The 57,671-nt window shown below is 54.9% G+C and carries 54 protein-coding genes, 1 tRNA gene and 1 pseudogene (1 of these 56 running past the window's edge); 40 read left to right on the top strand and 16 right to left on the bottom strand.

Going from position 1 to position 57,671, the window contains the following annotated elements:
• On the top strand, positions 1-680 hold the 3' portion of the coding sequence (locus JSS75_02805; GenBank protein ID MBS1902612.1) for a class I SAM-dependent methyltransferase. 154 nt of this gene lie to the left of the window's left edge; 680 of the gene's 834 nt are visible here — the last part of the coding sequence; its start codon lies beyond the left edge, outside the window; its stop codon occupies positions 678-680.
• Positions 681-774: 94 nt separating this feature from the next.
• Positions 775-2,271, top strand: a complete 1,497-nt coding sequence (locus JSS75_02800) for a hypothetical protein (protein ID MBS1902611.1) — start codon at positions 775-777, stop codon at positions 2,269-2,271.
• A gap of 84 nt (positions 2,272-2,355) precedes the next feature.
• Here JSS75_02800 and rodA read toward each other — a convergent pair whose 3' ends face one another.
• The 3 genes from rodA to JSS75_02785 all read right to left on the bottom strand — a co-directional run bounded on the left by rodA (position 2,356) and on the right by JSS75_02785 (position 5,497).
• Positions 2,356-3,606: a rod shape-determining protein RodA gene (gene rodA / locus JSS75_02795; GenBank protein ID MBS1902610.1), complete on the bottom strand. Its 1,251-nt coding sequence runs from the start codon at positions 3,604-3,606 to the stop codon at positions 2,356-2,358.
• Between the two features lie 7 nt (positions 3,607-3,613).
• Positions 3,614-3,970 (bottom strand): AtpZ/AtpI family protein, encoded by a 357-nt coding sequence (locus tag JSS75_02790; protein ID MBS1902609.1) that lies wholly within the window; start codon positions 3,968-3,970, stop codon positions 3,614-3,616.
• 144 nt (positions 3,971-4,114) lie between these two features.
• A complete protein-coding gene (locus tag JSS75_02785) occupies positions 4,115-5,497 on the bottom strand; it encodes a choice-of-anchor D domain-containing protein (GenBank protein ID MBS1902608.1) in 1,383 nt (460 codons plus the stop codon).
• Between the two features lie 474 nt (positions 5,498-5,971).
• Here JSS75_02785 and JSS75_02780 point away from each other — a divergent pair, with 474 nt between their 5' ends.
• A complete protein-coding gene (locus JSS75_02780) occupies positions 5,972-6,784 on the top strand; it encodes a UDP-2,3-diacylglucosamine diphosphatase (GenBank protein ID MBS1902607.1) in 813 nt (270 codons plus the stop codon).
• A gap of 445 nt (positions 6,785-7,229) precedes the next feature.
• Here the strand turns inward: JSS75_02780 and mtgA are convergent, their stop codons facing one another.
• Positions 7,230-7,988 (bottom strand): monofunctional biosynthetic peptidoglycan transglycosylase, encoded by a 759-nt coding sequence (mtgA, locus tag JSS75_02775; protein MBS1902606.1) that lies wholly within the window; start codon positions 7,986-7,988, stop codon positions 7,230-7,232.
• Between mtgA and JSS75_02770 the strand changes: the two genes are divergently transcribed.
• Together JSS75_02770 and JSS75_02765 are read left to right on the top strand one after the other, a co-directional pair.
• On the top strand, positions 7,987-9,186 hold the full coding sequence (locus JSS75_02770) for a hypothetical protein (GenBank protein ID MBS1902605.1): 1,200 nt from the start codon (positions 7,987-7,989) through the stop codon (positions 9,184-9,186). The genes mtgA and JSS75_02770 overlap by 2 nt on opposite strands.
• Before the next feature lie 172 nt (positions 9,187-9,358).
• Positions 9,359-9,553 carry a hypothetical protein gene (locus JSS75_02765; protein ID MBS1902604.1) on the top strand — a complete coding sequence of 65 codons (195 nt, stop codon included), beginning with the start codon at positions 9,359-9,361 and terminating at the stop codon, positions 9,551-9,553.
• 146 nt (positions 9,554-9,699) lie between these two features.
• Here JSS75_02765 and JSS75_02760 read toward each other — a convergent pair whose 3' ends face one another.
• Together JSS75_02760 and JSS75_02755 are read right to left on the bottom strand one after the other, a co-directional pair.
• Entirely contained in the window at positions 9,700-10,656 is a 957-nt protein-coding gene (locus tag JSS75_02760) for an RNA polymerase sigma factor (GenBank protein ID MBS1902603.1), read from the bottom strand.
• A 101-nt stretch (positions 10,657-10,757) separates the two neighbouring features.
• On the bottom strand, positions 10,758-11,285 hold the full coding sequence (locus JSS75_02755; protein MBS1902602.1) for a hypothetical protein: 528 nt from the start codon (positions 11,283-11,285) through the stop codon (positions 10,758-10,760).
• Positions 11,286-11,407: 122 nt separating this feature from the next.
• On the opposite strand from JSS75_02755, the gene JSS75_02750 reads away from it, so the two are divergent.
• Genes JSS75_02750 through JSS75_02735 form a run of 4 tightly spaced genes read left to right on the top strand, consistent with a single transcriptional unit; the run spans position 11,408 to position 15,375 of the window.
• Positions 11,408-12,649, top strand: a complete 1,242-nt coding sequence (locus JSS75_02750) for an imidazolonepropionase (protein ID MBS1902601.1) — start codon at positions 11,408-11,410, stop codon at positions 12,647-12,649.
• Positions 12,646-13,155, top strand: a complete 510-nt coding sequence (locus tag JSS75_02745) for a hypothetical protein (GenBank protein MBS1902600.1) — start codon at positions 12,646-12,648, stop codon at positions 13,153-13,155. The genes JSS75_02750 and JSS75_02745 overlap by 4 nt, the downstream gene beginning before the upstream one ends.
• Positions 13,130-14,707: a BamA/TamA family outer membrane protein gene (locus JSS75_02740; protein MBS1902599.1), complete on the top strand. Its 1,578-nt coding sequence runs from the start codon at positions 13,130-13,132 to the stop codon at positions 14,705-14,707. The genes JSS75_02745 and JSS75_02740 overlap by 26 nt, the downstream gene beginning before the upstream one ends.
• Before the next feature lie 17 nt (positions 14,708-14,724).
• Positions 14,725-15,375 carry a ribonuclease HII gene (locus tag JSS75_02735; protein ID MBS1902598.1) on the top strand — a complete coding sequence of 217 codons (651 nt, stop codon included), beginning with the start codon at positions 14,725-14,727 and terminating at the stop codon, positions 15,373-15,375.
• A gap of 57 nt (positions 15,376-15,432) precedes the next feature.
• Here JSS75_02735 and JSS75_02730 read toward each other — a convergent pair whose 3' ends face one another.
• Complete coding sequence (locus tag JSS75_02730; GenBank protein ID MBS1902597.1) at positions 15,433-15,855, bottom strand: hypothetical protein; 423 nt, start codon at positions 15,853-15,855, stop codon at positions 15,433-15,435.
• A gap of 153 nt (positions 15,856-16,008) precedes the next feature.
• On the opposite strand from JSS75_02730, the gene JSS75_02725 reads away from it, so the two are divergent.
• The 3 genes from JSS75_02725 (at position 16,009) to JSS75_02715 (ending at position 18,359) form a co-directional block, all read left to right on the top strand.
• Positions 16,009-16,725 carry a hypothetical protein gene (locus JSS75_02725; protein ID MBS1902596.1) on the top strand — a complete coding sequence of 239 codons (717 nt, stop codon included), beginning with the start codon at positions 16,009-16,011 and terminating at the stop codon, positions 16,723-16,725.
• Entirely contained in the window at positions 16,722-17,756 is a 1,035-nt protein-coding gene (gene holA, locus JSS75_02720) for a DNA polymerase III subunit delta (GenBank protein ID MBS1902595.1), read from the top strand. Before JSS75_02725 ends, holA begins: the two co-directional genes overlap by 4 nt.
• Positions 17,757-17,825: 69 nt before the next feature.
• Positions 17,826-18,359: a lipocalin family protein gene (locus tag JSS75_02715; protein MBS1902594.1), complete on the top strand. Its 534-nt coding sequence runs from the start codon at positions 17,826-17,828 to the stop codon at positions 18,357-18,359.
• Positions 18,360-18,361: 2 nt separating this feature from the next.
• Here JSS75_02715 and queA read toward each other — a convergent pair whose 3' ends face one another.
• The 4 genes from queA to JSS75_02695 all read right to left on the bottom strand — a co-directional run bounded on the left by queA (position 18,362) and on the right by JSS75_02695 (position 22,384).
• Positions 18,362-19,441, bottom strand: a complete 1,080-nt coding sequence (queA, locus tag JSS75_02710) for a tRNA preQ1(34) S-adenosylmethionine ribosyltransferase-isomerase QueA (GenBank protein ID MBS1902593.1) — start codon at positions 19,439-19,441, stop codon at positions 18,362-18,364.
• Positions 19,442-19,446: 5 nt separating this feature from the next.
• Positions 19,447-20,451 (bottom strand): tRNA dihydrouridine synthase DusB, encoded by a 1,005-nt coding sequence (gene dusB / locus JSS75_02705; GenBank protein MBS1902592.1) that lies wholly within the window; start codon positions 20,449-20,451, stop codon positions 19,447-19,449.
• The gene (locus JSS75_02700; GenBank protein ID MBS1902591.1) at positions 20,451-20,774 is read right to left on the bottom strand and encodes a hypothetical protein; all 324 of its coding nucleotides are present in this window, start codon (positions 20,772-20,774) and stop codon (positions 20,451-20,453) included. The genes dusB and JSS75_02700 overlap by 1 nt, the downstream gene beginning before the upstream one ends.
• Before the next feature lie 581 nt (positions 20,775-21,355).
• Positions 21,356-22,384 carry a hypothetical protein gene (locus JSS75_02695; protein MBS1902590.1) on the bottom strand — a complete coding sequence of 343 codons (1,029 nt, stop codon included), beginning with the start codon at positions 22,382-22,384 and terminating at the stop codon, positions 21,356-21,358.
• Between the two features lie 538 nt (positions 22,385-22,922).
• Here JSS75_02695 and JSS75_02690 point away from each other — a divergent pair.
• From JSS75_02690 to JSS75_02625, 14 genes and pseudogenes are all read left to right on the top strand, one after another.
• On the top strand, positions 22,923-24,230 hold the full coding sequence (locus tag JSS75_02690) for a T9SS type A sorting domain-containing protein (protein MBS1902589.1): 1,308 nt from the start codon (positions 22,923-22,925) through the stop codon (positions 24,228-24,230).
• Positions 24,231-24,448: 218 nt separating this feature from the next.
• Positions 24,449-24,799, top strand: coding sequence for a winged helix-turn-helix transcriptional regulator (locus JSS75_02685; protein MBS1902588.1), 351 nt, complete (start codon positions 24,449-24,451; stop codon positions 24,797-24,799).
• Positions 24,723-24,905 (top strand): annotated as a pseudogene (locus JSS75_02680) (SRPBCC domain-containing protein). The gene JSS75_02685 and the pseudogene JSS75_02680 overlap by 77 nt, the downstream one beginning before the upstream one ends.
• A gap of 348 nt (positions 24,906-25,253) precedes the next feature.
• Positions 25,254-25,775 carry an SRPBCC family protein gene (locus tag JSS75_02675; GenBank protein ID MBS1902587.1) on the top strand — a complete coding sequence of 174 codons (522 nt, stop codon included), beginning with the start codon at positions 25,254-25,256 and terminating at the stop codon, positions 25,773-25,775.
• 4 nt (positions 25,776-25,779) lie between these two features.
• Positions 25,780-26,262: an SRPBCC domain-containing protein gene (locus JSS75_02670; protein MBS1902586.1), complete on the top strand. Its 483-nt coding sequence runs from the start codon at positions 25,780-25,782 to the stop codon at positions 26,260-26,262.
• A 24-nt stretch (positions 26,263-26,286) separates the two neighbouring features.
• On the top strand, positions 26,287-26,553 hold the full coding sequence (locus JSS75_02665) for a DUF2277 domain-containing protein (GenBank protein ID MBS1902585.1): 267 nt from the start codon (positions 26,287-26,289) through the stop codon (positions 26,551-26,553).
• 40 nt (positions 26,554-26,593) lie between these two features.
• A complete protein-coding gene (locus JSS75_02660; protein ID MBS1902584.1) occupies positions 26,594-27,061 on the top strand; it encodes an SRPBCC family protein in 468 nt (155 codons plus the stop codon).
• Positions 27,062-27,097: 36 nt separating this feature from the next.
• Positions 27,098-27,601: an SRPBCC domain-containing protein gene (locus tag JSS75_02655; protein ID MBS1902583.1), complete on the top strand. Its 504-nt coding sequence runs from the start codon at positions 27,098-27,100 to the stop codon at positions 27,599-27,601.
• A 5-nt stretch (positions 27,602-27,606) separates the two neighbouring features.
• Entirely contained in the window at positions 27,607-28,464 is an 858-nt protein-coding gene (locus JSS75_02650; GenBank protein MBS1902582.1) for a VOC family protein, read from the top strand.
• 30 nt (positions 28,465-28,494) lie between these two features.
• The gene (locus JSS75_02645) at positions 28,495-28,920 is read left to right on the top strand and encodes a VOC family protein (protein ID MBS1902581.1); all 426 of its coding nucleotides are present in this window, start codon (positions 28,495-28,497) and stop codon (positions 28,918-28,920) included.
• 117 nt (positions 28,921-29,037) lie between these two features.
• Complete coding sequence (locus JSS75_02640; GenBank protein MBS1902580.1) at positions 29,038-29,436, top strand: DoxX family protein; 399 nt, start codon at positions 29,038-29,040, stop codon at positions 29,434-29,436.
• 397 nt (positions 29,437-29,833) lie between these two features.
• Positions 29,834-30,580 (top strand): iron-sulfur cluster repair di-iron protein, encoded by a 747-nt coding sequence (ric, locus tag JSS75_02635; GenBank protein MBS1902579.1) that lies wholly within the window; start codon positions 29,834-29,836, stop codon positions 30,578-30,580.
• Between the two features lie 63 nt (positions 30,581-30,643).
• The gene (locus tag JSS75_02630; protein ID MBS1902578.1) at positions 30,644-32,323 is read left to right on the top strand and encodes a c-type cytochrome; all 1,680 of its coding nucleotides are present in this window, start codon (positions 30,644-30,646) and stop codon (positions 32,321-32,323) included.
• A 2-nt stretch (positions 32,324-32,325) separates the two neighbouring features.
• Positions 32,326-32,499, top strand: a complete 174-nt coding sequence (locus JSS75_02625; GenBank protein MBS1902577.1) for a hypothetical protein — start codon at positions 32,326-32,328, stop codon at positions 32,497-32,499.
• A gap of 75 nt (positions 32,500-32,574) precedes the next feature.
• Here the strand turns inward: JSS75_02625 and JSS75_02620 are convergent, their stop codons facing one another.
• Complete coding sequence (locus JSS75_02620) at positions 32,575-34,215, bottom strand: redoxin domain-containing protein (protein ID MBS1902576.1); 1,641 nt, start codon at positions 34,213-34,215, stop codon at positions 32,575-32,577.
• 301 nt (positions 34,216-34,516) lie between these two features.
• Between JSS75_02620 and JSS75_02615 the strand changes: the two genes are divergently transcribed.
• The 3 genes from JSS75_02615 to JSS75_02605 all read left to right on the top strand — a co-directional run bounded on the left by JSS75_02615 (position 34,517) and on the right by JSS75_02605 (position 37,709).
• A complete protein-coding gene (locus tag JSS75_02615) occupies positions 34,517-34,975 on the top strand; it encodes an RNA polymerase sigma factor (GenBank protein MBS1902575.1) in 459 nt (152 codons plus the stop codon).
• 150 nt (positions 34,976-35,125) lie between these two features.
• Positions 35,126-36,034 (top strand): hypothetical protein, encoded by a 909-nt coding sequence (locus tag JSS75_02610; protein MBS1902574.1) that lies wholly within the window; start codon positions 35,126-35,128, stop codon positions 36,032-36,034.
• A gap of 1,030 nt (positions 36,035-37,064) precedes the next feature.
• Positions 37,065-37,709 carry a T9SS type A sorting domain-containing protein gene (locus tag JSS75_02605; GenBank protein ID MBS1902573.1) on the top strand — a complete coding sequence of 215 codons (645 nt, stop codon included), beginning with the start codon at positions 37,065-37,067 and terminating at the stop codon, positions 37,707-37,709.
• A gap of 291 nt (positions 37,710-38,000) precedes the next feature.
• On the opposite strand, the gene hpnD is transcribed toward JSS75_02605, so the two are convergent.
• Entirely contained in the window at positions 38,001-38,933 is a 933-nt protein-coding gene (gene hpnD, locus JSS75_02600) for a presqualene diphosphate synthase HpnD (GenBank protein MBS1902572.1), read from the bottom strand.
• Positions 38,933-39,787, bottom strand: coding sequence for a squalene/phytoene synthase family protein (locus JSS75_02595; GenBank protein ID MBS1902571.1), 855 nt, complete (start codon positions 39,785-39,787; stop codon positions 38,933-38,935). Before JSS75_02595 ends, hpnD begins: the two co-directional genes overlap by 1 nt.
• 176 nt (positions 39,788-39,963) lie before the next feature.
• On the opposite strand from JSS75_02595, the gene JSS75_02590 reads away from it, so the two are divergent.
• The 5 genes from JSS75_02590 (at position 39,964) to JSS75_02570 (ending at position 45,301) form a co-directional block, all read left to right on the top strand.
• On the top strand, positions 39,964-40,782 hold the full coding sequence (locus tag JSS75_02590; protein MBS1902570.1) for a TonB-dependent receptor: 819 nt from the start codon (positions 39,964-39,966) through the stop codon (positions 40,780-40,782).
• Between the two features lie 91 nt (positions 40,783-40,873).
• The gene (coxB, locus tag JSS75_02585; protein MBS1902569.1) at positions 40,874-41,719 is read left to right on the top strand and encodes a cytochrome c oxidase subunit II; all 846 of its coding nucleotides are present in this window, start codon (positions 40,874-40,876) and stop codon (positions 41,717-41,719) included.
• Positions 41,720-41,742: 23 nt separating this feature from the next.
• Complete coding sequence (locus JSS75_02580) at positions 41,743-43,584, top strand: cbb3-type cytochrome c oxidase subunit I (protein ID MBS1902568.1); 1,842 nt, start codon at positions 41,743-41,745, stop codon at positions 43,582-43,584.
• Between the two features lie 75 nt (positions 43,585-43,659).
• Positions 43,660-44,631: a N(4)-(beta-N-acetylglucosaminyl)-L-asparaginase gene (locus tag JSS75_02575; protein ID MBS1902567.1), complete on the top strand. Its 972-nt coding sequence runs from the start codon at positions 43,660-43,662 to the stop codon at positions 44,629-44,631.
• Between the two features lie 133 nt (positions 44,632-44,764).
• Positions 44,765-45,301 (top strand): hypothetical protein, encoded by a 537-nt coding sequence (locus JSS75_02570; GenBank protein MBS1902566.1) that lies wholly within the window; start codon positions 44,765-44,767, stop codon positions 45,299-45,301.
• A 2-nt stretch (positions 45,302-45,303) separates the two neighbouring features.
• Here JSS75_02570 and JSS75_02565 read toward each other — a convergent pair whose 3' ends face one another.
• Complete coding sequence (locus JSS75_02565; GenBank protein MBS1902565.1) at positions 45,304-46,674, bottom strand: DUF455 family protein; 1,371 nt, start codon at positions 46,672-46,674, stop codon at positions 45,304-45,306.
• A gap of 80 nt (positions 46,675-46,754) precedes the next feature.
• On the opposite strand from JSS75_02565, the gene JSS75_02560 reads away from it, so the two are divergent.
• From JSS75_02560 to JSS75_02545, 4 genes are read left to right on the top strand one after another with little or no spacing between them, the layout of a single operon-like run.
• Positions 46,755-48,860 carry a sodium:solute symporter family protein gene (locus JSS75_02560; GenBank protein ID MBS1902564.1) on the top strand — a complete coding sequence of 702 codons (2,106 nt, stop codon included), beginning with the start codon at positions 46,755-46,757 and terminating at the stop codon, positions 48,858-48,860.
• Between the two features lie 16 nt (positions 48,861-48,876).
• Positions 48,877-50,844 carry a hypothetical protein gene (locus tag JSS75_02555; GenBank protein MBS1902563.1) on the top strand — a complete coding sequence of 656 codons (1,968 nt, stop codon included), beginning with the start codon at positions 48,877-48,879 and terminating at the stop codon, positions 50,842-50,844.
• Positions 50,832-51,707, top strand: a complete 876-nt coding sequence (locus JSS75_02550; protein MBS1902562.1) for a hypothetical protein — start codon at positions 50,832-50,834, stop codon at positions 51,705-51,707. Before JSS75_02555 ends, JSS75_02550 begins: the two co-directional genes overlap by 13 nt.
• Entirely contained in the window at positions 51,704-53,344 is a 1,641-nt protein-coding gene (locus tag JSS75_02545) for a hypothetical protein (GenBank protein ID MBS1902561.1), read from the top strand. The genes JSS75_02550 and JSS75_02545 overlap by 4 nt, the downstream gene beginning before the upstream one ends.
• On the opposite strand, the gene JSS75_02540 is transcribed toward JSS75_02545, so the two are convergent.
• Positions 53,332-53,994, bottom strand: a complete 663-nt coding sequence (locus JSS75_02540) for a hypothetical protein (GenBank protein ID MBS1902560.1) — start codon at positions 53,992-53,994, stop codon at positions 53,332-53,334. The two genes, JSS75_02545 and JSS75_02540, sit on opposite strands and share 13 nt — an antisense overlap.
• A 78-nt stretch (positions 53,995-54,072) precedes the next feature.
• On the opposite strand from JSS75_02540, the gene JSS75_02535 reads away from it, so the two are divergent.
• Both JSS75_02535 and JSS75_02530 read left to right on the top strand, forming a co-directional pair.
• A tRNA-Met gene (locus JSS75_02535) sits at positions 54,073-54,146 on the top strand.
• A gap of 340 nt (positions 54,147-54,486) precedes the next feature.
• Positions 54,487-57,312, top strand: coding sequence for a tail fiber domain-containing protein (locus JSS75_02530; GenBank protein ID MBS1902559.1), 2,826 nt, complete (start codon positions 54,487-54,489; stop codon positions 57,310-57,312).
• Positions 57,313-57,671 lie beyond the last annotated feature (359 nt).

The raw sequence follows: 57,671 nt of genomic DNA, 5'->3' as shown, positions 1-57,671 counted from the left end.
CGGTCCAACAGCATTTCTTCGACGAGGATCTGTATACGATCGCGAACCTCGAGAAAGTGCATCGGTACTGGCGTTCCGAGGCAGAGCACGTTCGTCGGTTGGGCTTTACTGGCGGGAAAATTCTCGATATCGGATGTAACACCGGTGAATTTCTTTTTTGTATGGGGCCGGGGTATGAACGGTTTGGAATTGAGATCGCGGACGTACCGGCAACAATGGCCGAGCAAAAGGGGATTACGGTATATCGGCGGCCGCTCGAGGAGTTAGGCTTGGCCGAGAACTCGTTCGATATTGTAACGCTCTACGCGCTCATCGAACATCTTAATGACCCTCGCTCACTACTCGCCGAGATTGCCAGAATCCTTAAGCCCGGCGGACTGGCAGTGATTATGACCGGCGATTGGAAAACGACAAAAGCGTCGATGCTCGGACCGAAGTGGCATATGTATATTCCGCCGCTGCATCACTATTTCTTCTCGCGTCGGGCGTTGCGAATGGTTGCGTCAGAATTTGGTCTGACCGAGAGGTCACATCGCTTCAGCCCCGGCGGCATGACATTCTCAGGTTCGAAATTCGTTAAGTTGTTAGAAAAAATATCGTTATGGCAAATATTTTCGATGCCGGGTCTGAGGTCAGCCTCGTTCTACGACCACTACTACGGATATTTCATAAAGAAATAGGGTAAAAGGATGTAACCTCTGCGGGGGGAGAGGGTTTATTGTGTATATTTGAATCGTACTCTTTGACGTCCATCATAATATCATCGGAGGATAAATGAAAAAGATCTACCTTTTATTGGTCGTGTTGGTAGCAATGCCTCTTGTCTCCCGGGCACAGACGTGGCAATACACCGGCAATATGAATTCTGTCCACTGGCTGGCAGAAATGGTCGCATTAGACGACCAGACCGCATTGATCGTCGGAGGATTCGACGACCAGTTTCAAGCGCTCTCGACCACTGAACTCTATGATCCTTCTACAGGGACATGGGCACGGAGCGGCAACTTGAATGTTGCGAGAGCGTATCCGAAGCTCGTAAAATTATCGAACGGGCATGTGCTTTCTACCGGCGGTGCTGTCGATGGGAATGGCTCAGTCACAGATGTTGTGGAAGACTACGATCCCACGACAATGACATGGACGGTTGTTGGCCATTTACTAAACGGCCGAATGGTCGCAACGGCTACCCTTCTGCAAGACGGTCGTATCCTGATCGCCGGCGGATTGACTTCGTCCGGGACGACAGCTTCGTGTGAACTGTACGATCCGGTATCGAACACCAGCGTGATGGCTGGTTCGATGCACCAGAATCGGTATGAACATCAGGCCGTACTCATGAACGACGGTCGAGTGCTCGTGACCGGCGGACGCGATGGCGGCTCGGGATCCAACTACTTCAACGAATGCGAAGTCTACGACCCGTCAACAAACTCGTGGACGGTTATCACTTCGATGTTCCAGGCACGTATGGAAGCGATCATGGCATGCTTCTCCGATAACACGGTGCTTGCCGCTGCAGGCCGTAACAGTCCGTCGTCGTCGGCTCCGGGCTCGGAAATACTCGATCCCTCCACGATGCTGTGGCAACCGACGGCTCCTGTACACGAGCCGGTGTGCTGGGCGGGAAGCATTCAATTCCCAGACGATCGTTTTATGATCACGGGCGGAATCGCATCGTCCGCATGGCAGGACCTGTATGGGCTTGACGATATTACCTCCGCACAGTGCGAATGGTACGATCGTTCGCTCCAGCAGTGGAATTTTGCGCCGCAGTTGAACCTCTCTCGCTGCCGCCATTGCGCAGTGTATTTGCATCCTACCCATGTCGACGGAGTGCCGAGTGAGGTATTGCTTGTTGCGGGCGGTCAGATGGGTTCGGCAACGCAGGATAGCTCAGGTGTGCATACCTACACTCCCGGATTCACCAACACATCGGAGATCCTCGATGTGACCCCTGCTGCATTGAAGGCGTACATGAAGATGCCGATCAATGCTGCCGTCGGTCCGGATCGCAATGTTGCTCTGTCGTTCAACGCGACGTATGCGGCGGACGGCTCGATCGTTGCTCAGTATGTGAGCGATGGTACACCGGTGACGCTCGAAGTAATGTCGGTCGATGGCAAGACGGCAAAGCAGATCGAAGGCGCTCCGTCCGCAGCCGGTTTGAACAGCTTCGTCATCCCGACCAGCGACCTGTCGAACGGAACATACTTCATTCGGTATGTGAACGGGTCGCAGCGTTCGATCTTCAAGTTCTTCGTTTCGAAGTAATCGGGGTATCGAGCAGATTGTACGAAAACGCCCGGCAGTCACAGACTGCCGGGCGTTTTGCTTGTAGTATAACTGTCGTGGTGCTTAGAACTGTATCCTTCGGTTTCGATACAGGTTCATCATGATGCCGGCCATGAGCATATTGGTGATGAGTGCCGACCCGCCGTAGCTCATGAACGGAAGTGGGATGCCGACAACCGGCATCAGTCCGAGTGTCATCCCGATGTTGATCGTGACATGCATGAGCCAGATTCCCGTAATCCCGATGGCGACGACACTGGAAAAATTGCTGCGCACCGACGACGAGATCGCAAGACCGCGATAGATCAGGATCAGATACAGCAGGAGCAGCACCGCTGCGCCGATAAAACCGAATTCTTCAGCCGGAACGCTGATAATAAAATCCGTCCACTGTTTCGGTACATAGCGCAATTGCGTTTGTGTGCCCTTCAGATACCCTTTGCCGACCACACCGCCGGAGCCGATGGCCATCTTCGCCTGAATGATGTTGTAACCGCCGCCTTGTGGGTCGGCTTCCGGGTTGACGAGGAGGTCGATACGCTCTCGTTGGTACGGGTGAAGTCTTGAATAGAGCGTGTCAGCGGAAAACGATGCTCCGATGACAAGCAGAAAGACCAGTATCGTCGAGACAAGATTTCGTTTGAAGGTCAGGAATAACAATGCACCGACGCCAAATACCGAGGCAAGCATCGCTGTCTTTCCGAAGAGCGAGAGTACCGCAACGACCCCGGGGCCCACAATCGCAATAAGCAAAAACAGGTCCGTTCCTGCCCATAATAGGATGATCAGCAAGAGACCAATGTAGATGAGCGCACTGCCCGGATCGGGCTCTGCCATGATCAGACCGATCGGGACGAGCACAATCATGCACGCAATGAAGAGGTCGAGCGGACGCGTCAGTTTTCTATCGCCCGAACAGAATTTGCCAAGGGCCATGATCGTCGCCAGCTTCGAGAGCTCCGACGGTTGGAAGTTGATGCCGCCGAGCGCCAGCCAGTTCTTTTGGCTGTAAACGACTTTTCCGGCAACGAGCACAAGGCCCAGCAGCATGAGCGAAACACCATAGAACGGATAGGACGCGACCGACAGCCAGCGAACAGGGATCAATGCCATCGCTAACAGGACGACGATGCCGATCGCACCGAAGAGCAATTGCAGCCCGAACCGATCGTTCATCTGTGCCGCATAGGTGGCGCTGTAGATCGATACGAATCCTGCGGCGGTAAGGATCAGCACAAGTACAAACGTCGCGACATCGAAATCTCTGACGTCGAGTGCTTCTGCAGTGGCGCTCTGTCCGATCTTATAAGCCATGGAACAACTACGTGTTTGAGCGGCGGTGTTTCTTCTTGGCCGCACCTTCCATACGAAGGACGATCAAAATGAAATATCCCATCCCCGCGACCGCGCCAATGCCGGCACCGAGCCCCAGCCAGAGTGTCGATCCCGTCGACTGATCCACCCACCAGCCGATGCCGGCACCCAGTGCGATCGTCAGTGCCATCTGCATGCCGAGGGTGAGATACGGTGCATTCTCGCGAAGCGCCGACTGATACTGCCGGCGTGCATCTTCGTCGCTATGGCCGTGCGAACGCCGCGGGGTGCGACCGATGGACTCGTCACGAGCGATCTGTTCGATCTCTTCCTGGGTCAGTCGTGGGCGCTCGCGATCGTTCATCGAAAGGCTAACAGTGAGAGGACACTCTTTTGCGCCCGTGCTCTTTAAATAAAAAAAAAACGCAGGCCTCCGGGGTTTGGAGGCCTGCGCAGTTGGATACTGCAACGAATCACTAACCCATACAACAGTGCGCTGCAGCCCAGATCATTGACCGGCGAGAACGATCTTTTCCGTTCTCGTCAGTGTAACACCGTCCGTATCGTGACAAACGACACGGAGCATATACTCTCCCTGAGCGATATGTGTCGAATCTTCCGTCGAGGCGTTCCAGACCCAGGACGTTGCATTCTTGTGCTCGGCAACGAGCGCACCGCTCGACGAATAGATTGCCATATCGCCCTTAAACCCGTACTGCAGCTCGATATTGACAGTGCGTGCTGCCGGATTCGGTCGGATGCTCAACGCGATCTGGCGACGCGCCAACCCGTTCTTTACTGCCGAAGCCTCGACACGCATTGCCTGCAACGAAAAGGTATAGCCTGCTCCGTTTTCCGTCGAGAGGACGAGCTTGTCATAATGTACACTCATATCCGGCGCCGTATAGCTGATGCGGGCGCTCATCGTCTGGCCCGGTGCGAGCGTTACCGGCAGCGAGGCACCGCAGAGCGACGTGAGCGACATCGCTGCATTCTCGCTTGCGAGTTCGGCGTCGGTGATCGTGATCTCTTGCTGCGTGCGGTTTTGGAACGTAAAGTCATGAGCGAACTGCCACTCGGTGCTCGTCATGCCCAGATACTGCGTCGTATCGGTGATCGAGGTAATCTGCTTCGGGCCCATCGGAGCGAACGCGATGCCGCGAAGCGCGCAATGCGGCTGGATCTTGTCGGTCGACTCCATCGGCTCGACGAGTACGTCCGTTGTAAAGAGATTGCTGCCGTCGTTCTTCGGGATGGTCGGTTTAAACGCGATAAGAATGGTCGCGCTTGAGTGTGCTGCGACGGTGAGCGGGAATTGTCCGGGAAGGGCGGAGAATTGTTCTCGATCCTGAATCGTAAAGTCAACGCAACGGAATGTGTGTGCTTCGGCGAGGTCGTTACGAACGGTCAGCTTGCGTACGACGGTACCGCCATAGAGTACGGGACCGAAGACGGATGAGTCGAGCGTCGCCGTTACACCAGCCGATGTGGTCGGAGCATCGGTTTCGCTTGTGGCATGGATGCGAACTTCGCCTTCTTCCGAATTTGCTTTTGGCGTGTGGTCGACGACGAGATACCCCACATAATCAAGGTTCGCAGCGATGGGGGTGAATGCAACACTACCAAGCACAACGGAATCGCCCGGATGGAGGGTAACGGGAAACGACGTATTGCGAGTAAACGGAATCGGTGCACTGCCGCAGACCATGTTCGCAGCAGAGATGGTAATGTTTACGGATCGATCGTTCCGTGCAATGACTCTATGGGATACGGTTTCACCAATGCGGACGCCAAGAAGGTCGATCTGCGCCTGAGGCGCGATGACATTCGCCGATTGCTGCGCATTGGCTTGTCGCGGTCCTCCCAGAAGCGACAATACAAGCGCGCACACACTCCAAAGTTGTGTGCAGATCAAAGTAGTCGGTTGTCTCATACGGCACGAGGGGGCTGATCCCGTAGCTGTACTGTCAATCAGATCGTCATCCCGTGGAGAATGACTGGTCTGCGGATGAAAAAATGACCCGCTCCTCCTGATGAACAGAGGGTCGGTTCGTGCGTACGCTGATTCAAGAATAAAGATCGAACAATTCCCGCATGTTCGATGGTGATGAAATATAGCTGTACGTGGCAACCGAATAAATGCCAGACATTGCAGAATAGTTTCTATATATCTTCGTTCGGACCGGATGCCCTTCCACCTGGTAACAGAGAAATCATACAGACATTACATGGTCATATTCGATCGGGACACCGATTCGGTGTTATAGGCTGTAGTTCGCTTTGTGGCTAACCTTGTGGGCGGCTTGTCGCACCCTGCGTCCACGAGCCTTGATGCGACATTCCTGAGTAACCAACAGTCCATTCTATGAGCCAACATGTAATAGATGAATCCTCGTACAACGAACCGACGACGGCGGATTTCCTGCCGGACCGTATTGTACATGACGAACTCGAACTCGATGACGAACGTACCGTCGAGCTGCTCGCCTCGGTCCGGTTTGTCGATACGCTTGTCATCAGCGATATCCACCTTGGCTCCGACGTCTCTCGTTCGCGCGATGCACTGCGGCTGCTTCGGAGCTACTCGTTCCGTCGGTTAATCCTTAATGGCGATGTATTCGAGGACCTAAACTTCAAGCGGCTTCGCAAAGACGACTGGAAATTTCTGTCATACATCCGGAAGTGTTCAAACCCGAAGCGAGGGGTAGAGGTCGTATGGGTAGCGGGTAACCATGACGGCATCGCCGAGATACTGACGCATCTGCTTGGCATCAAGGTGTACGACGAGTACCAATGGGAAAGCGATGGCGAGCGCTACCTTGCGATTCACGGGCATCAGTTCGATCGGTTTCTCTCGAACAATGTCGTTGTCAGCGAGCTTGCGACGATCTTCTATAAGTTCTTCCAAAAGATCGATACCGATAATCAGCGGGTCAGCCGGTGGCTCAAACGTCGAAGCAAAACATGGCTCAGGGTTTCGGATGCGGTTGCATCCGCTGCCATTGAGTATGCTCGTGAGCGCAAGGCGACATACGTGTTCTGCGGCCACACCCACCAAGCGATGGAACGACAAACAGAAGGAATTCGCTACTTCAATTCAGGTTGCTGGACCGACCGTCCGGCGCATTTTATCACCATCGACAGAACAACCGGTACTCGGATAGGAGAATACATGTAAATACAGCCTATTTTTTGAGGAAATTTCATCGCACGTCTCCCTTCCCAAAGCCTTGCAGTGCGGGCGTTTGGGGCTGCTTCGCCCTGACGAATGCACATAGATCAAGCATTTCCTAATTCGGTCAAATTTGAACTCGTTGTCGGATATGCCTTCGGAGGCTTTTCCACAGATAACAATCAGATAAAACGGGCTTCAGAACGGTTGTTGATATTTACCAACAACAAAGTGGATAACTTTGTGGATTAACTCAGGGATCATCTTGCCGCTGTGAGCAAGATGTGGAGCACTGGCAAGTTATTCACCAATACGGTCGCTATTTGCAGTTTTCACGAGTTTCCACGTTGTGTTAGAGAATCGGGAGTTGACCACTTGGGCGCACACCTGCCGGCATAAATCGCCTCATAAGTCGTGGATAAGTAGTGGCAAACGTCGCGGATCGCATTTCTTAGTCCGGATCGCCGTCGTCCTCGTCGCTTGCCGGTAACCCTCTCATTTGATTAAGGATACGCCCAGACCTACGTAGAATATAGGGGGAAGGGTGCGAAGCGCTCCAGCGTTCCGGGTTTGGCAGCGTGGCGGCAAGCCTTGCGCACTCGACAGCCGAAAGCTCCCAGGCATGTTTATGGAAGTGGTACTCAGCTGCTGCTTCGAGACCGAACTGATTGGGTCCGAGCTGCGCGATATTCGAGTACATTTGCAGGATTCGCTGCTTGCTCCAGAAGAATTCGATGAGAACGGTGTAGTATGCCTCGACGCCTTTGCGGATGAACGAATGCCACGGGGGCAGGAAGAGGTTCTTTGCGGTTTGCTGCGAGAGTGTGCTTGCTCCTCGCATGGGGCGGTTCGGATGTCGTTGGTGTTCGAGCTGCGCGTTCTCGATCTCCGTCCAGTCGAACCCATTATGCGAGAAAAACCGCTGATCTTCTCCGGCGATCGATGCTTGGACGAATGCATCCGGGATTTCGTCCCACGAAAGATTGCTATGCGAGAATGTGACCGCTTCGCCGCTGAAGAGATGCTCTATACTTTGATAGATCATCATGGTCGAGAATGGAGGGTTCACCCACTTTAAGATGATGACCTGAAGAACGGGCAGCAACAGCGCGATAAGCGCGAGTTTCCAGATCCATCCCCAGACGCGAGCGCCGGTGGAGCGAACTGCCGAAGATCGTGGTTGTGCTGCGTCTAACGAATCGATACTCATGAAGCGGGTACTGTTGTCGCCGGGGAGAATCTACACGGAAAGTCTCGAAGAGGTTCTCGGGCTATCGCTCGATGCCGACTCGCTGCACGCTAAGATCGCCCGTAAAGAGATTGTGTCTGTCGCCGCCGATGTACGTGCCCTCAGCGATGCGCTCACGGGGCAAGCCGGCGCGGTGCGTCAACGACACTACCTTGCGAAGCCGCGATTTCAGCGCGCATACAGGCTCTATTACACTACCACCAATTTCCTGAAGATCGTCCCGCCGCTGCGCGAATTGCATGCTTCGGGATTCTTCGACCGCGATTCGCTCCGGGTGCTCGACCTCGGCACTGGGACCGGCGCCGCGATCTGGGGGCTGATTCAATTCGTCGAGGAAGATCTTCGAAAGCCGATCACGCTGCACGTAACGGCGATCGACGCGGTCAGTGAGAACTTTGCATTCGTTCGTACAATGGCACAGGCAGTTGCGAAACGATGCCGCTATGTGACGCTCGTGGTCACAACCCAGCTACTCGACCTTGAGTCGGTATCGGACGAGACATTCGTGCCCGGGGCGTTCGATCTGGTGACGATGATGAACACGCTCAATGAGCTCAGCCCACGCCTGCACAAACAACTGCACCGGACATTTGCTCGGATCATCGGCGACCATGGCCACGCGATCGTAATCGAGCCGGCATCGAAGAGCGCCTCCCGCGGATTGCTCGAGTTCAGGGATGCAGCGGTGACCGTCGGCTACACGATCTATGCGCCGTGTACCAGGCAGGCCGACTGCCCAGCGCTCAGCCAAGAAGACGACTGGTGTCACGGAGAATATCAATGGGAGCGTCCGCGATTTATTGCGCTCATCGACGAGATCGCCGGACTTGTGCGGCTATCGATCAAGTCGTCATATATTACACTGAATTGTCATGGGGCTACTCTTTCGGGCGCGTTCGACATACAGAGCCCTGCCTGGAGGGTCGTAGGAGACCGGTCCGACGAAAAGGGGCGAGTGCGTGCGATGTGTTGTTCGGCGGCGGGGAAGTGCGATGTGGTTCTAAATAAACGGGATAAGACAGTATCGAATAAGCAGTTCTATGACGTTGTGCGGTACGATCTGCTTGAAATCTCGGCAATTGGGCACCGGGAGCACGATAGTATGCTTTCGGAAGCATCAGAAGTAAGAATAGTGCTCCGTGCTGTGGGAGCACGTTAGGTCTATTTTCAACAAATTGCACTTATTTTCATTTTTTTCAAAAATTAATTTGGATTTGGCGTAATTATGTTGCATATTTGTAGCACGGAGAACCGTGCTCCCGATATTCGGAGCACGTTATTGGAAGTGGCACGGACTCCTTCGGTGTATCAACCCCTCATATACACGACACATGATCGCAACACTCGACAGATTACTCGCTTTGAGCCGTAAACTCCATGACGCACGCGTCCAAAGCGAGAGCGAACCCATATACGTAGGTCTCACGCTTAACGAGCTTCAGCTGTTGAAGCGTCTTGCAGATGATTATCTGGAAGAAGCGGAAACAGTGATGTTCGATAGCCGCCCGCACGCCGACGCAGCCTAAACGCTACTGCTTGGGGCAGTACGTCAGAAGCCACGAACGGTACACCCACCCTACGGGGGTGCGGTGTGCATCCTATCCGCTTCGGTATCAATTTATCGAACTGTGAACGCAGAGTAGTCTCACGAAGACGATCTATGCTTACTCTGCTAACTGCAGGCCATTTCGAGAGAACGCGACGCGTGGTGGAGCTGTAGCAGGACGGTCTGCTCACGGTCGCGGTGAAAGATGAATGTCGTGGCGGCAGGGCAGCGGTCAGGGTACTCCGCTGAATTCTCATTCGTACATTCGACGATCCCGATATTCCCGACGTTGAACACGCTCGCTGGTGTCGAGCGGCTGCCATAGCGCATATCGTCCTCGATCTCACGTTCGATGACCGAACGCCCGCGCGTGCGTGCTCCGCTCGTGAAATGGATGTGCAGATCGTTTGCCAGATGAGACGTTAACCGCTTGCGCGCATCGGGAGCGTCGTACACCTTGCTCCAGACCTCACGGTAGAATTCATTCCATCGCTCGGCTTCCTGTTGCAATGCGGCGGGAAGGTCCACTCCGCCTGTCCAGGCCAGCCGTAACTGCTTCTTCGCTTCATTGAGCCGGCTTCGTACCGTGCCGACCGGGATGGACAGGATTTCCGCGATCTGCTCGTATTCCTGATGCCCCGAGAAGTAGCGGAGCAACACCGGCAGTTTCAGCGTGTCGGTAAGTTTGCCGATGGATTCGTAGATGGTGTTGTGCGCCAGTTGTTGTTCGATCGCCGATTCGAGCGACTCCTCGGTTGGATGGGTGATCAACTGCAGGTTGTCGGCGGATCGGATCGGCCCTTGGGTTATACGAAGTTCGCGCCAGGCCGAACGGCGGACAATTGATCGGATCCACGGGTAGAAGGCGGACGGTTGCCGAAGTTGGCGGATGTGAGTATAGGCATGGAGAAAGGCATCCTGAATAGCATCGTCCGCTTGTGTGCGATGCTTGCAGATCCGCAACGCATAGGCATAGAGTCGCGGACGCACGCATGCGAGCAAGGTGTTCATAGCCGTGCTGTTGCCGCCGAGGGCAGCAACAGCCAGATCGGTCAGATCACGGTGCTCGATTTGCGAATTCATACTGGAAAGTTACGAAAAACTCTGCCGTCATGCAAGGCACACCGGAGGCTGCCGGCGTGCATACAATAGGCGGGCAGCCTCCTTGTGCGGGTGTTGTGGTGTTACTGCACTTTCTCGAATGTGCCTTCTATCCGAAGATTCGTCGTGCCGTTGGTCATGCCGGTAACTTTCACATGCATGCGCGTCGGCGAGACGAATTCCATGTCGAGCTGTTCGACATACATTTTCTTGTCCACTACCCCGTTATACTGAACGAACAGATGGTTTGGGTTCGACCAGAATCCGTAGTGATCGTGGCAGGTGCCAGTATTGTCGGTGCTATACCAATGAATGGTCGCCGTGTTCGGGTCGTAGCCGACGATGTTCTCGCCGATGTAGTTGCCGAGCCCCTCGGCCGAAAACCACTCGTGCATGGTCAACCCCGTGCCCCCGGCGGCAGCCTTGAAGTCGGCGTGGTACTCGACGCTCGACTTGTTGCCGTCCATTTCGACGCTGGCGTTCTTGGCCACCCAGTTGCCGACAAATTTCTGCAGATATTGCTGTGCGTCCGCCACCGTTTGCTGTGCGTGTATCGCAGAGGTCGTGGCAACCAGCACCAGTGCGATCGTAAGAAGATTGCGTGTTTTCATGGTTTGAGCGAATATAGTTAAGTGATGTCTCAAGGAGGGGTGAGGGGGTTCGGAAGTTCGATGGAAATCCTAAATTTTTTATATCCGGTCCACTACGCCGCTCGGCTCCGTAATTTTGAGCCGTGAAGTGCTATCACAATATCCGACTCCTTGTCACCCCGACCGGGCGAACAGCTCTTCGTGGTGCGGCAATGAATGACGTTCGTACGATCGAGCAGGCCGCCGTTCTCGTGGACGATGCGGGCAGGGTCGTTGCCGTCGATACCGAAACGGCGGTACGAAGTGAGACCCCTGGGGGTACCGATATGCTCGATTGCCGGGGGCTGCTTGCACTGCCCGGATTTGTTGATTCGCATACACATGCCGTATTCATGGGCGAGCGGAGCAACGAGTTTTGCATGCGGGCCTCGGGTAGGTCGTACCAGGAAATTGCGGCAATGGGCGGAGGCATCCGTTCGAGTGTCGAGAAGGTTCGGGCGGCCACGGCTGAGGAGATCACCGAACATTCGATTCGGTTCGTTCGCTCGGCCTTTACGCTCGGCACGACGACCATGGAGGTCAAGTCGGGCTACGGACTCTCGACCGAGTCGGAGCTTGCGTTGCTCAACGCGGCAAAGTATGTCGGTGAGCGCTGCGGCATGGAGATCGTTCGCACCTGGCTCGGAGCCCATGCGGTGCCGAAGGAGAAATCGCAGTCGGTATATGTGCGCGAATTGATCGAAGAACAACTCCCTGCCGTTATCGGCAATCGGGCTGCCGAGTTTGCGGATGTGTTCTGTGACGAAGGGTACTTTACAAACGATGAAACGCGCGAGATCTGTGCTGCCGCAAGCGCTGCGGGTCTGAAGATCAAACTGCACGCCGACGAACTTGCAGACACGTCGGGAGCCGCACTTGCCGCCGAACTCGGCAGTTTCAGTGCCGATCATCTTCTGAAGATCAACGACGAGGGAATTGCAGCGCTGGCGGCTTCGGATCGTACCGTTGCGACGCTGCTTCCGGTCACGGCCATGTGTATTCGTTCGCCCTACGCCCCGGCCCGCAGGATGATCGGTGCAGGTTGCGCCGTTGCGATCGCCACCGATTGTAATCCCGGATCTTCGATGAGTGAGAGCATGCAGCTTGCTGTCTCGCTCGCAGTCATTGGGATGGGGATGACACCCGAAGAAGCACTGACGGCTGCGACACTCAACGGTGCAGCAGCGATCGATCGTGCAGCGACGCATGGCTCGATCGAGATCGGGAAGTCCGCCGACCTGGTGCTCTATGACATCCCCTCGCTCGCATATTTGCCGTACCATATTGGCGTCAGCGATGTTGTGGCCGTGATCAAACGCGGGAGCATTCTCGCCGGAGGCTTATGAAAAGTAATTGGATATTCTTCGTCGCGATCATTTTCTTCATCATCCGGCTCTTTACGTCTGCCGCGAAGAAGCAGGCCGAAGCTGCAAAGACGACCGAAGCGGATCGTCTTCGTAAAGCGGTCGCCGACGAAGCCCGCCGGAAACGACGGACGGAAACTGGCGATAATATCCGCATCGCGGCGGAGGTCCTGCAAGAACAAGCACGCGAGCTGCAGGACGAAAGTGCGTGGGCAGCGACGACGGAAGATTTCGAAGCGGCGTACCGGAGCGACTCTACGAGACCCGACAATTCTGCCGCGGCACAACGGAAGGCAGATTATACCGATGATTTCGGGATGGCGACCGGTGTCACCGGTAGTTCGTATAAAGAGTCGGCGGAAGAGCGCGCTGCATACGATACAAAACCTGTCGCAAAACGCCGGCTGCTCAGCGGCGTCAGCACGAATTCCTACCGCGATTTTATCATTGCGAAGGAGATTTTTGATCGGCCGAAGTCGCGCCGCTAAGCGCAGCGTGGTCACGGCGTTCTGCGGAATCGCATCCGCGAAGTACTCGTTGCTCGTTCGCATGCGCCTTGCGCGAGAAGCCATCGTGTTGGTCCTGATCTTCAGTGCCTGTTGCACCGCGACATTCGCACAGTCTCCCGTTTCGGTGTCATCATTCGATATCGTTGGAGCCGAACATCTCAGTAGCGAGGAACTCACGTCGCTCGTGCGCACTCGCACGGACAGCGTGTATGACGAGCAAGTCCTCGAAGACGATATCGAACGTCTGCTCACCCATTACAGCGATAAAGGGTATGCGTTTGCCGAGATCAGACCGAGCGGTCTGCGCCGAACCGATTCGTCGCACATTGCAGTAACCTTGCGCGTGAGGGAAGGACGGATTGCTCATCTCGTTTGTGTGGTTGCAACAGGTATTCTCGAAACCGATTCGGATGTGGTTGCACGCGAGTTTTTGATTCGTTCTTTGCCGCCATTGAGTCGTGAGTTGCTCGATGCCGGCGTGTTACGTCTGCGACAGAGCGGATTATTCACGAGTGTCAGCGAACCGCAGCTCTTCCGAGTGAATGATTCGAGCGTCGGGATCACGCTCTCGGTGCAGGAAGCGCGGACGACGAATATCGATGGGGTATTGGGTTATGTTCCGAACCCGGCATCAGGCACGAGTGCATACATCAACGGATTTCTCGATCTTGCATTCAGAAATATCGGCGGTACGGCGCGCAGCGCACGATTGCGCTACGAACGGCTAACGCCAAACACCTCCGATCTTGCTGCAGCATACACCGAACCGTGGCTTGCCGCATGGCCCGTCGATGCACAACTAACGCTCGGACGGCATGACGAGGACAGTCTGTTTGTTGCAACGCATGCAGAGCTCTCCGCGACGCTTCATTCGATCGCATCGGTCAGCATTGCAGGTACGGCTTCGTATGACGGGATCACGCCGGGACGGAGCGAAATCGTGCGCGAGTCGCATACCCTGAGCGGAGGAATCACTTTTAGTATCGACAACCGAGACGACCGCTATGCGCCGCATTCGGGGTACGCTATCTCGCTTGGCGCGACATTCGGGTCGAAGAGTGCGACGGATACACTCGGGTACACGACCATCGCCGCCATTCGCTCGCTTGCTGGCAGCGCCGAGGCAGTTGTGCCGATTGGCGGAGCACGGGTGGTCAGTGTTATGCGGGTCACTGCCCGTGAGGTGACGTCCGATGCGCTCGATCTCTCAGATCTGTATCGGTTGGGTGGTATCAACTCGCTGCGCGGGTATCGCGAAGCAAGCTTCGTTGCGTCGAGGTATTTGATCGCAACCATCGAACCCAGATTCATGATGTCGTCGAGGTCGTACTTCGGAGCATTTGTCGATATCGGAGGGCTTGAGCAAGTTGCTTACGCGGGCATTGTGGGGCGCAAGTGGTCGGCAGTAGGATACGGGATCAGTATGTTGTTCGACACACAGATCGGTTACGTGCAAGGTGCGATCGCGCTTGCCCGAGGGGTCCCGCTCGATGCAGCCGTATTACATCTCGGACTTCGCACCGCATTCTGACGTCGTAGTTTTGCCGCATGAAAGAGCGAACGATCACCTGGCGACACGAGCGAGCACTCCGCACAGAAGGCAAGCGCGTGATCGTTGGGATCGACGAAGCGGGGCGCGGCCCGCTCGCCGGACCGGTCGTCGCGGCAGCCGTCGCGCTCAGACTCGATGGTCCTCTCCCGCGCTCTGCGTTTGGGCTGGACGATTCCAAGCAACTGAGTGAAGATGCACGCGAGGCGCTGTTCGACGTATTGCCGTCAATCTGTCTCGGCATCGGGGTCGGGATCCGTTCTCCCCAAGAGATCGACCACCACAATATTCTCCGTGGAACGATGCTTGCAATGACCGATGCGGTGCAGGAGTTACGACGAACGGTCGAACCGGACATACTGCTCGTCGATGGCAATTATTTTCGAACGTCGCTCGATCTCCCGTTCCGCACGATCGTAGGCGGAGATGCCGAGAGTCCGAGCATTGCTGCAGCATCGATCGTTGCAAAAGTGACCAGAGACCGGATCATGCGAGAGCTCCACTTGCGTTACCCGGCTTATCGGTTCGACAAAAACAAAGGCTACGGTACGCACGAGCATCGTCTGGCGATCGCGGAGCATGGTTATTGTGATGTACATCGTCGCAGTTTTGTCCTCAAGTCATCGGTGCCGACGCTCTTCGTGGAATGAACAAGCCTCGCCGTCCGTCATAGGACAGCGAGGCGATATAGAGAATACCATGAATCGTTAGCGGTGCATCAAGCGCATATCGTGGTAAGACATTCGTTGAATATGTTCGCGTGCCGCATGCCGTTTGCGAAGCTCTTCTGCTTTTGCTAATTGGTTTGCATTGAGGTTCGCCAGAACTTGTGAGCGCATTTCGATCCGGTCTTTTTGCAGTTGTGTCCGCGCCAAGAGCTTTCCTTCCGGTGCTGCCGCACGAAGCGCTGCACGGTCGTCAGCAATTACTTTGTGTTCGGTTTGAAGCACGCTCGCGATCTTCGATGCTTGTTCATCGCTAATCGCAAGGTGCTTCTTCATGTGCTCGATGCGGCGGTCGATACGTTGCTGCCGTGCGTTCTCGTCGTTCGGTTGTGCGACGGCTTGTGTCGTGGCACCAGCCAGCGCGAAGAGGAGGAATGTGCGGCGAATAATCGTTGTGGTCTTCATGATCTGTCCCTTTCTCATTGTCGTTGTTAGTGTAGACGCAGTTTGGAAGGACTTGTTTAATAACATCTTGCTGAAAAGGAATTCATCGAATCGGTATGCCCGCACGGTGCGTCGGAACCGCATCGCGCGCGTGCAAGGTTGTGCATGGTACGAATGAAGGCCAGTTCCGCATATTGTCTGCTCGTGAGTTGCTTCCTGCTGGTGGGCGGAGTCGATAGCGTTGCACAACCGATATTCCACGCGGCTGCCAGCGGTAACTGGTCCGACAGCCGCAACTGGGAGCAAGATAACGGCGGCATCTGGCTCAGACCACCCGACGGCGTGTACCCGGGCTCGCCGCAGAGCCGCAATGTCGATGTCGTCATCGACCGCGACGTCCGTATGACCGTCGATTCCGGTCCCGAGATTCACATTCGTTCGTTGATGGTTTCGAGCGGCTTGATCGATATCAAAGGAAAGATGATTATCGGACCAACGAGCAACGATCCGAATAATCATATTCTCATATCACCGTCCGGCGGGACGATCGGATTGAGTGACGATGTGACAGCGGCGCCCGAGCCTGTCGAAACGACACCCGTAATCGAGAATCCTCTTGCACTCGAGCAGAATGTACCCAACCCGGTTTCCTACGTCACCGGGGATTGGACCACCATTCGATATTACGTGGACCGCGATTATCCGCTTGTCCGCCTTGCCTTGTTCGATCAGATGGGGTTCGAGATCAAGCGCATCGTTGACGAGTCTTCGCCGGCAGTCGGCTGGCACAGCGTTCGTATCAATGTGCGCGATCTGCAGTCCGGTTCGTACCCGATCGTTTTGCAAGCCGGGAATCGTGTGCTCCGTCGTTCGCTCACCCGTATCCGATGACACCTGAACAGATCGAGAAAGCCTGGAAGTCGGGCCGCGCAGACGCGGTGTACTTCTTCTATGGTGAGGAAGAATTCTTGCGCGACGAACTCCTGCGTAAGGCCATCGAACTGCTGCAGCCCGATGCGGCGCTTCGCTCGTTCAATTTCGATCAGTTCGATGGCGCAGAAGCGAAGCTCAGGGATATCCTCGCCGCAGCTCGTGCATATCCGGTGATGGCGGATATCCGGCTCGTCATCTGCCGAAATTGCGAGAAGCTTTTCACCGCCCGTAGCGAACAACGCAAGCAGGAAGAGAATGAGATGATCGCAGGATATCTCGAAGATCCCAATCGATCATGCGTACTGATCCTCGACACATCAAAGCCCGGAGCCAAGAACACACATCCGTGGAAAGGACTGCTTGCCAATTCGACGGCCGCCGAGTTCGCACCGATGCGCGAAAGCGGAGCGACGCAGTGGATCGCCGAACGAGCCGAGCGCTACGCGAAGCGACTCGACACACGAGCGGCGCAGATGCTGGTGAGCCTCATCGGCACCGATCTGCGTGCACTTGCCAATGAGCTGGAAAAGCTGGTGACGTATGTCGGCGACAACGATGCCATCACGCAGACTGACGTTGAGGCATGCATCAGTATTTCGCCAACGTACAACGTCTTTAATCTCTCCAAAGCCGTCGGTGTGCGCAATAAGGCACTTGCGACCGAGATCGTCCTTGGCATCATGCAGGCCGACAAGCGCGGGATGTACGGCATCCTCTCGACGCTCGCCCGCTACTTCGAACAGCTAACGGTTGCGAGAGAAATGGCAGGGAAGTCGGGCGATCAGGAGATCGCCAAAGCACTCGACCTCTATGGCGGCGCGGCGTACTACGTGAAAGATTACATCAACGCTGCTCGTGCATTCTCCGGCAAGCAGCTTGACGATGCGATGAAGGCGATCGTTCGAGCCGAGCTTCAGACCCGTCGCGCGCGGGTGGACGAGACGTTGTTGGTCGAGCGTTTAGTGTCGGAGATCATCCCCACCCATTGATCCCAACCGTCGGACCCACCTTTTCCCGACGACAAAACCATCCCAGAGTCCGAAAACGTATATACAATCATGAGAAACCTATTCTTGCCCGTTATAATGGTCGCAGGTCTTGCGGCATTCGTTGGGTGTACCGCGACCACACCTGCATTGCCCGTGGTTGCGTCGCTCGATCTCAAACGCTACCTCGGCACTTGGTATGAGATTGCGAAACTACCGAACCGCTTTGAATCCGGTTTGACGTGCGTCACGGCCAACTACGAACTCAAAGAAAACGGCGACATCAAAGTGACGAACGCCGGATACAAAGTTGACGAACCGAACGTCCGAAAAAGTGCGACCGGCACAGCCTGGGTTGTCGATCCTGCCGAGCCGGCAAAATTGAAGGTGCGTTTCTTCTGGCCGTTCGCGGGGGCATATTGGGTGATAGCCTTGGACCCCGACTACAAGTACGCCATGGTTGGTGAACCGGCCCGCGATTACCTTTGGATCCTCGCCCGCGAGAAGACGCTTCCGAAAGAGACGATCTCCACGCTGCTCTCAAAGGCCCAGTCACTCGGCTTCGATTCGTCGAAGGTGGAGATGATGCCGCAGGACTGCAAGTAGGTTCAGCGGATCAGCATCGCATCGCCGTAGCTGAGGAACCGATACCTCTGTTCGACCGCATGTGCGTATGCGTTGCGGATATTGTCGTAGCCTGCCAGCGCGCTGATCATCATCAGAAGCGTTGACTTCGGCTGGTGGAAGTTGGTCAGTAGAACGTCAACCACTTTGAATTTGTAGGGCGGGTAAATGAAGATGGCCGTGTCGCCTTCGCCTGCCTCGATGAAGTGACGCGGGCGTTCAGCCGACGAGAACGGACTAAGAGTCCGTTCCACTGATGCAACGGTCTCCAGTGTTCTCGCTGCCGTCGTCCCGACGGCTACGATGCGGCCTCCGTTCTTGCGGGGCTCGTTGATGATCGTCGCGGCTTCCTTCGTCACGACGTATCGCTCGCTATGCATGCGGTGGGCCGTGATGTCTTCGGTCTCGACGGGACGGAACGTCCCGAGTCCGACGTGCAGCGTCACTTTGGCTATCTTCACGCCCTTCGCCTCGAGAGCGGATAATATCTCCGGGGTGAAATGCAACCCCGCTGTCGGTGCAGCGACGGCGCCTATCGTGTTCGCATAGACAGTCTGGTAGCGTTCGCGGTCTGACGCATCTGCCTCGCGATGCAAGTAGGGTGGGATCGGCATTTGCCCTGCCGCATCGAGTGCATCTTCGACATTCCCGCTTGCCGATTCGAATCGTACGATGCGCTCACCCTCGGGCAATTCCTCAAGGACTGTGCATGATAGGTCACCCGTGATGACGAATCGCTCGCCGGTTTTCAATTTCTTCGCCGGCGCTGCGAGTACCCGCCATGTGTCGGTCGTATCGGCCTGACGATGCTCAAGGAATATCTCAACCCGTGCGCCCGTCGCCTCACGAACCGCATGCAGGCGTGCCGGGATCACCTTCGTCTCGTTGACGACCAGACAATCGCCTGCATTGATGTAGTCAACGATCGACTTGAAACTTGTATCAATGAGCGAACCACTCTCGCGATCGAGAACCAGCATCCGCGAATCGCTCCGATTCGGCAGCGGATATTTTGCGATCAGATCTTCGGGAAGAACGTAGTCGTAGTCTGACAGATGGAGCATGGCTACTAACTACTGGCTACTTCAACAAGCATGGTTGATCGCTCCTTCGCTTCCGCCGCGAATTTCCAGAGGCGCTCTTCTACTTCGGTGTAGCTCCAGATCTGCATCAGATCGGCGCGGAGCTTCGATGCGCCATAGACGCCTTTGAAGTAGCCGAGATAATATTTGCGGAAGTTCGGGATGCCGCCCTTCTCAGTGCGAAGGTCGATCGAGTGGCGCAAGTGACTCAAGCACAGCTCGATGCGTTCTTCGAGCGACGCAGGCGAGTACGAACCCGTCTTGAAGAATTCCTTCGTCTCGCGGAAGATGAACGGGTTGCTGATCGCGGCGCGGGCGATCATGACGGCGTCGCAGCCCGTCTCGCGGAATGCGCGGTCGGCAGCTTCGGGTGAGTTGACGTCGCCGTTGAGAAACACCGGGATCTTCACACGCTCTTTTATGCGGGGGATCCAACTCCAATCGGCCGCCCCACTATGTCCTTGCGAACGGGTTCGGCAATGGATCGTAAGCGCCGCCGCGCCTGCCTGTTCGAGCATCGGTGCGAGGTCGAGGATATTGATCGTCTCCTGATCCCAACCGAGTCGCGTCTTGACCGTCACCGGAAGCTTCACGGCATCGACGACCGACTTGACCATCTTGATCATGCGCGGCGGATCTTTCAAGAGTCCGGCACCTGCGCCTTTGCCGGCAACATTCTTCACCCAACAACCGCAATTGATGTCGAGGAAGTCGGGGCCAGCGGCTTCGGAGACTTGCGCAGCGTCGCCCATCACATCGGGGTCGCCGCCATAGATCTGTATTGCAAGTGGCCGCTCTTCTTCGAGCATCGTCATCTTCTTCATCTGCTTGGCGATCGCGCGGATGATCGCTTCGCTCGAGATGAATTCGGTATAGACCGCATCGGCGCCCATGCGGCGCGCGATGATGCGGAACGAGACATCCGTCACGTCCTCCATCGGCGCGAGTAGCAGCGGCCGTTCGCCCAGGTCTATGGTTCCGATCCTTGCCATTAGTTATAGTGCGCGACCGATCCGTTATCGCCGTTGAGCACGTGATGTTCGAAGATGGGTCGTGCGGTGCCTTCGATCACCAATTCGTTGTACGCTGCCGCAAGCTTTGCGATGCAATTGCCGCAGAAGTAATTTTCGAAGCCCGCTCGCTTTTCGACGGTCACAACCTCTTCGGCCGCATAGCCCTCGCCACAGAGATGGCAGGCCACGCCTTCCGGGACGCCAGCGTCGCGGTCGCGCTCGCGACGGAGTAAGTTCTTATATCCCCACCAGATAAAGTAGAACGCCCCGACGAGAAGAATGACGGAAAACAGGATCTTCATTGTCTGCCAAACAATCGGTGAGTAGGAGGCATTCCGAACGCCTGTGTTGCCCCAGCAGTGGCACGGACTCTTAGTCCGTGCTCCTTCGGCGGAGCCACCCCGACCCCCGCCCGGGTTGAAACCCCGGTCTATGTTTCATTCGGTCCTTCGGACGAAGCCCGCATTCAGCGTCCGAAGGACCGAATGACACATAGACCACGACTTTAGTCGTGGGCGGGCAGTACCAGGTACTCAAATCCGGAAATTGGGTCTGTAACCCATTACAATCAAACAATATGATTGTGCACACACCACCAACCACCCCAAACGAAAACGTCCGCCGAAGCGGACGTTTTGACACTCTGGGCCGATGGCCGTGTGGTACATATTTCACGATGCAAATATACGGAAATATGTACTAATTGTCAATAGGCAAAGTGCTTATTTTTGAGATTTAATATTGCGGGCACCTTGCCTGCCCCCGAATAGCCGATGGGTCATTAGTTAGACGCTTGGTAACTTACGAAGGCGTCTTGATCAACGGGCAGGTACATTTGCAGCTGCTAGGTATACTGTTCCGATTAATGCGGTCAGTCTATACATTATAATATTATCTTCCTGCAGATCAACCCCTTCTCAGTCTGTAGTACCACAAAACCCTCTTGCGCGGATATACTTTTCACATCAATGGTGTATTCTCCGCCTACTGCCAGATTGACTATATCGTGTGAAAGCAGGGTACCATTGACCGAGTAAAGCAAGATAGTCGTCTTGCCAAGGTCACAGCTCGAGTGAATTTTTATCGAATGTCGATCGCGCGTCAATCGTATCTGATCGTCCTTGGGAGGGCTAACCACAACCGTGTTTATCATTGACGGAGGGAATAGGATTTTGCCGGAGACATAATTCTGATCAGCTTGCATTCCGCCCCCTATGGTGATAAAGTCCCAGTACCCAAATATATTCCCTAGCGTATCGTACGTAAACGGCTTCGTGGCATAACCCGAGGAAGAGTAATGCGCAGCTCCGAAGGGGTTATCAAACTGCATTCCAGCAATTAGTTTGATCGTTCGACTATACTTGTTGAGCACGCCTGAAACAGCAATTCCTGAAGTCTGATGGGCTGCTGTATCCTCCCAGTTGACTTTTCTTGACTCAGAAGTAATAGGGTCTAGGGCACTTCCATAGGACACTTTTGAAGCCTCGAATACTTGTAGGGAATCCGACCCGAGGTACGACCCTATGTCTGCCCGGAATGCGATGGACCACGAGAAATAGCCTTTGGGATTGTTGCCCCCATTGGCGAAATACCAATCTGAGTGAAACACATCGAGCTTGAAAACGCTCAGAAACCTCTCATTGCTTATGGCATCTTGAGTTTTGACTGTTACATTTCCTCCTGCTCCTCGCCCACTATCAGGCAGGTTGCACACTATAAGCGAATCGCTCCAAGAGACGACATCGAGAGTTGTATCCGCTATCAGAACCGAACCTGTCACCGTTCCGAATTGACCCCTGATCTGTAGTAAACTTTTCGCTTCGTCGGCCACTAGTTTAGTAATGGTCGGCTGCTGTGCCACTAGTGGACCTGGGGTGGTCAGGAAAAGCAGAATTATCAGGGCAGGTTTCATAGCAACAAAAATAAGATGCTCTCAGGGAAAATATACACTGGTGATTGATTTCTGACCAACGCACCGGATGACCGGAGGCAATCTACTGGTGAACGAGAGATTGCATCCTGGATGCATTCTAATATAAAGTATTGAAAATAAAATGTTTAATCGCTGGGAGAAAAATCGGAATGTATATACAAGTAACCGAAAAGTCACGTATATTTCTAACCATCCGGATACTCATGATATGAGACGCGACATATTGCAAACGTACCTGCGATATCTGCCACAATAGTTCGGACCACGTTGTAGAAACAAATTGTTCTACTACGATGATCTACACCGCCGACTGCCCTGAGTTTTCCGGGTGGGGGGCTACGACGGTAGGCCAGACCTGGACCGGCCCGTGGGGATATTCGTACGATACATGCTTCCTACAAGGATGTCAGTAACCGTTTCGATCAGATCTGTGGTTTTTCGGTTAGTGCCCGTCTGCCTCTTGCTGCTGTTGCTAACTACGACAGTTCGGCAAGCAGACGGGCAAGTGACGTGGCACATGACGCATTCGGATAGCTGGGTATCGTCGACCGGGCATCTGGATTCGCTGATTTGCTTCACGTCGTTATCGTGCAAAGGAAACAACTGTACTGCCGGAGCGATTATTACGACAGATCCGAATCATGCGGTAAGCAAACGCTTGACTATCTTTCGTAGTAATGACGGAGGAGTCTCGTGGCACGAGCAACCGTTTCAGATACAATATCCGCTCTTCCTCACGAATTCGGGCATCACGAAAATCCAGCAGATCGACTCCTTGCATGCGGTTGGCATTGCCGACGCAGGGTATGTCATCCGGACGACGGACGCTGGCATTACCTGGAGGAAGCTGCCTTTTCCCGTAAACCGGCAGCTTTCGGACATCGACTACTCCGATTCACTGACTGGCATTGTTGTTGGCGTTGGGTTAGACAGTGAAGTGTTCACCACGACCGACGGAGGCAGTACCTGGACGGATCGGACGCAGCCGGGTTACTCCTATCTTTGCTCATGCCGGTCCTTCGGCAACGGTGTCTTTCGATTTTTCCGGATCGGCCACGGTCCGATCTATACAACGAGAAATAACTTTAAGACGGTCGATTCATCGAAGTTGATATTCGATTCGTTGTCGGACCCGAAGAATCACTATGATATCGAGAACTGTACGTATACTTCAGGCGACACAATTCTTGCATACGGGCGCCTTTGGCCGAAGGATACCGTCGACATTGGTGGTGGATACGGGCTGATCATGCGTTCGACCGACGGCGGAGTCACTTGGGAGAAGCCATCGATTTACCCGACCTCGAAGATTAGCTACGTTACGAAGACCACCCCACTCGATCGCGATACGATCTACGCGGACGGATTCAGTAACTTCAACATCCTCTTCAGTACCGATCGCGGTGCGTCGTGGCGTAGTGACACGATCATCGTGGATACCAGCTTCTCACCATCCGCTTGTTGGGGGCTGGCGATGACGGGTGATGGTCATCCGATAGCCAGCTTCAGTTTCGACATCTTCCCACGCGCATCGATACTCTCACGTGGCAGATCCGGCTTGTCGCACGTCGAAGTGGTTGAGAAGATCCGATACTACACTTACTGTTATCCGAATCCGGCTCACAACGTCGTGCATATTTCGTCGATCGACCACTCGAATCGTTACGGTCTGTATGATATCTTCGGGAGGGTGGTCGCACGAGGGGTGCTTTCCGCAGAGGGCACCGCCGACATCGATGTTTCTCACTTACCACCCGGCATGTACGCAGTGGTCCTGGAATACTTCGATCTCCAATTCTGCGCCGGAAAGATTGTCGTGCAGTAGGAACGGACTCCGACCTTCGGCTTTGCCTTCACAATTGTAAGAGCAGATCGCCTTCGTTTGCGCCTACGGTTGTCCCTACCCATATCTATGTCCACATAGATCGTCCTTGCAAGTTGTTGCTAAGTAATCGTTTAGAGTGCCGGTAAAATTATTTTTAAATTTATTGAACAAGTAACCGAATAGTTACGTATGTTTGTAACCGTTCAGTTACTCATGATATGAGACGCGACGTATTTCAAGCCATAGCAGACCCCAAGCGCCGAGCCATTCTGGCGCTGCTGGCGATGCACGCGATGACGATCAACGGGATCGCACAACACTTCCAGGTCAGCCGTCCGGCGATCTCGAAGCATGTGAAGATCCTTTCCGAGTGCGGGTTGGTGGATGTCAAGCAGCAAGGGCGCGAGCGCTTCTGCGAGGCAAAGCTTGCCAAGCTCGGGGAAGTGTCCGATTGGGTCGAGCAGTACCGGAAGTTCTGGGAAGAAAAGCTCGATGCGTTGGAAGAGTATTTACAAGAACTACAATCAAAGGAGAAACACGATGCCGCAAACAATGACATCAACGGTTGAAACGCGTGACTGCGAGGTCGTGATCTCGCGCATGATCAACGCACCGAGAGAACTCGTATTCGAGGCATTCACCAAGCCGGAGCATCTGGCGCGCTGGTTCGGTCCGCGCATCTTCGCGACCGACTGCTCGAGCAATGCGCACGTCGCCGGGAAGTACCGCTTCTCGATGTACGGACAAGGTAACATCCCCGAGGAGTTCAGAGGCCCGTTCACGATGAAAGGCGAGTACCTCGAGATCGATCCGCCTTCGAAGATCGTCTATACGACCGATCTCTCGGAGCATCCGCAGTCGTGGAAGGATATGCTCGCGGGCATGATCGAAGACGGCAAGAACACGAACTACCTCGACTCGGTCGTGACGGTGACGTTCGACGACGTCGCCGGCAAGACGAAGCTGACGATCACGACGAACTTCGAATCGAACGCGGTGCGCGACGGCTACGTGAAGCTGCAAATGTCGGAAGGCTGGAGCGAGAGCCTCGAACGCCTCGAAGAGTTGGTCACCGACGAAGGGATCGATCGCGAGATCGTTATCATCCGCGTGCTCAACGCCCCGCGCGAGCTGGTGTACGAAGCCTGGACCGATCCGAAGCACCTCGAAAAGTGGTGGGGACCGAACGCGTTTACCACCACCACGGAAACATTCGATTTCCGTGAAGGCGGGAGTTGGCACCATGTGATGCACGGACCCGATGGGAAGGATTATCCGAACTGGTCGATGTTCGATACCATCATTCCGAACGAGTTGATATCGTACGATCACGGCGGCGGCGATCCGGAAGGGGTATACGATGCGCAATTCCATGCGACGGTCACCTTCGAGTCGATGGGAAACAAGACTCGCGTGATGATGCGCAGCGTGTTCCCGAGCCTGAAGTTGCGCGATCATGTCGTCGAGAAATACGGCGCGATCGAAGGCGGCAAGCAGCACCTTGCGAACCTCGAAGAATACGTGCTCACTCACTTAACAAAATAATCACATGGCAACGACAGCACAAGCAACCGATCTGGTTATCGAGCGCATCTTTGACGCGCCGCGCGCACTTGTCTGGCGCGCCTGGACCGATGCGAAGCACTTCCAGCAATGGTTTGGCCCGAAAGTCTTCACGGTCCCAAACTGCACGATCGACTTCCGCGAGGGAGGGAAGTATCTCTTCGCATTCATGGACCCGGAGGGAAAGAAGATTTGGGTCACGGGGACGTATGAAACGATCCGCCCGATGGAGTTCGTGGAGTACACCGATTGCTTCGCCGATGAGCAGGGAAATATGGTAGGCCCCGCTCACTATGGGTTTGGCGATGCGATGCCGACGATCATGCGGGTCAGCCTCACGTTCGAAGATCTCGGCGCGAAGACGAAGATGACTTTGCGTCACGGTGAATTCCAGTCGGCTGAGATGGTCGAGATGACCAAAGCAAGCTGGAACGAGTCGTTCGAGAAACTTGATGTTAGTCTTCGATAGACTCCCCAACATCGAGCCAAAGCCATGTGCAGAAATATCAAAACACTCTTTAACTTCGATCCCCCGGCAACCGATCAAGAGATCCACGACGCAGCGCTGCAATTCGTGCGCAAGCTCAGCGGCTTTACGAAGCCGTCGCTTGCAAACGCGGCAGCGTTCGATGCGGCAGTCGAGGAGACGGCACAGGTTGCACGGAAACTGATCGATTCATTGACAACTACATCTGCGCCGCGAGACCGTTTGGTCGTTGCTGCCCGAGCGAAAGCCAAGGCGATGCAGCGGTTCGGATAAGACTTCACTGACAACAATGGAAACAACAACTGTCCATCCGATGCACGTGATGACGTTGCCATCGGATACGACGATCCACGTCGTGCGCGAGTTCAATGCACCGCGAGAACTCGTGTTTCGCGCGATGACTGATGCACAGATGATCCCGAAGTGGTGGGGTCCGCGTATGCTGCGCACCGTTGTCGAGACGCTCGAACCGTATGTCGGCGGCAAATGGCGCTTCTTGCAGTATGACCCGGAAGGCAAAGAGTATGCCTTTCGCGGAGAGTTTCTCGCGATCGATCCTCCGTCGTCGCTGCAGATGACGTTCGAGTTCGAACCGATGGCAGGGCACATCATCGTGCAGGATGTGAGTTTCGAAGACATCGGTGGCAGAACACGGATGACATCGGTATCCACATACCAATCTCGAGCAGACCGCGACGGCATGATCGAACACGGCATGGAGTGGGGCATGCGCGAAGGCTACGAACGCCTCGACGACCTGCTTGCTGCAGAACACAACTGATCTTCTACTCAATCATTCATCGTATTACGTACCATTATGGAAGTATCACCGAAAACATTCACAATCACTCGCACACTAAATGCGCCGCGACAGTTGGTGTGGGACGTTTGGACACAGCCGGATCATTTGATGAAGTGGTTCGCGCCGAAAGGATTCATCATGCCGAAATGCGATATGGACTTTCGTGTCGGCGGCACATTTCATTACTGCCAGGAATCGCCGAGCGGCGAGCAGATGTGGGGCAAGTGGATCTTCCGCGAGATCGTGAAGCCGGAAAAGATCGATCTGCTGCACTCGTTCTCCGACGCAGAAGGTGGAATCACCCACCACCCGATGGCTCCTACGTGGCCGTTGCAGATGACGTCGGTCACAACACTGGTGGATAATGCAGGTAAGACCGATCTTACGATCGCATGGTCGCCGTACAACGCATCCGACGAAGAGATCACCACGTTCAATTCGTCTTTTGACAGCATGAACGGCGGCTGGAACGGCACGTTCGAGTATCTCGAAGCATATCTCTCAGAACTAACCAAGTAAGCCCCATGCACAAACTTCAGACATTCGTTTGGTACGTCGACCAGGCTGAGGACGCGGCGAAGCTCTATCTCGCCGCATTCAAGAACTCCAAGATGCTCAGCACGATGCCGGGGCCCGGCAAGCCGATGGGCGTGACGATCGACATCGCCGGTACCGAGATCATCACGTTCAACGGAGGCCCGCATCAGCCGTTGACGCCGGCGATCTCGTTCTTCGTGACGCTCGGCAACGAGGCCGAGGTGGATCATGCGTGGAAGGTGCTCACCGACGGTGGCGTTGAACTCATGCCGCTTGACAAGTATCCGTTCAGCGAGAAGTTCGGCTGGGTGCAGGACAAGTTCGGGCAGTCGTGGCAGCTCTTTCTTTCGCCGGGGAGCACGATGTCGGTCTCGCCGTTCCTGCTCTTTGTCGGCCCGCAGCATGCCCGAGCAAAAGAGGCGCTTGAGCACTACACGTCGATCTTCAAGGGCTCGACAATCGATAACATCACGTACTTCGGCGCCGGCGAGATGGGGCAGGAAGGCACCGTGAAGCACGGTGCTTGCACGATATTGGGCACGAAGCTCATGGTCATGGATAGCAACGCACCGCATGCGTTCAACTTCAACGAATCACAGTCGCTCTTTGTCAACTGCACCACGCAAGACGAAGTAGACTATTATTGGAGCAAGCTCGGCGATGGCGGTACGTACAGCCGTTGCGGTTGGCTTGCCGACAAGTTCGGTGTCTGGTGGCAGATCATCCCCACGGCGCTCGGCAAGGCGCTCTCGAATCCGGATCGGGCAAAGGCAGGACGTGCAATGCAGGCGATGCTGAAGATGGATAGGATCATCATTGCTGACATCGAAGCAGCGCTCGTATAATTTCATTCAATCGCAATTCAATCATCTATTATGGCAATCATCAATCCGTACCTGAACTTTCAGGGCAATACTGAAGAGGCATTCAATTTCTACAAGTCCGTCTTTGGCGGCGATTTCCGCATGCTCATGCGTTTCGGCGAGGTGCCGGGAATGGACAATACGCCGGAGAACGTGAAGAATATGCTCATGCACGTTTCGTTGCCTGTTGGCGACACGACGCTGATGGGTACCGATGCGGTCGAGGGCATGGGCGACAAGCTGCAGGTTGGCAACAACATCCATCTCTCGTTCCATTCGGATAGCCGCGAACAGGCCGACAACGTCTTTAACAAACTCGCCGCCGGCGGCAACGTTCGTCTCGCGATGGGCGACCAATTCTGGGGCGACTACTATGGACAAGTCGTCGACAAGTTCGGCGTGAGCTGGATGATCTCGCACACACCTGTGAAGAAGTAATTAGTAATTAGTAGTCAGTAGCCAGTAGTCAGTAGTCAGGTAGAATCTTCTATTTGACGATAACATCCTGGCTACTGGCTACTGACTACTATCCAACCACCCAATACCAGAAGCAACATGATAGACAAGTGGAAATCCTATACGCCGCAGTTTCTTGCGCTCTTGCGCATCGTTGCGGCCATTGTGTTCATTCAGTCGGGGACATTGAAGCTCTTTAGCTGGCCGATCGGTATGCCGCCGGGAAATACGCTCGTCCCGTTCTCACAGGTCTGGTTTGCCGGTGTGCTCGAAGCGTTCGGCGGGGCGATGATACTCGTCGGTTTCTGTGTGCGGCCGGTCGCATTCATACTCTCGGGCGAAATGGCTATCGCCTATTTCCAGGCACATGCACCGAAGGCCTTCTGGACCGTGGAGAACGGCGGTGGCTCGGCAGTGCTGTTCTGTTTTATCTGGCTCTATTTTTCCGCAGCAGGGGCGGGTGTGTGGAGTCTTGACTCGTTTCGAAAGAAACAATAGTCCTTTCTGGTCATTATTTGCCTTAACGTGGTCTGTAACTGTGGTGTGTAGTCGACGGCGAGAGCGGTCGGTCGGCCGTAACTCATGTGCTTGTAGCAGTTAGCGTTATTCAGGTAAATAGATTGGGCTCCAAAGTAAATCGGACGGTATTTGTCTGCATTGTGACATAGGTCATAAAGAATTATAAGGGAGACCGAGTAATTTTGTATCACGATCACGAGATCGTGATGTGTTGCGCAGCGGGATTGGGCTAACAAACCGCCAGCGCACAGCAGCCGGACGAAGAGATGTCGTACGGTGGTCATGATCCGGATGGTCGGGGGAAATACATCCACGCAGTCGTTGTCGGAATGAATATCGGTACTTCGTCAGCGGCTGCACATTACCACCTAATGATATGATCACAATTCCAATCACATCGGAGCGAACCCTTAGAGAAATTGTATCGGAGAACTTTGCCAGCGCGTCGGTGCTGGAGAAGTACGGTCTCGATTTCTGCTGTAACGGCGGCGCGACACTCACCGAAGCATGCAGCCGCAAAGGGCTTGATGTTGCGACGATTGCATCCGAGCTTGCGACGGTTGAAGCCGACGAAGCCTCGCCTAGGCACATTCAGTGGGAGCTGCCGTTCCTCATTGATTACATCGTCAACAATCACCACGCATACGTTCGGGCACAGATCCCGCTGATCGGTCTTCATCTTAGTAAGGTCGAACGCGCACACGGCGAACGCCATCCGGAGGTCTACGAAGCGGCGGAGATTTTCCGAAGCGAGAGCGAGGCGTTCGAGGATCACATGGCCAAAGAAGAGCAGATCCTGTTCCCGTTCATGAAAGTGCTCTATCGTGCGCATCGTGACGGTGGCCAGCTCCAGAGTCCGTCGTTTGGCAGCGTTGCCGGCCCGATCGGTATGATGCTCGACGAGCATGAACAGACCGGCGATGCGATGGCCCGGATCCGCGGACTGCTTGCAGACTACACTCCTCCGGCCGATGCCTGCACGACCATGCGCCTGCTCTACAAAGAACTCGATGCATTTGAACGCGACCTACACAAGCATGTCTTTCTCGAAAATGCGATCTTGTTTCCCAAGGCGATTCGCCTTGAAGAAGAAGCTGCGCAAGCACCACGCATGCAATCGTAAGCATCCATCACACCGGATCGCCGAGCGATCATCGACTACCGAACCACCGAAACTATCAGTATCATGACCACGAAACCAATCGACTCAAAACGACTTACACTCGTAGGCAGTCTTGCTATCATTGTTGTCGGCGTTGCCGCGTTCTTCTTTGGGAAGACGGAAGGCTCCGCCAAATACAAACACATGAGCGCATTCGCCTGGGACAAGGATGAATGGGCAAAGCGTACCAAAGGGATTCGTACGAGTTACAATCCCGATCACGACCTCAATACCGAAACCCTGACGCTCGTGCCGGGTGACCCGCGCTGGCTCGATTTCGTGTTCTGGTGCTTCAACAACAAAGTCGCCGAACATCAGGTCGAAGCCTACGGCGGCACCGATTGGGACGGCCCCAAAGGCGGCGTGATTTTCCATTGGGCTCCGGGCTCGCGATGGGAAACGCACACGCTTGCAAGCTTCGGGTTCACAATCGGCCACACCATCGGTGAGCATCAATGGAAGGATACCCAATTTCCGGAGTTCTTCGAAAAGTATGGCGGTACGTACGGGATCAACGTGAAGGACCGACTCGCAGAGATCGATACGGCATCGCCCAACGGCTGGGTCGACTTCCTCGATTACTGCGGCGGACCGAACAGCCCGTACTACCGCTACCTCTTCCATCAGGAATCTGTTGTCGATCCCGTCCATAACAAGATCTATCTGATCGGCGGACAGGGCGTGGAGTTCGAGTATAGCTTCGAACGATATTACCACGAGTTGCGTGAAGTCCTTACCGATGCGCGTGCGTATCAGTTCTTCCAGATGTACGATCTGTACGGTCCCGGCTTCGCATCGATGACCGGTTGGGCGAAGAACAAGCTCAATGCCACCGAACATGGGCTCTCGTTTACCGACGACACCAGCAAGTGGATGACCAAACCGGGCGTTGCGTGGGCGACGAAGTACAACCCAAACCCGCAGCTTCCGACTGTTCCGGCGCACATGCGCGAACATGATGCAGCGGTTGCAGGGCAAACTGTCTACCGTCAGCAATGCACGCCATGTCACGGCGTCAATGGCGACGGCAAAGGCTTCCTTGCGGCTGGCTTCGAAGTACCTCCGCGCGATTTCCGTCTCGGCCTCTACAAATTCCGCTCGACCGTCGGCGGCGCATTCCCGACAATGGGAGACCTCGAGCACATCATTCGCGTCGGTGTCAATGGCGGCACGATGCCTGCATGGGGCGAATTCCTGACGCCGGAGCAGATTCACAATGTTGCAGTGTACCTCGTGACCTTCTCCGAACGATTCCTCGACGCATGGAACGCGAGGAAAGAGCCGGAGGTGTTGAAGATCCCACCGGTACCGAGCAATCTCGCGTCGATGGTCGAACAAGGGAAACAGGTATTCGCGCAAATGCAGTGTGCAAAGTGCCACGGAGAATCGGGCGCAGGCAACGGCCCATCGTCGGTTGGTTTGAAAGATACTTGGGAGCAGCCGATCAGGACTGCGGATCTCACGTACAAATGGCAGTTCAAGAACGGCCACCGACCCGAGGATATCTACCGCACCTTCAACGCCGGACTCAACGGGACACCAATGCCGTCGTTCAAGGATATTTTCAAGTCGGATGACGAACGCTGGGCGCTCGTCGCGTATGTGCTTTCGCTCTCACCGAGCGAACGGCCCGTACTGCACTTGAAAGATTTCAGAACCAAGTTCGCATCGTCCGTCGATTCGAACGGTATCGTCAGGAGGTAAGTATGTTCAGCAAATCATATATCAGGGTTGGTATTCTCATGGCAGGCACGGCGCTGCTCGTGATCGCAAGTCTGTTCGTTCGCAGTTCGTTTTCCGGAGGCAAGAATAATCAAAAGATGATGACGGTCGGCGGGAAAGAGAACCCGTGCCAGTGTACGCAACGCATCGAACGATAATAAATGATATAGTAGAAAACAAAACGCGCCCCGGCAATTCGCTTGGGGCGCGTTTTCTTTCGTATGAGGGTACGATCAGTTGGGCTCGCCGAGGAATTTCGCGAGCGTCTTCTCGAGGTTCTCGCCACGCATCGAATCTTCCATGGCGACGATCGTGCCGTCGGGTCCGACAAGAATCGGCCGTGGAATACCGGCTACTTCGAATTCTTTCGCCAGATCGGCATTGAAGATGCCGGGAATGAACGCATGCAGCCACGGCATCTTCCACTTCTTGGCGCGAAACGGAGCGATTTGTCCTTCGGCGGCATCCATCGAAATAGAGAGGATCTCGAAGCCCTTTCGTCCGCGGAATTTCTCGTATGCTTTGTGGATTGCCGGCATCTCGCGCACACACGGCCCGCACCACGTTGCCCAGAAGTCGATCATATAATAATGTCCGAGCATCGACTTGTCGCTGACTTTCGATGCCTCGCCGAGCAACGCAAGTTCGAACGGAGGAACATGCTTGCCGAGTTGCACCGCCGCGTCGGGATTGAACTTCGTGATTTCGTATTTGATATCGTCGATATCTTTATACTCGGTCTTGAGTGTTGTATAGAGTGTTCGCGCTTCGTCCGTCCGCTTTGCGGTATAGGCCGTCTCAAGACGATTTGCAAGCGCGACCGCGCGGACCGAACGTTCGGGGTTCGACTCCAAGCCAGTACGATAGGCTGCTCCCTGATTCGGCTCGACGAGCGACGTGAGTTCTATCACTTCATGCGGGGCGAGCGACCACATCGGCGAGTTTGCCGGCACGGCAGCAAGGATCGTCGCTGCATCGTCCTTTGAAAGCGGCAGGTCGGGGTTGTACTGGCTTGCCAACACGACGGCCGCATACTGCGCCAACGTTGTGTTACCGCTGGCCTGCGCACCGGAGAGGGCAGTACGGATGTAGCCGAGCATTGCCTGATATTTCTCGCCGGAGATCGAGCGCTGACCATTCGTTTCGACGATCATCTCCTCGCTCATTTGCTCGACTGTCGAATAGAGCGCATACGCTTTCATCAAAAACTCGTCGTTAAACTGAATCCGTGGCAGACGCATCGACGATGCATACTGCATCTTCGCCGGATCGTAGGTAATCGTGACCTTCTCGCCTTTCTTCGTGCGAAGTACAGAACGGTAATCGCCGCCGCCGTCATAGGTGTAGTAATCGGCCTGCGACCCATTGACGCTATGATTGCCGGCGACGCTCAGGAGCTGATAGGCAAGCGTATCGGCCGTAGCGATGTGGTCGCCCACAAACGTATAGATGCCGTTCGGGTCTTGCACCGGCGCGAGCGTATCGGTACCGGCGAATTCGAACTTGTTCCAGTCGCCGATGATCCGCACATGCTCGGGCATCGGATCGTAATTGTTCGCTTTGAGCATCACGTCGAGCGTGATCTCTTTTTTCGGTTCGGTGACGATCAGGGGAATGCTTGCCTCGGTATGGCTGACGGCGCTCACCCGGAGTTCATAGATACCCGGAGCAGGTACGGTCATCGTGAACGCGCCTTTTGCGTTGCACTCGACGCTCGAGCTCTTCGTCGCATTTTCATGCATCTTCCCGAGATGCGCATGTGCAAGGATCGGCGCGGAGCCGTCAGCACAATGCACCATGCCATGGACTGTAATCTGTGCCGATGCCGCTGACGCAGCGACGAACACGACGAGGAGAGCGAGGAATATCTTCATGTTTCTTGAGTTGGTAAACAACGACCGCTGGAATACTAAACGGTAGAATTTGATCAGCACTGGCAACAATACGAAGACAGGTCACATTCCGTTTCTAGTTGATAATGCAAGAACACGAGAGGCTGAGTTTTTGCATGGCGGCGGCAAAAAAGTGCATATATTTGTTCATCAGGCCCTGTGTCTTAGCAGACCGTACCATTATCACGTAGCAATTCAGACTATGAAACATGAAACAACAGTCCCCCCCCCCCCCCCCCCCCCATTCACGGATGTGAATGAAATTCAGGCCACAGTACGATATATGCTGACCTCATACCGGCTCGACAAAAACGATTTTCTCGAGATTGCCATCGGTGAGGCTGTCTCGTCGGTTCTGCTTCATGTACCGATCGACGACCCATTTATCGTCGCTCGGATATACACCGCAGCGAAGCGCAAGCTGATCGACGAGATCCGCCGCCGCAAGCGGCTCGTACCGTTCTCCCAGATTGATACGCACGACCAGAATAGTGCGATACGAATCCCGAACCCCGAACATTTGACGCTTGAACGGTTGGCGATCGAGCAATTGATCGAACGGCTGTCTCCGAAACAAGCGGAAGCGGTTCGGTTACACTATCTGGAAGGGCACACTGTCTCGGAAGTAGGACGGATTCTGAACATTTCAAGCGATGCAGCCAAAGCCCGCATCACAGCCGCCTTGCGTACACTTCGGGCTCTTGCGCTGCACGATGAACGAATTATTCATAAGAATTCATAATCATCAACCTACCCGATTCTGCCGGTTCAATCGTATATAAAGTAACGCCCATGTAATGTCCGGACATGAGGGGGCCTATCATTGCCTAATCTCTGCGTTGAATGCAGACGATATTGGTTTGTAAAGAATACGAATGGATGATGTTGCTCTATGAAAACTAAGCTGTATTTCACATTAGTTGTGGTGCTTGCTCTTGTTGCCCTGCATCGCACAAGCTTTGGCCAGTCCAATGTGTGTGGCACAAATACCGGCGACTTTGGCGAGACGACTCTGACGACCGATTACTGTTGGATTTGGAATTGTATACTTGGGACTTACTCTGTCCCGAACCCCCCGCCGACACCGGGTATTTATCTCGGGATCACTACCTGTTCCAAGCAGGCAGTCCCGTGTACGCTTCGCCCGAACGGGACCATCTGTCCGGTGCCCTCCAACTCATATCACTACTTCAGTTTGCGGAACAATACCGGATGTCTTGCAGATTGCGGTCCATACGGACATGCACCGGCAGTCGTTCAGGTTGATCTTGAGGTACAAATTGCACAAAACGGACCATTTGGTGGGAATGTGGTTGTGTGTAACGTGATGAAGAATTTCGGCGTCTCACCATGGAATAATGACAGTTGGGGTATCAAGGCGTGGAATTTTGCGCTTAGTAGGTGGGATACTACATTCTACGGAGTGTGCAATGGCCGTGGGGGTGGCAGCGACTATTGTAGCTACGATGCGTCCGGAAATCTTATTTGTAGGTTCAGGCTCATCGCACTGCCGACTTGCACGACGTGTTCGACCCCAACGTACTGGGAAATACCACCGCTCGCCCATCTAACTTGGGAAATGGATGGCATTCAGGCTGTGAATTCCGCTACGGTGTACTATATCTGGGACTCGAACGGTGATCCGGATTGGAACGGGAAGGAACCGGGGGGACTTATTCCAACACCGTTCAAGACTGTGTCGGCGACATTTAATAATCCAACCATTACAACCAACATGGTTGGTGGCATGGACTATTCAACGACGCCGCCTACTGCGACGTGCGGCGGGCCATGCCAATAAGCTACTGCTAAGCCCTGTGCGGGAACCATATCCGCACAGGGCTGATGTTTAACTCTTGATTGACGATCTTGCGCGCATGAATTGGAGTTGCAGGTTCCTAATAGGCGCCACATTGTTATTGCTGAATCTGGCGCTTCTTCCTTCCGTGTCGTCGGCCCAAGCCGCTAATGGGCGCTGGTCTGTTGTTCGGGTCCCCGGCGACAGCTTATGGCCTGTTCAAATGTTTTTTATTGACAGCTCTCGCGGCTTCTTAGTATGTAGACGCTATACTGTTCCTGAGGAGAAGTATGGATCAGATTTGCACCCGATGCACTTCTTTACTGCAGACGGTGGTCGGACTTGGTCGCCTTTGAAGTTCCCGGCTCCCCTTAGACCTGTATATTACGGTGATCCGTGTATACTGAATTGGAGTGGTGATGCTCTGTACTGTAGACTATATGACACGACAGGAGGTCGAGCGATATCAGCAGCACTGCTGTTTCGCTCCGACGATCTTGGGTTGCACTGGATTAAGCCTCTAAGCGCGTTCAATCCGTTCGCATGTCTTCCCCATAACTATATTGTTGGCCTCAATGACAAGATCAATGGCCAACTTCTCGGTTCTACCGACGGAGGGCTTACTACACATGCACTTAATACGCCGAGCGAGTTCTATACGTACCAAATAGACGGGCACAGCTATACACTCAACCCGACTTTAGTGCCTTCGTATGTGTACATCGATAGTGTGCACTGGTTCGCATTCGTTACAGATCTGGCAGATACGCTCCATCTCCAGTCACCGAAGGGGATTACAACATTCGTAAGTTCAGACGGCGGTCGCAAGTGGTTTCCTTACTTTTCTGACCTGCCCGATTCCCTGGTATCTCATTTAGCGTGGTTCTCGAGTACGGCAGACTGGGGGAACACAACGGAAACGCCTGAAAGAACAGAGTGCGATATGATTGCCGGTACAGGATTTGCATTTAGAGCGACCAGCGCTGAAGTATCGTTACAGGGATTAACGTCACCGTCAGGTATACGCGCTCTCATGACATTTACCTATACTCCTGATTACGGAAAGAGTTGGCATTTCAATTGTTCCTTCCCGTACCGTGCTCGCGGATTTGCTGCTGCAGATACGAATGATATCTGGATGACCGTGCTTCGTCAGCCAAACGAATACTACACGTGGGCGAACACGAGGATCTATACGACGAATTACGACGCATATTGGATCGTGCATTCGACCGATCGCGGTCAGACGTGGAGTATAGACTCGACCACTTTGTGGGATTCCGATCTCGGGGAGTCTGACGGAGCGATCATTAGTTCGAGTGACCGCAACCACGTGTGGATTGCAGCAGAGCGAGGAGCGCATACATATATTTTCCGCTATGAAGGCGAACAACCACACTCGGGGGTAGAAGAGTACGTCCCGTTGAACTATCCGAAGTTCGTCAATGTGTTTCCGAACCCTGCGACAGAACATACGCAGATTGCCCTGGCGCGTAATTGCCCGATTACGACGCTACGGTTGGTTGACATCATGGGCCGCGAACAGTCGGTGCCGATCAAACGTCTGACGGAGTACAGCGTGGACGTCGATGTATCGAAACTCCCGAGCGGTATCTACCTCGCCGGCATCACCACTCCGTACGGACCGTACACGAACATGGTGGTGGTTGAGAGGTAGGGAGTAATCCCTCGCCGTAGAAAAAACTACCTCGCCTTTCGGCTCCTCGGGTGCTTCAGGAAGTGTGGGCGTGACTCTGAGGAATCCGGTTTCGGTTTGCTTGTCATGTGCCAGTAGTTGCAGTACGGGCATTCATAGCTTGAAAGTGATTGCGTGTTGCGTCGGACCTGTGCAAGCGCGGCAATGGCGGCATTGGCTTCCGCTTGTGATGCATATTTCTTCTTCTTGGAAGCTCTGCAGAGATCGTCCGTCATGGATGGCTCCGATTGATGAACAGGCCCTGCCCGGTACTTACGAGCCGCGTTCGCGGAAGATCACGCTCGAGAACCAGAAGCGGAAGGCGATCAGGAGCTTGTGGGGCGTGCTCACGGAGATGCGGTGGCGGAAGACGTTATACTCGGCCAGTTCGATCTTACGGAGCAAGCGGAAGTAGATCGCATCCATGATCTGCGCCGCGAAGAGCGTGAAGCGTTCGCCTTTGCCGAGCTTTGCGCGGGCGGCGGCGTAGTACTCGCGTGCTCGCGCAACCTCGAAGTTCATCAGGTTGATGAAGTTCAGATTGTAGTTGCCGCTGAGGATGTCCTGCTCGGTGACACCGAAGCGGCGCATGTCCTCGGCCGGGATGTAGATGCGGCCCATCGAGGCGTCCTTCTTGATGTCGCGCAGGATGTTCGTCAGTTGCAGCGCGATGCCGAGGTCGATCGCATACTCTTTCGTGCGTTCGAACTTATAGCCGAAGATCTCGATCGTGATAAGCCCGACGATACTTGCGACCGCATAACAATAGTCCTTCAATTCGTCGAAGCTCTCGTAACGATTGCGCACGAGATCCATCTCGACTCCGTCGATGAGCGTCAGGAAGTATTGCTTCGGGATCTTGAAGCGGGAAATAACTTTGTAGAGATTGCGAAGGATCGGGTGCTTCGAGCTTCCGTCGTAACATTTTTCGACCTCTGCGCGCCACCAGTCGAGTCGAATACGCTTCTTCTCGAGCGCGACCTCCTTCTTGATGTTAATGCCGGGCAGGTCGAGCGCGATGTCCTCGTCGACGAGGTCGTCAGTGTATCGGCAAAACTCATAGACCGACTGCATCGCCAGCCGCTGATCTTTCGGCAAGAGCGAGAACGAGTAGAAGAAATTACTCTTTCCGCCCGTCGCCGGGGGCGGAAGAGGCTCTTCCGTAAAGATCGATTCTGCGCTATGGATGGGTCGTTCGTCCAGCATTATGCCGCTCGTGTCAACAAAGACTGCAAAAGTACCGATATTTGTTCCCGCCTCGTGAGCGTAGGTCGTGTTAAATATGTGTTGCCGTCCAACCGGCGGATATTTGCCACCATTCGACGGGCCGAGTGTACGACTGCCCGGAGCTCGAGGCCGAGCCTCCCCCCGACGATTTCAGCCAGCGGTGCTCCGCGGTCGATCAACGATTCTACGCGGTCTGCCTCAAAGAGTGACAGCAGGGCCAGACGGTTTTTGTCCGGTTCTGCCGACGGTTCGATCTCGAAGAGATCCCAATCCTCTTTTGGGAAGTAGTACCGCCCGTTTGCCAGATCTTCCTTAATATCCTGAATAAAATTCAGCAGTTGCAGCCCGGTGCAAATTTCGTTCGAGAGCTGAATGAGCCTGGGCTCGTGGTGCCCGAAGAGTGCCAGCACCAACTCGCCGACAGGGTCGGCAGATCGGGCGGTGTACCAGCGCAGGTCGTCGAACGTCTCGAATCGGACATTGCCCCGAGCGTCGAACTCGAATGCCTCAAGCAGCCGAAGCAGCGGAGCAGTATCGAGTCGGCACTCCGTGATGGTATTACGAAGGGCAAGAAAGATCGGATGTTCGCTGTCTCGCTGCGGGTTCAACAGGCGGTCGCGCCAATCGGCCAGGAGTCGAAGGCGCTCCTCGCGAGGCCGTTCGGGGAGGTCGGCGAAATCGTCGGCCATGCGCATACAGGCATAGAGCGCGAAAAAGTGATGCCGCAGCCGCTTCGGGACGAGCACCGAGCCGACGGGAAAATTCTCGTAATGCGCAGCCATCCGCCGGCATTCGGCATAGGCTTCGGTGAGTATGGGTACGGTATCCGTCATCCGTGCGCTTATAACAATACATTAGAAGGGAATACGCCCGGACTTGTGCTGCGGATATCGCAAAGCTCCGGAATCCGGCAGGGTGAATTTCCCCATTGTACCCGAAAAACTCCGTATTTTTGTCTTCTGGGTATCAGAGCACCAGGTGTTTCATTATTTAATAATCGAGGATTGAGATGACTACTTCTATTGTAAAGAAACTTTCATATTTGTTATCGTTATTGGTCGTCGTCGGCCTGATGAGCTGCGGCGGTAAGAAGGGCGGCGATGAGGACGACGCAGGCGATAAGGGCGGCGAAGCCCCGGCTGCAGCAGCCGCGAAGACGGTCGACATGGCAAATGGTGCTACCATCTCCGGTACCGTGAAGCTCGATGGTGCAGCTCCAGCCAACAAGCCGATCGCAATGGATGCCGATCCGGTCTGTAAGGCTGCTCACTCCGCTCCGGTCATGGAAGACCACTGGATCGTCGGTGACGGCGGTGTGGTTGCAAATGCGTTCGTGTACGTGAAGGACGGCCTCGGTGGCGCTTCGTACGCAGCAGTGAACAATGCTCCGGTTGTGCTCAACCAGCAGGGCTGTCAGTACCAGCCGCACATTTTCGGTATGGTCGCCGGTCAGCACCTGATCATCAAGAACGACGACAAGACCTTGCACAATGTGCATGCACATGGCGAGAAGAACGAGCAGTTCAACGAAGGCCAGCCGGGCGGCTCGCCGGATAAGGACAAAGTGCTCGACAAGCCGGAAGTCATGGTTCCGATCAAGTGCGACGTGCACGGTTGGATGAATTGCTACGCCGGTGTCCTGAACCACCCGTTCTTCGCTGTGACGGGTAAAGACGGCAAGTACGAGATCAAGGGCGTTCCGGCCGGCGATCTCACGGTTACCTGCTGGCACGAGACGCTCGACGGCAAGGGTATGAGCGTCGATCAGAAGGTCACGGTCGCTGCAAAGGACAGCAAGACGGTGGACTTCTCGCTGAAGGCACAGTAAGCATCGTTTCCGGGTTTCGGAAGCCGGTGTCGGTGTCTTGGCGCCGGCTTCCCATTTGTGTTTCGTGTAATCTCATTCCATCTCATTGCTGATGAATTCAGGTATCACGCGGGGGCTCCGTCGCCTTTTTGGCGCGGCGCTTCTCACCGTTCCCACCGTACTCCTCGCACAGGACGTCAAACCCCGGTATCCTAACCATCACTGGTATTCGTGGTGGATGAACATCCTGCCCGACACGGCCAGCACCTATGCGCCGGATGTCGACGGTATGTTCAACCTCATCCTCTGGATCACGCTCATCGTCTTCGTGCTTGTCGAAGGATGTCTCGTGTATTTCCTCTGGAAGTATCGCCACAAGCCGGGACGAAAGGCCGTCTATTATCATGGCAACAACAAGCTCGAGATCACCTGGACGACTATTCCGGCCTTGATTCTCGTCTTCCTTGCCGTATTTAGCAATAAGATCTGGTCGGAGATCAAGAGCCCCGATCGTTTCCCGAAGAATGCTCCGGTCATCCGTATCATGCCGCGTCAGTTCGAGTGGGATATTACCTACCCGGGCCCGGACGGCAAGTTCGATACGCCGGACGATATCAATACGATCAATAATCTCTACCTCGCAGCGAACGAACCGGTCCAGATCAAGCTGCAAGGTCAGGATGTGATCCACAGCTTTTTCGTCCCGGAATTCCGTATCAAGCAAGATGCGGTTCCGGGCATGCCGACCGCCGTGTGGTTCAACCCGACGCATACGGGCGAGTACGATATCGCCTGCGCCGAACTCTGCGGCCTCGGCCACTATCGCATGAAGGGCTTCGTGCACATCGTCAGCCACGATTCGCTTTCGCGTTGGATGGCCTCGCAGGCTCCGCCGCCGCCGGCACCGGCCGCAGTGGCACCTGCTGCAGACACCGCTAAGAAGGCTGAGACCAAATAACTAAGTGTAACGGGAGATTCCTAATGTCTACGATCGTATTACCAAAAGAGATAAAGACCGCACACGGCGAGCACGCACATCACCACGAGCTCAGCTTCTGGCGAAAGTACATTTTCTCGCTCGATCATAAGGTGATCGGTATCCAGTTCTTGTTCTCGAGCTGCTTCTTCCTGCTCGTCGGCGGCTTGCTGGCGCTGGTCGTTCGCTTGCAGCTTGGCTGGCCGGACCATCAGGGGTGGTTTTACCTGATGATGGCAAAGTTCTTCCACGCCATCTTCGGAGACAAGATGATCGCGGGCACGATCATCCTTCCGGAGTTCTATAATGCGGCGTTCACGATGCATGCGACGTTCATGATCTTCTTCGCGGTCATGCCGTTTCTCATGGGCACCTTCGCGAACTTCCTGATCCCGTTGCAGATCGGCGCCGGCGATATGGCATTCCCGAAGCTCAACATGGCTTCGTTCTGGGTGTCGCTACTTTCCGGTGCGATTATGCTTTGCGCGTTCATCGTCCCCGGCGGTGCAGCCGGCGGCGGCTGGACGAGCTACCCGACGCTTTCGGCAATTCCCGAACTCTCCGGCGTGACGTGGGGACAGAACTTGTGGCTCATCAGCTTGCTGCTCAGCGGTGTTGCATCGCTGATGGGGGCGATCAACTACATCACGACAATCGTGAACATGCGCGCCCCGGGTATGTCGTGGCTTCGTATGCCGCTTCCGGTATGGGCGATGTTCGTGACCGCAATCCTGTTGCTCCTAGCGGTGCCAGTGCTCGCAGCCGCACTCGTGCTGTTGCTCTTCGATCGCACGCTCGGAACGAGCTTCTTTATTCCGCACGGTGTTCTTGTTGCAGGTTCACCGCTGACCGGCCATACTGGCGGCGGACAGGTACTGCTGTGGCAGCACTTGTTCTGGTTCTTCGGTCACCCCGAAGTGTATATCATGATCTTGCCGGCGATGGGTCTGACGTCCGAGATTCTCTCGGTCTTTGCCCGAAAGCCGATCTTCGGATATAAGGCCATGGTGCTCTCGATCTGCGGTATCGCATTTCTCGGCTTCATCGTGTGGGGTCACCACATGTTCCAGTCGGGCATGAATCCGCTGCTTGGGACGACGTTCATGATCTCGACGATGGCCATCGCCATTCCGTCGGCGATCAAGACATTCAACTGGCTCGGCACGCTCTGGGGCGGTAATTTCAAGTTCACCACCGCATTCTTGTTTGCCATCGGCTTCGTGTCGATGTTTGCAATCGGCGGACTCTCGGGTATCTTCATGGCATCGTCGCCGGTCGATATCTTCATCCACGATACGTACTTCATCGTCGGGCACATTCACTACGTGCTCTTCGGCGGTTCGATCATGGCGATCTTCGGTGGTATCTACTACTGGTTCCCGAAGATGTTCGGTCGTATGATGAACGAGAAAATCGGCAAGCTCCACTTCTGGTTGCTGTTCCTCTCGTTTAACGGTGTATTCTTCCCGATGCACATTCTCGGCGTCAATGGCATGATGCGTCGTATCTACGACTACACGCAGTATGAACACCTTGCACACTTGCAGCCGCTGAATGCGTTTATGTCGGTATGTGCGTTCATTCTCGGGTTGTCGGTATTGATCTTCCTCTTCAATCTGTTCTACAGCATTTTCCGTGGCCCGAAGGCTCCGGTAAATCCGTGGAATGCGAACACACTCGAGTGGACGGTTGCATACCCGATCCCGCACGGCAACTTCGCCGAAATGCCGCACGTGTTCCGCGGTCCCTACGAGTACAGCGCTCCGGATTGTCCGGAGGGTCAGGACTTCTATCCGCAGAATGTCCCGCCGCCAGGCTGGGGACCGACCGACTCGAAGGCACACTAACGTGAGTCTAGCACGAATCGTATGCAAGGGCGGCCCGAAAGGCCGCCCTTTTGCTTTGGTGCGTATCTTCGCAACATGATCACACGCAGAGACCTTCTCAAAGGCATTGGGGTCGGCGTTGCTGCCGCCAACATGCCCGCTCCTTCTTCCGCAGCCGTAGAATCCGCCACAGCGACGAATATCCCGATCGTCGTTAGCACCTGGAATTTCGGAATGGCGGCAAACGCTGAGGCATGGAAAATATTATCGAGCGGCGGCTACGCACTCGATGCGGTCGAGGCGGGTGCGAAGGTGCCGGAAGCCGACCCGAAGAATCAGAGCGTCGGGCTGGGCGGATTACCAGATCGCGATGGCATCGTCAGCCTCGATGCTTGTGTGATGGACGAGAAGGGCAATGCAGGGGCTGTCTTCGATCTCGAAGAGATCGTGCACGCCGTGTCGGTTGCTCGTCGCGTGATGGAGCATTCGCCGCACGTCAACCTTGCCGGTCCGGGAGCGTTGCAATTCGCGCTTACCGAAGGATTAAAAAAAGAAAACCTCCTTACAGATGCGTCGCGTGCAGCATGGGAGAAGTGGAAGGCCGAGCATCACTACATGCCTCACGATTACGTCAAGAATCACGATACCATCGGTATCCTCGCGATCGATTCGCAACAACGCATGTGCGGCGCATGCACGACTAGTGGCCTCGCATGGAAGTATCACGGCCGTGTCGGTGATTCGCCGATCGTAGGGGCGGGGCTGTTCGTCGATAGCGATGTCGGCGCAGCCTGCTCTACGGGGAAGGGTGAAGCAGTGGTGAAGATCGTCGGTTCGCACACTGTCGTCGAAATGATGCGCCGCGGCGCGTCGCCGACCGACGCATGCGAAGAAGCGATCAAACGCATCGCGAAAAAGCAGCCGGATTACAAGGAATTTCAGGTAGCATTTCTCGCCATCAACAAGGCGGGCGAGGCTGGTGCCTTCGCAATCCAGAAGGGATTTCAATACGCCATCGCCACGCCGGACGAGGCGAAGTTGGTGGATGGGATGAGCCTATTGGGATAGACACACCTACACGGCCTGCCGATAATCGGTCGTTCTTGAAACAGACGGCATTCTCGCGTGTCCTCAAATAGATGTAATCTCACGTTGTGTTGCAACGCTTATTCTTGCGCAGCCCATTACCTATTTCTCGAGGATGAATACACGCAGATTGTTTGTATATGTGTTCGGATCGTTTCTGGCAATCGTTATCATAGTATTCACCGCCCAAGCCTCCGAGGCACAGGATAGTTCGGCAAGTGTGAAGTCGCTCTATGGCGTAATGATCGGCGACCCGCTCGGTATCTCCATGAAGTTTCACCTCAACTCGATGCATTCGGTCATCGTGGATTTCGGACCGGATTATTTCGGTTCGCCGCGGTTGCAAGTGGATTATCTTTGGCACTTCGACACATTTCGTTCAACGACGGTGAAGTCCTATCTTGGACCCGGGCTTGCAGTGGCATTTGCGAAAGGGTCGAACATGTTCTACAGTCACGAACCAAAGACGGAGATCTTCAAAGATATCGAGGACAAACATTTTGGTGTCGGTGGCCGCGCGATTTTCGGTCTGGATTATCTCCCAAACGCTTCAGGGATCGAATATTTTGTCGAACTTGGCCCGATGGTGGCGATGACGAAAATCTTCGATCTTGACGTCGATGGTGCCATCGGGGCACGCGTACACCTGTAAACTCACTCCCCGATAATCTTCGCCAACTCCTTATGCGTGATCGTCAGGGCGACTTCGTGGTCGATGATGCCGAGTTCGAGTAATCGATTCACCGCTACTTCTTTTGTCTTTGCTTCGATCTCGGTGATGGAGTCCGTTTTGAAAAGATGCTTCAGCCAACGGGTGCCTTTTTGAATGTGGGTGCGTTCGTCAGCGTTGACGTAATCGAAGAGCATACCTGAAATATCGCCGCGTTTGTAGCCGGCTTTGGACTGACGCGCAACCTCCTGCACGATATTGGCCTCGCCGAAGAGATTGATCTCAGCCAGAGAATACTCCGGCGGGAGTTTCGTGCGGACCTTGATGCCGAGCAATCGGTTTGCCAGATCGTACGGATCGTGACCAAGTTTCTCTAAGGCCTTGTGCCCAAGCTCGGTGTGGCGAACCTCGTCGTAAACGATGCGTGCGATGTCGTAATCGAAATCGAAGGGGACATTGTGAATCTCATAGAGCACGTTACAGAAGGTTTCGATGGCATCGAGTTCGTCGCGTTGGGAACGGATGAGGTCGAGCTGGGTCTCGTCGTACTCGGACTCATATTCCAACTTGCCTTCGTCGGCTTTGCGATATTCGTAGGTGTGTTCGAACGTCGTGAACCGTGGATCGCGGGTAGCGACGAACGATCGCTCGAATAGATCCTTGCCCTCGCTGCGCAGTGTCGAAGGTCGGTCGCCCCGATCGGCAACACCGGTAATCCCGCCGATCGACGCGAGCGTCTGCTCGACGTGCAGTTGCGAAAAGACTATGTTCGCGCCGTCGTAGCCTCCGTCGATATATGCTTGCAGCGCCGCCTGACCCCAGAGATACATTTCCGTATAATCACCGAGAATACGCTTGAGGACGCGAACGGTCGGTGCATCGGCAACCTGATCGGTCGATACGAGATGCGTCTGGTATGCCGTCATGAGCTGCGGCAGCAGCACGCCGTACGTCCCGGCCAGGAAGTGAGCGGGCGATTCGGCATACAATAGTTCGGTGAAGAACGACTCGATCTCGTCGTCACGATACTCATCGATTGCTTCGCGGCTGATACGAAGTTCGGTGACACGGGTACGGATCGCATCGGCAGCCTCGACATGATAGTACATGTGACGGCCGTATTCGATCTTCACCTCGAACTCCGGTGTCCCCATGGACCATCCGGCAAGCGCGCGCGTGAGCAGGCGCTCGAAGTAGAAATAGCGCTGCAACAGACGGGCGTTCTCTTCGACGGTATATGCCCCGCCGATCTGGCGAGGGTCGCTCGGAAAACGGTAGCGTTCGAGCGGTTTTCCGCTGCCCAAGAGGTCCTTGGAGCCCGTCCACATCGTGTCGTTGACTTCGTCGTTGTTCATGGTTGTGTCCTTGTAGTCAGAAACTTTCTACTTCAGGGTAGAATTCCACTACAAGCAATATTCATCAAACTCGCCGGCGATTGCGTCTCTGGGGCCTGCACATCCTCGATTGGTCGATCATTCTGCTCTACGTTGCAGCACTGGTGTATATCGGGCGGCTTACACGCAGACGGATCAAGTCAACCGGCGATTTTTTTCAAGGCGGTCGCAGCTTCGGCAAGGTGCTGACGACGTTTCTGAATTTCGGTAACATGGTCAGCGCCGACCAAGCCGCCGGCGTCACACGCGAGATCTACCGTCAGGGTCTTTCCGGTGTGTGGTTTCAGAATCTCGTGCTCTTCATCACTCCGTTCTATTGGTTCAGCGCCGTGCTGCAACGCCGTGCACGCTATGTAGCACCAGGCGATATCTACGAGCATCGTTTCGAGTCGAAATTCTTGTCCGGGCTCTTCGCAATCTATTTACTGTTGTCGGCAATCTATGGGTCGTCGCTTGGGTATCTCATCACGGGCAAGACAATGCAGGCGGTGATGATCAAGCCTGCATCGGAATACACCGAGCATGAGAAGCAACAGGTTGCGATGTTCTCGGAGATGAAGCAACTCGAGGTGCGCGAGACGAATGCGCAGCTCGATAGCAAATCGAAGGTTCGACTCGCATACTTGCACGAACTCTCGAAGAAGGGTGAGATCGTCTCAAGCATCTCGTATCTCAACCTTGTCACGTTCTATCTGATCTACGGTTGCATCACAGCAGCATACGTGATCATGGGTGGGCTGTTCGCCGCTGCGTTCACCGATGTCTTGCAGGGCATCATGATCTTTTTCCTTTCGACCGCACTCATCCCCGTGGGACTCAGCGTGCTCGGCGGCTTCGAGGGGCTGCATCGCAAAGTACCGGACGCGATATTCGACCTCTTCGGCTCGGGGGCAGGGAGTAACTACACGTGGTACTTCGTCATGACGATGGTGCTGGTGAACCTTGTCGGACTCGCGCCGCGCAACTTCACCGTCGGCGGCAGCGCGAAGGATGATTCTGCGGCACGCATCGGGATGGTCAGCGGCGCATTCGCGAAGCGTTTTCTCATCATCGGCTGGGCCTTGACCGGGATGATCGCCGTCGCAATCTACGGCGGGCAGCTTTCGGATGCAACTTTCATCTGGGGCACAATGACGAACGACTTGCTCGGTGTCGGCTTCGTTGGTCTGATGATCGCAAGCGTGCTGGCCGCGAACATGGCTTCGAAAGCAGGGTCGAGCCTTGAATGGTCGGCCGCATTCACGAAGAATATCCTGCTCCCGCTCAAACCACAGACAACAGAAAAGACTCAGTTGCTCGTCGGTCGCATTGTCATTTTCCTCGTGCTCATCGGCGGCATCGGCTTTGCGTATGTCGTTGATGACATTTTTGTCGTCTTCAAGTATGTGCTCGCCATCGGTACGGTCATCGGCCCGTCGATATGGCTCGTGTATTTCTGGCGCAGGCTCACGACGAAGGCAGTGGTAGCGCAAATGTGTCTTTCGCTATTGGTGACGGTCGCACTGCCGAACGTCATGCCGCTTCTCCCATCGGTGCGTGGCGACAGTGCAATGATGGCTGAGACCACCCGCAAGCAGGAGACGCATCTAGTTCGCGCGAAAGAACAAGATGTCCGAGACGGCGCGGCGAAGCAAGTGGGCGAACAGATTTCGAAGACGGTCGAGATCGCACCGTCTGCGATCTTCTTCGAGAAGATCGAGCGGAAAAACCCAGCCGATCCGAACTCTACGAAGATTGGCGTCGGTACGTTTAAAGCCGAGCTGTGGCTCCTCTCGCTCGTTGGCTTCGACTTTACGAACTATTCGAAGGCCGGTCTCGATACAGCAGGGTTCGCCTTCGATATCATCTTCCCGTTCGTGATCCTCTGTATCGTCAGTCTGCTGACAAAGCCGAACAGCGAACGAGTGCTCACGGAATTCTACGCGCGCGTTCATACGCCGGCGCTCGCAGATGCCGCGCGTGATGCGAGCGAGGTGGAGCGCAGGATCGCCGATCCGTCGCTCATCGACGCGGACAAACTCTTCCCCCACACCAACTGGGAGTTCTGGAAACCAACGCGCGAAGACATCGTTGGCTTCGTCGCTTCCTGCGCGGGTGTGGGGCTGATCATTGTGCTCTACATTTGGATCATGAACATCGGTTCGTGACGTAATTTTGCGGACAGTGAACGCCGAGCAACGACTCCACCCGGATAGCCAGACCACGCTCCCCGAGACCGACCACTTTTTCGTGGGCTCAGGGAAGCTTTCGGCGTGCATCCAGTGGTCGCGCGATCCGGGTGCAACACCACTTGGCGTTATTCTCCAACAGCCCGAACACTTTACCCGCAAGTGGGGCAGCTATCTCTTTCATCCCGAGTATGGGCTCGAGCGGACGATGATCTCAGTCACCATTGACGGAGTCACGTATCACGCTACCGGGAGTGATCTCTGCGTGTCGCGCAGCGAGCACGACGGTGTCCCGAACATCCTTGCGACCTGGAAGGCGGGGGAGCACGAGGTCATCGAGAGTTTCCATTGTCCCGCCGGTGCGAGTGTGATGGTGCGCTGGATCTGCGTGCGTGGTGCTGCGGGGAAGGATGTGAAGATCGAAACGGCGCTCTATGCGAATCCAGTGATCTTCTCTCAGTTCGGCTCGCGGCCGAACGTACTCTACGCGGCCGGACATGCATTGCTTTACATCGCTTCGAAGCAACCGGCGAGCATCAACGAGCGGTTCATGATGATAGAGCCGGAGCTTGCGTTCGGTGGCGATGTCGAAGCTCATGTGGTTTATGCCGTCGGGAATGTAACTACGGTCGAGATCGAAACACTTTGGAAGGCAGAGCGCGAGTATTGGCAAAGCACATCTTCCGTTCATACTATAACAACAGAGCGTGAGATTATCGCAAAGCATTTCACCGCGAGCGCACAAGGGCTCCGCGCAGTGGTTGCCGAGAGCGGCCGCTTCGATTCGTCCGTGTGGCAATACGGCATGGAGTGGGGACGCGATGCATCACGCGTCGCTCAGGCACTGGTATACAGCGGTCAGTTCGAGCGTGCGAAGGCAGTGCTCACCAATATCCTCACCAATCTTTCGAACGACGAAGGTCAGGTTGCAGAGGCAAGCCGCTTCCGTGGCGGGATGAACTCGGAGCTTGATTCGAACGGCTTTGTGCTCGAAGCAGTCGCCACCTATCTCGATTGGACGAACGATACTGCATTCGTCACTGACCACTGGCCTCGTATCAAAGCCATCGCCGACCACCTGCTGCGCCCTGAGTTTCTTGACCACGACACCGGCATGCTTATCAGCGCCCGAGATATCTGGGAGCGAATGGAGGCGATGGGCATCGAGCGCGGGTATGATGTTGCACACCAGAGTATGTGTATCGAGGGTTTTGATGGCATTGCACGCATCGCGAGGCAGCATGGTCACGGTGAGGATGCCACGCGTTGGTCGGATGCTGCCGCGAAGATGAGGCAGTCGTTTCTTTCGCATCCGACGCACAGCTTCGTTGCAGAGGGGCGGATCGTCAAGCGTCGAACTGCTTCGGGAAGTATTCAACACACGTTGAATGTCGATCGCAAGAAAGAGTCGTCCGATTACTTCGCGAAATTTGTACCGTCCGAGTTGCCACTTGGCACGGAAGGCGTACACCTCCTTGAGCCTGATGTAACGCAGCTCTTTCCTGTCCTTCTTGGTATTGTCGATGCGTCGAGCGAAGTCGCGCAGAACACGTTCAAGCTCGTCAGCACGTTGTGGTCGCAAGCCTGGGATGGCGGCGGAATCGGACGCTACGACATCAGCGGCGAACCCGATTCGCCCGGGCCGTGGTCGCTTGCGACGATCATGTATGCGCAGGCTGCGCTGCGATGCGGCGATGAAGCAGCGTTCATAAAGACCGTTGAGTGGCTCGCGAAGAAAGCAGGAGATGGCGGATCATGGTTCGAGTTCTATGGCGTTCGCCCAACGCCTCCGCTTCCTCCGGTCGGGATACTCCCGTGGTCATGGGCCGAGTGGATCATTCTGGTCATGCGTGATGTGCTTGGTGCGCGCGTTGTAGACGATGAGCTGATATGCACCCCCCGTCTGAGCGGTGTATCTGCGCGGCTACGATTCCGCGATTCCTTCGTCGAATGCGCCGCCTGATCGCTACAGTGACTTTCGCGATTCTTTTGTGCACTGCATTGCATGCGCAGACGCACACGCGTCTGTATGCATGCGCATTAGCAAATGACGATCCGTCTGCATTCATGGGCGGGAGCTCGATCGGCTCCGGACTCTGGACAAGCGACGACAGCGGCGCAACGTGGAAGCACATCGGCTGGAGCCACGTGAAGTGTTACTCCGTCTCCGTCGTCGATTCGAGTTTCGGCCAAACGCTCTACCTCGCTTGTGGCAATGGCTGTATGCGTTCGACGGATGCCGGGGAGCATTGGCGCATGCTTACCGATTGGCGAATTGCCGAAGTGATGGATGTCGCCATCGATCAACGGAGTCCCGGACATTTGACGATTGCCACCGCGACCGGCCTCTGGACAAGCAACGACAGCGGCGAGCACTGGAGCGAACTCGGGCCTCGCGAATTTCGAGAACATCTCTTCTATGATTCGAGCACCGGGAACATCACGGAGTTGAATGCGGTACGGCTGGCCGATGGTCGCCTTACGACACTCAGCGCGGAAGGTGGCGTCTATATTGGGGGCAAACTCATTGTTCGTCCGTTGCCAAAGCGTGGCGGCTTATGGTCTATTGCTGCGGTACCCCGCACGTTGTATGTTGGCGGCGAACGTGGTGTGTATCACGTCGATACGACGTATGCGGCACATCTTATTAGCCGCTCGCCACGCAATGCGCAGGCGATGGCCGCTGTCGGCAACGATCTGTTCGTTGGCTCGTTGTCGGGAGGCGTATGGAAGGTCGTCCCCGGTAAGCACGATGACGAGTTCGTGCTTCTCGGCTTGCCGACGTTGCAGGTCTGGTCCATTCACGCAGCGGAGGTACGGAAGTGAAGCGGAGGACACTCATCATGCTCGCGCTCCTATCGGTGCTCGCTGTGCGCTCGGCTCAGGCACAGCCGACATGGCACAATATCAAGCTGCTCGATCGCATCGCGCAAAAGGACTATCATCCGACGTTCTCTGCTGTCACCGCGAACCTCATCCTCGGCGAAAACCGGCCGCGAGCCTACGCGCAACTCGACACGCTGCTCTCGCGCGAGTACGGCGATATGTTCTGGATGTACGGTTGTGCCGGACTCTACTTCTCCTGCCGCGACGTGCTGCCGATTTCCTACAAAGCAAAGATCAGAGAGTGTTGGAAGCTCTTCACGCCGTATCGCGGCGACACCGAAAATCATTTCCTGATGTACTACGGATCGCTCTTGCTTATGAGCGAGGAGTGGGACTCGTTGCCTGCAAGTGAGTGGTTCATGGGCCGCTCATCCGTGGAGATCCATGCTGAAGCGAGGCAATGGCTCCTGCACTGGATCGAAGAGACGGTGAAGCAAGGCATGAGTGAGTTCGATTCTCCTCGATACCTGTATTACTACATCACGCCGCTCATCCTGCTTTCGGAATACGCTCGCGATGCGGAAGTGAAGCGTAAGTCGGAGATGATGCTTGAGTATCTTTTGGCGAACTACGCGGTAAAGTATCAGGAAGGCTCGTATGTTGGCGCGCACTCGCGCGAGTCGAACGAAGCGGCGCTCGTTTCGACGAACGCCGAGGTGCTTTCGTATGGCGAGTTCTTCTTCGAGGACTCCATAAAGCATTTGCTGCCCGATTTCGCATTCGCCGCCGCATGCAACTACCGAGTCCCGAGAGTGATCCGCGAGATCGCGCATGACGACGGAGGCTTCGAGTGCCGCGAGATCGTGCGCTCACGTCGACGCATTCGCTTCGAGACGCCCGCCGTAAAGTCCGTTCGCAAGTACACTTATGTGAATCGACACTATGCGCTCGGCTCGATCGAGAGCGGTATTGTTCAACCCATTCAACAGCGAAGTTGGTCGCTGACACTTCGCTCGAAGGAGCGGTTCAATGCTATTGTCGGTCTGCATCCGTATCATTCCACCAAAGAACTCGGTACGTTCTTCCCGGAGCCCGCGTCATTCGGCATGGAGAAGATCGAAGGAGTGAAGAACGGGTATACGAGCGAAGATAAGTGGGTGGGTGCGTCGCCGTATGAGAAGATCTGGCAGCGAAAGAATCAGCTTCGACTCACCTACGATGTTCCGAAGGACTATCCCGTCAAGCACGCCGATCTCTTCATCCCTGCTTGGGGAGTGATCGTCAGCGCCGACTCGACCGTCTGGCACGAACTCATCGTGCGATACGATTCAGTACTTGTCACGATCAATACCTCGAGCGATTACACGATCACCGATGCGCCGGGCGGATATCGGTTGCGAATGGATTTGCCGAAAGGGAAGGGCGGCTTCTGGATCTATGTGAGTGATAGTCCGAACGACGGCGGGATCGACGCGCGGATGTTCTCTGGTAAAGGGGAGTATGACACGGACGATCGCAAATGGCTGATCAACTCGCCCTCACTCCGCTCCGCCTACGGTTCGGGAATTGTAACGATGAAAAGCGGCGAGAGCGAACGCGTCCTCGATTTCGTGCAAGGCAAGACCTACGATAAGTGAACGTGCTCGTTCACCCATGCACTCACTTTTTCAAGTAGCGGTATCGTCATCTTGTGCCGGCCGGAGTATTCGAAGAACTCCGCCGCAAGGCCGTGGGCTGTGCAGAAATCATACGCATATCTCGATTCGCTCACCGGCAATACTTGGTCGTTCGTGCCATGCGAGATGAAGTAGTCGGGCATTGCATCAGGTACGGTCCAACTCTCCAACGGCCTTGGGAAGAAGCCGCTCATGGCGAGGATGCCTCGTGGTTTGAGGATACCGCGCATCGCGAGGATATGACTCATCGCTGCACCTTGCGAGAAGCCGCCGATCACGAGGCGGTCGTTCGTGACGCCGCGCTCGCCAAGCATCGAACGGATCTGCGCAGTCAGTCGCTCTTCGCTTTCGCGGAAGTGCGCTTCGGAGAACGACTCGAGCGGGTGATCGTAATCGTAGGGCAAGAACCACTCGAACTCCCCGCGCGGGCTCTCGTACGGTGCGCCGATGGAGATGATATGAAAGCGCGGATCGAGCAGTCCCTCGACCGAAAAGATCGTCTCGGCCCGAGCCGCGCGCCCGTGCAGCAACACCAGGACGGGCGCCGACTGCGCATCGCCGCTGCGCGGTGTGCGTTCGAGGTAGGGAAGTGTGTTTTGAGCCGCTGCCATCGTCGGAACTTGACTTATCGGGGAATTCGTTTAAGGCGCTCTCAACAACACCCGCAAGGGTTTTGTTGATACAATGGTGGCGGGGTAGCTCAGTTGGTTAGAGCGTCGGAATCATAATCCGTAGGTCGTGGGTTCAAGTCCCTCCCCCGCTACAACTTCTCTTTTTGTGAGTATATCTCACCGTAGGTCCTATAGTACTGTACGTTTAGGTTTGAAAGGTACCTCCACTCGCGAATCTACCAACCTGTGAAAAAATGTATTGAGCAAATAGCAAGTCAAGATATTTATGTTTTTTCTGCATAATATGAGTACTATATAGGTAGTCACTTCTGCAACCGTTTTCGTAGATTCGTGCGCTATTGCCTATTCACTGACATTGCTCATTCGCCTACAACAGGGTCCACATTGTACTGTTGCCGGTCGTCGAATGCTCAGCGAATAGCGGTAGATACTCATCATTCAACGGATACATCAACAGTAACAACATCCAATATGAAAACACAACGTGGTCATAACAGGAGGCTTCGGTCTCGATTCGTGCGGACAGCGATGTTCGTGCTTCTGTCCATGTCGATTAATACAATGCTTTCGCAAAAAAGCGAGGCACAATGGTTGATCAGCTCCGGAGGTAGCTGTAACATCGTTAACTTACAATTCCCAAGCGGAGGATTTGTGAGCATCGGTGCGACGACTCCGAGTTCGTACGTGCCGACGCACATGTTCGAAGTCTTCGGAACGACCTGGTTCGGAGGCAACTCGATCGTCAATAATGGTAACCTAACGTTGACGAACGGAAACCTGAGCGTCACCGGCAACGGCTCGTTCTTGCCGAACGGAGGCGTCGCATCGACACTGACTCTGTGGAACGCGGCCGGGACATTTTCAACCGGGTTCAAGTCCGTTGCAGGGTCCAACATCACGTACTCATTGCCTGCAAATGACGGAACAGCAGGCCAAGTGCTGACTACAAATGGCTCTGCTGGGTTGAACTGGTCGTCAGTTGGCGGTGGAAATGTCAACACGACGCTCTTCGGTACACCCACATACATCCCGAAGTGGACAACCCCGACGAACATCGAGAACAGCATTATGTATGAGAATGGCGGTTCGCAGATCGTCGTCGGTCCGACGGGCGGTTTCCTGCTCGGCGCGGAGGTACTGCAGGTCTCGGGAAGCGGACGCATCGGAAATATCTTTCCACCTGCCGGTGTGCCTACTCCCCCCGGCTTCGTAGGAGGGCAAGGAAACACGCTGAATTTCTCCGGTGTCGCCGGAACATTCGGTCTGCTTGGAGGCGCACCGACAAATGGTGAGAATACGGATCCGATCTTCATGAATCGGTCGAACAACGCCAACGACGTATCCGAACTGCGGGTGAGCGTCGGTGATAATCCGGAAGGACTGCCGGGACCGGCTCCGAATCTCGGAAATGGTGTCGACCAACTTACCGTTGGCGCAACGAACGGCGGTGTGTATTATCAACTGTTCTCGATGGAGAACTCGGGCCGCTTCTCGATCGGCTATAATGTTGCACACGCGAATGCGCTCGACGTTGGATACGCGACGATTCCGGGTACCGCTATCCCGGCTTCGCGCGCTAACGTAGCGATCGGCACAGCATACGCCGGCACCGCCGCGCCGCTCAACGGATTGATGGTGCAAGGCTTTGCGGGCTTTGGATCGAATGCGCCAGGAAATCAGGTCGAGATCAACTCGGGTGCCGGTGCGAGCGCGACGAGCGGACTCCGACTCTCCCAGTTCGCCGGTGCAGTTCCACTCACTACTCCGCTGGTGAACCCTGTAATGTTGTCGGTCAATACGGCGGGCGATGTCATTCTTTGCACGGCAGGCGGCGGTGGCGGCGTGACCGGCACGGGTGCCTCGCCACGGCTTGCAGTCTGGAATGGCGCGAGCAGTCTTACCAGCAGTATCTTATATGAAGATAATGCCAATAACCGTATCGGAGTTAATGTCGCATCACCGACGAGCACGGTATCGTTGAATTTCAATTCCGGTACAACCCCTGCTGCGCAAACGATCGGCGTAGAACGTACGACGACAGCTTCGGCGAACGGTACCCCGCTGACGATCACGTCGGGTGCAGCAGTATCCGGTGGTACGAATCTTGCCGGCGGCGATCTGACGCTCAGCGCCGGGACTTCTACCGGTACCGGTTCATCGAATATTGCATTCAACGTTGCTACAGCAGGCAGCAGTGGAACGACTGACCGCACGCCCGCGACGAAAATGTACCTGAGCGGGGCCGGGGCGCTTGGTCTTGGCACAACGTCACCTACAAAAGACGTATCCTTAGACGGCAATAGCAATCGAACCATGTGGCTGGAACGCAATTCGTCCTCTACTGGTAAAGATCTTACCATCCAAGCTGGGGGAGCAAAATCCTCGTCAAACCTAAATGGTGGGAATCTGTATTTGTCTGCTGGTATTTCGACCGGAAACGCTGCTGGTGCAGGCACCATCATATTCCAAACGCCAACCCCCGGTTCATCGGGGTCTTCAGATAATGCACCATCTTCCAAAATGGTCATCGATCCGAATGGGAAAGTTGGAATCGGTACAACAAGTCCCGGTTACACGTTGGATGTTTCGGGTGACTTGAACGTAACAGGCACGTGTTGGAATACATCCGGCTCATGGACTGTATCGGACAGACAATTCAAGAAGAATATTACCGACCTTACGGATCCGCTTGCGCAGGTGCTTAGACTGCGCGGTGTGCAGTACGATTTCAAGGTCGGCGAGGTCCCTGGATACCAGTTTACGACACGCCACCAGATCGGATATATTGCTCAAGAATTGGAGCAAGTAATTCCGGAAGCTGTCGCGATCAAAAAGGATGGTTATCGCGCGGTTGACTATCAGATGGTGATCCCGTACCTGAGTGAAGCGATAAAAGCACAGCAAAGTGAGATCGCTGCCAAGGACGCTCAAATTGCTGATCTCAGTGCGCGCCTTTCCAAACTTGAGGCAGCGGTATTTGCACTCTCAGCAAATGCAACCGCCAATAAGTCGAATAGTACAACTTCGGCGGGAGATCAGGTAGTATTCTATCAGAATAATCCGAACCCGTTCAGTAACGCAACGACAATCAGTTACCACTTACCGCAGAGCATTTCGAATGCCGAATTGCTTGTGTTGGCGGCAAATGGAGCGGAAGTTATGCGTGTGCCGCTTGCGGTTGCTGAAAACGGTACTGTGACTGTCAGTGCGGATAAACTGGCCGCTGGGCAGTACTTCTATACGATCATTGCGGATGGTATCCAGTCTCAGTCGAAAAAAATGACTGTGGTGAAATAAATTGACTATCCAAGTAACTGACGCTATTCGTACGCCGGTGTCCTCATTAAGAAGGATACCGGCGTATGTGTAGCATTTCAGACCGACGTGGTAGAAATAACATTAATTTTGATGTAATAAGAACAATGTTAAGAAACGCACTGTATATTAGTAGCTGGGGACAATGAAATAACGGCAATATGCGGAAATCGCTCATTCCATCTTTTGCGTATTGTGCCTTAATGTGTGCACTGGGTCTATTGCCGGGAAGCGAAGCATACGCTCAATCGCGATATCGGCTCGTATCCAAGTTGTCCAATTCTACTTCCCAGGTTTCCCTTTCAAATTCCGGTCTTGAGTTCATTCCGAACCTCGGTCAG

The organism is Bacteroidota bacterium, from assembly GCA_018266755.1.
GTDB lineage: Bacteria > Bacteroidota > Ignavibacteria > Palsa-1295 > Palsa-1295 > JAFDZW01.
This window is presented reverse-complemented; position numbering and strand designations above follow the sequence as displayed.

Coding starts and splice junctions, on each gene's coding strand:
- JSS75_02725 (MBS1902596.1), top strand. CDS start 16,009: ATGAAGGCCAGTTCCGCATATTGTCTGCTCGTGAGTTGCTTCCTGCTG.
- JSS75_02675 (MBS1902587.1), top strand. CDS start 25,254: ATGTCGGAAGGCTGGAGCGAGAGCCTCGAACGCCTCGAAGAGTTGGTC.
- dusB (MBS1902592.1), bottom strand. CDS start 20,451: ATGGCAAGGATCGGAACCATAGACCTGGGCGAACGGCCGCTGCTACTC.
- JSS75_02660 (MBS1902584.1), top strand. CDS start 26,594: ATGCACGTGATGACGTTGCCATCGGATACGACGATCCACGTCGTGCGC.
- JSS75_02670 (MBS1902586.1), top strand. CDS start 25,780: ATGGCAACGACAGCACAAGCAACCGATCTGGTTATCGAGCGCATCTTT.
- mtgA (MBS1902606.1), bottom strand. CDS start 7,988: ATGAGTATCGATTCGTTAGACGCAGCACAACCACGATCTTCGGCAGTT.
- JSS75_02625 (MBS1902577.1), top strand. CDS start 32,326: ATGTTCAGCAAATCATATATCAGGGTTGGTATTCTCATGGCAGGCACG.
- JSS75_02565 (MBS1902565.1), bottom strand. CDS start 46,674: ATGAACAACGACGAAGTCAACGACACGATGTGGACGGGCTCCAAGGAC.
- JSS75_02760 (MBS1902603.1), bottom strand. CDS start 10,656: ATGAATTCGCAAATCGAGCACCGTGATCTGACCGATCTGGCTGTTGCT.
- ric (MBS1902579.1), top strand. CDS start 29,834: ATGATCACAATTCCAATCACATCGGAGCGAACCCTTAGAGAAATTGTA.
- JSS75_02800 (MBS1902611.1), top strand. CDS start 775: ATGAAAAAGATCTACCTTTTATTGGTCGTGTTGGTAGCAATGCCTCTT.
- JSS75_02745 (MBS1902600.1), top strand. CDS start 12,646: ATGAAAAGTAATTGGATATTCTTCGTCGCGATCATTTTCTTCATCATC.
- JSS75_02630 (MBS1902578.1), top strand. CDS start 30,644: ATGACCACGAAACCAATCGACTCAAAACGACTTACACTCGTAGGCAGT.
- JSS75_02695 (MBS1902590.1), bottom strand. CDS start 22,384: ATGAAACCTGCCCTGATAATTCTGCTTTTCCTGACCACCCCAGGTCCA.
- JSS75_02665 (MBS1902585.1), top strand. CDS start 26,287: ATGTGCAGAAATATCAAAACACTCTTTAACTTCGATCCCCCGGCAACC.
- hpnD (MBS1902572.1), bottom strand. CDS start 38,933: ATGCTGGACGAACGACCCATCCATAGCGCAGAATCGATCTTTACGGAA.
- JSS75_02790 (MBS1902609.1), bottom strand. CDS start 3,970: ATGAACGATCGCGAGCGCCCACGACTGACCCAGGAAGAGATCGAACAG.
- JSS75_02595 (MBS1902571.1), bottom strand. CDS start 39,787: ATGACGGATACCGTACCCATACTCACCGAAGCCTATGCCGAATGCCGG.
- JSS75_02570 (MBS1902566.1), top strand. CDS start 44,765: ATGAATACACGCAGATTGTTTGTATATGTGTTCGGATCGTTTCTGGCA.
- JSS75_02655 (MBS1902583.1), top strand. CDS start 27,098: ATGGAAGTATCACCGAAAACATTCACAATCACTCGCACACTAAATGCG.
- JSS75_02735 (MBS1902598.1), top strand. CDS start 14,725: ATGAAAGAGCGAACGATCACCTGGCGACACGAGCGAGCACTCCGCACA.
- JSS75_02730 (MBS1902597.1), bottom strand. CDS start 15,855: ATGAAGACCACAACGATTATTCGCCGCACATTCCTCCTCTTCGCGCTG.
- JSS75_02700 (MBS1902591.1), bottom strand. CDS start 20,774: ATGAAGATCCTGTTTTCCGTCATTCTTCTCGTCGGGGCGTTCTACTTT.
- JSS75_02575 (MBS1902567.1), top strand. CDS start 43,660: ATGATCACACGCAGAGACCTTCTCAAAGGCATTGGGGTCGGCGTTGCT.
- JSS75_02610 (MBS1902574.1), top strand. CDS start 35,126: ATGAAAACTAAGCTGTATTTCACATTAGTTGTGGTGCTTGCTCTTGTT.
- JSS75_02765 (MBS1902604.1), top strand. CDS start 9,359: ATGATCGCAACACTCGACAGATTACTCGCTTTGAGCCGTAAACTCCAT.
- JSS75_02650 (MBS1902582.1), top strand. CDS start 27,607: ATGCACAAACTTCAGACATTCGTTTGGTACGTCGACCAGGCTGAGGAC.
- JSS75_02645 (MBS1902581.1), top strand. CDS start 28,495: ATGGCAATCATCAATCCGTACCTGAACTTTCAGGGCAATACTGAAGAG.
- JSS75_02530 (MBS1902559.1), top strand. CDS start 54,487: ATGAAAACACAACGTGGTCATAACAGGAGGCTTCGGTCTCGATTCGTG.
- rodA (MBS1902610.1), bottom strand. CDS start 3,606: ATGGCTTATAAGATCGGACAGAGCGCCACTGCAGAAGCACTCGACGTC.
- JSS75_02640 (MBS1902580.1), top strand. CDS start 29,038: ATGATAGACAAGTGGAAATCCTATACGCCGCAGTTTCTTGCGCTCTTG.
- JSS75_02715 (MBS1902594.1), top strand. CDS start 17,826: ATGAGAAACCTATTCTTGCCCGTTATAATGGTCGCAGGTCTTGCGGCA.
- JSS75_02615 (MBS1902575.1), top strand. CDS start 34,517: ATGCTGACCTCATACCGGCTCGACAAAAACGATTTTCTCGAGATTGCC.
- JSS75_02580 (MBS1902568.1), top strand. CDS start 41,743: ATGTCTACGATCGTATTACCAAAAGAGATAAAGACCGCACACGGCGAG.
- JSS75_02605 (MBS1902573.1), top strand. CDS start 37,065: ATGACATTTACCTATACTCCTGATTACGGAAAGAGTTGGCATTTCAAT.
- JSS75_02755 (MBS1902602.1), bottom strand. CDS start 11,285: ATGAAAACACGCAATCTTCTTACGATCGCACTGGTGCTGGTTGCCACG.
- JSS75_02690 (MBS1902589.1), top strand. CDS start 22,923: ATGACGCATTCGGATAGCTGGGTATCGTCGACCGGGCATCTGGATTCG.
- coxB (MBS1902569.1), top strand. CDS start 40,874: ATGAATTCAGGTATCACGCGGGGGCTCCGTCGCCTTTTTGGCGCGGCG.
- holA (MBS1902595.1), top strand. CDS start 16,722: ATGACACCTGAACAGATCGAGAAAGCCTGGAAGTCGGGCCGCGCAGAC.
- JSS75_02590 (MBS1902570.1), top strand. CDS start 39,964: ATGACTACTTCTATTGTAAAGAAACTTTCATATTTGTTATCGTTATTG.
- JSS75_02685 (MBS1902588.1), top strand. CDS start 24,449: ATGAGACGCGACGTATTTCAAGCCATAGCAGACCCCAAGCGCCGAGCC.
- JSS75_02770 (MBS1902605.1), top strand. CDS start 7,987: ATGAAGCGGGTACTGTTGTCGCCGGGGAGAATCTACACGGAAAGTCTC.
- JSS75_02550 (MBS1902562.1), top strand. CDS start 50,832: ATGCGCCGCCTGATCGCTACAGTGACTTTCGCGATTCTTTTGTGCACT.
- queA (MBS1902593.1), bottom strand. CDS start 19,441: ATGCTCCATCTGTCAGACTACGACTACGTTCTTCCCGAAGATCTGATC.
- JSS75_02540 (MBS1902560.1), bottom strand. CDS start 53,994: ATGGCAGCGGCTCAAAACACACTTCCCTACCTCGAACGCACACCGCGC.
- JSS75_02620 (MBS1902576.1), bottom strand. CDS start 34,215: ATGAAGATATTCCTCGCTCTCCTCGTCGTGTTCGTCGCTGCGTCAGCG.
- JSS75_02780 (MBS1902607.1), top strand. CDS start 5,972: ATGAGCCAACATGTAATAGATGAATCCTCGTACAACGAACCGACGACG.